General features: G+C 38.4%; 63 protein-coding genes, 1 tRNA gene and 1 pseudogene (1 of these 65 running past the window's edge). 16 read left to right on the top strand and 49 right to left on the bottom strand.

Annotated features, from left to right (window positions below; all coding sequences use genetic code 11):
* Positions 1-132 precede the first annotated feature (132 nt).
* The 4 genes from BS85_RS10250 to BS85_RS10840 all read right to left on the bottom strand — a co-directional run bounded on the left by BS85_RS10250 (position 133) and on the right by BS85_RS10840 (position 2,946).
* Positions 133-765: a nucleoid-structuring protein H-NS gene (locus BS85_RS10250; RefSeq protein ID WP_245596290.1), complete on the bottom strand. Its 633-nt coding sequence runs from the start codon at positions 763-765 to the stop codon at positions 133-135.
* Positions 766-837: 72 nt separating this feature from the next.
* Positions 838-1,398: a C39 family peptidase gene (locus BS85_RS0104520; protein WP_425402389.1), complete on the bottom strand. Its 561-nt coding sequence runs from the start codon at positions 1,396-1,398 to the stop codon at positions 838-840.
* Between the two features lie 39 nt (positions 1,399-1,437).
* The gene (locus BS85_RS0104525; RefSeq protein WP_026943764.1) at positions 1,438-2,373 is read right to left on the bottom strand and encodes a hypothetical protein; all 936 of its coding nucleotides are present in this window, start codon (positions 2,371-2,373) and stop codon (positions 1,438-1,440) included.
* Between the two features lie 24 nt (positions 2,374-2,397).
* Positions 2,398-2,946, bottom strand: a complete 549-nt coding sequence (locus BS85_RS10840; RefSeq protein WP_051604691.1) for a hypothetical protein — start codon at positions 2,944-2,946, stop codon at positions 2,398-2,400.
* A gap of 176 nt (positions 2,947-3,122) precedes the next feature.
* On the opposite strand from BS85_RS10840, the pseudogene BS85_RS10260 reads away from it, so the two are divergent.
* Together BS85_RS10260 and BS85_RS0104540 are read left to right on the top strand one after the other, a co-directional pair.
* A pseudogene (locus tag BS85_RS10260) lies at positions 3,123-4,190 on the top strand (glycosyltransferase family 4 protein); the annotation flags it as partial.
* 114 nt (positions 4,191-4,304) lie between these two features.
* Positions 4,305-4,913, top strand: coding sequence for a sugar transferase (locus BS85_RS0104540; RefSeq protein ID WP_026943895.1), 609 nt, complete (start codon positions 4,305-4,307; stop codon positions 4,911-4,913).
* A 345-nt stretch (positions 4,914-5,258) separates the two neighbouring features.
* Here BS85_RS0104540 and rpsO read toward each other — a convergent pair whose 3' ends face one another.
* Positions 5,259-5,534, bottom strand: coding sequence for a 30S ribosomal protein S15 (rpsO, locus tag BS85_RS0104550; RefSeq protein WP_026943765.1), 276 nt, complete (start codon positions 5,532-5,534; stop codon positions 5,259-5,261).
* 149 nt (positions 5,535-5,683) lie between these two features.
* On the opposite strand from rpsO, the gene flhA reads away from it, so the two are divergent.
* Genes flhA through BS85_RS0104575 form a run of 5 tightly spaced genes read left to right on the top strand, consistent with a single transcriptional unit; the run spans position 5,684 to position 11,057 of the window.
* The gene (flhA, locus tag BS85_RS0104555) at positions 5,684-7,939 is read left to right on the top strand and encodes a flagellar biosynthesis protein FlhA (protein ID WP_026943766.1); all 2,256 of its coding nucleotides are present in this window, start codon (positions 5,684-5,686) and stop codon (positions 7,937-7,939) included.
* A gap of 8 nt (positions 7,940-7,947) precedes the next feature.
* Complete coding sequence (locus BS85_RS0104560) at positions 7,948-9,036, top strand: DHH family phosphoesterase (protein WP_026943767.1); 1,089 nt, start codon at positions 7,948-7,950, stop codon at positions 9,034-9,036.
* Entirely contained in the window at positions 9,029-9,265 is a 237-nt protein-coding gene (locus BS85_RS0104565; protein ID WP_026943768.1) for a hypothetical protein, read from the top strand. The genes BS85_RS0104560 and BS85_RS0104565 overlap by 8 nt, the downstream gene beginning before the upstream one ends.
* Before the next feature lie 3 nt (positions 9,266-9,268).
* A complete protein-coding gene (gene purN / locus BS85_RS0104570; RefSeq protein ID WP_026943769.1) occupies positions 9,269-9,946 on the top strand; it encodes a phosphoribosylglycinamide formyltransferase in 678 nt (225 codons plus the stop codon).
* A gap of 4 nt (positions 9,947-9,950) precedes the next feature.
* Positions 9,951-11,057 carry a glycosyltransferase family 4 protein gene (locus BS85_RS0104575; RefSeq protein WP_034551178.1) on the top strand — a complete coding sequence of 369 codons (1,107 nt, stop codon included), beginning with the start codon at positions 9,951-9,953 and terminating at the stop codon, positions 11,055-11,057.
* Between the two features lie 288 nt (positions 11,058-11,345).
* Here BS85_RS0104575 and BS85_RS0104585 read toward each other — a convergent pair whose 3' ends face one another.
* The 7 genes from BS85_RS0104585 to BS85_RS0104610 form a co-directional block, all read right to left on the bottom strand.
* Complete coding sequence (locus BS85_RS0104585; RefSeq protein WP_026943772.1) at positions 11,346-12,332, bottom strand: hypothetical protein; 987 nt, start codon at positions 12,330-12,332, stop codon at positions 11,346-11,348.
* A gap of 255 nt (positions 12,333-12,587) precedes the next feature.
* Positions 12,588-12,812, bottom strand: coding sequence for a hypothetical protein (locus tag BS85_RS11330; protein ID WP_169734691.1), 225 nt, complete (start codon positions 12,810-12,812; stop codon positions 12,588-12,590).
* A gap of 101 nt (positions 12,813-12,913) precedes the next feature.
* Positions 12,914-13,525: a pyridoxamine 5'-phosphate oxidase family protein gene (locus BS85_RS0104590; protein ID WP_034551180.1), complete on the bottom strand. Its 612-nt coding sequence runs from the start codon at positions 13,523-13,525 to the stop codon at positions 12,914-12,916.
* A 9-nt stretch (positions 13,526-13,534) separates the two neighbouring features.
* Positions 13,535-14,353 (bottom strand): UDP-N-acetylmuramate dehydrogenase, encoded by an 819-nt coding sequence (locus tag BS85_RS0104595; protein ID WP_026943774.1) that lies wholly within the window; start codon positions 14,351-14,353, stop codon positions 13,535-13,537.
* Positions 14,353-14,619, bottom strand: a complete 267-nt coding sequence (gene fliQ, locus BS85_RS0104600; RefSeq protein WP_026943775.1) for a flagellar biosynthesis protein FliQ — start codon at positions 14,617-14,619, stop codon at positions 14,353-14,355. The genes BS85_RS0104595 and fliQ overlap by 1 nt, the downstream gene beginning before the upstream one ends.
* Before the next feature lie 22 nt (positions 14,620-14,641).
* Positions 14,642-15,460 (bottom strand): enoyl-ACP reductase FabI, encoded by an 819-nt coding sequence (fabI, locus tag BS85_RS0104605; RefSeq protein WP_026943776.1) that lies wholly within the window; start codon positions 15,458-15,460, stop codon positions 14,642-14,644.
* A 9-nt stretch (positions 15,461-15,469) separates the two neighbouring features.
* A complete protein-coding gene (locus tag BS85_RS0104610; RefSeq protein WP_026943777.1) occupies positions 15,470-16,177 on the bottom strand; it encodes a triose-phosphate isomerase in 708 nt (235 codons plus the stop codon).
* Positions 16,178-16,272: 95 nt separating this feature from the next.
* Here BS85_RS0104610 and BS85_RS0104615 point away from each other — a divergent pair, with 95 nt between their 5' ends.
* The gene (locus tag BS85_RS0104615) at positions 16,273-17,355 is read left to right on the top strand and encodes an FUSC family protein (RefSeq protein ID WP_026943778.1); all 1,083 of its coding nucleotides are present in this window, start codon (positions 16,273-16,275) and stop codon (positions 17,353-17,355) included.
* Between the two features lie 39 nt (positions 17,356-17,394).
* Here BS85_RS0104615 and BS85_RS10265 read toward each other — a convergent pair whose 3' ends face one another.
* The 9 genes from BS85_RS10265 to BS85_RS12070 all read right to left on the bottom strand — a co-directional run bounded on the left by BS85_RS10265 (position 17,395) and on the right by BS85_RS12070 (position 22,220).
* Entirely contained in the window at positions 17,395-18,768 is a 1,374-nt protein-coding gene (locus tag BS85_RS10265) for a methyl-accepting chemotaxis protein (protein WP_026943779.1), read from the bottom strand.
* Complete coding sequence (locus BS85_RS0104625; RefSeq protein ID WP_026943780.1) at positions 18,743-19,243, bottom strand: PAS domain-containing protein; 501 nt, start codon at positions 19,241-19,243, stop codon at positions 18,743-18,745. The genes BS85_RS10265 and BS85_RS0104625 overlap by 26 nt, the downstream gene beginning before the upstream one ends.
* Before the next feature lie 267 nt (positions 19,244-19,510).
* A complete protein-coding gene (gene rplS, locus BS85_RS0104630; RefSeq protein WP_026943781.1) occupies positions 19,511-19,867 on the bottom strand; it encodes a 50S ribosomal protein L19 in 357 nt (118 codons plus the stop codon).
* Positions 19,857-20,561: a tRNA (guanosine(37)-N1)-methyltransferase TrmD gene (gene trmD, locus BS85_RS0104635; RefSeq protein WP_026943782.1), complete on the bottom strand. Its 705-nt coding sequence runs from the start codon at positions 20,559-20,561 to the stop codon at positions 19,857-19,859. Before trmD ends, rplS begins: the two co-directional genes overlap by 11 nt.
* Positions 20,561-21,157, bottom strand: coding sequence for a ribosome maturation factor RimM (gene rimM / locus BS85_RS0104640; protein ID WP_026943783.1), 597 nt, complete (start codon positions 21,155-21,157; stop codon positions 20,561-20,563). Before rimM ends, trmD begins: the two co-directional genes overlap by 1 nt.
* Positions 21,157-21,396: a KH domain-containing protein gene (locus BS85_RS0104645; protein WP_026943784.1), complete on the bottom strand. Its 240-nt coding sequence runs from the start codon at positions 21,394-21,396 to the stop codon at positions 21,157-21,159. Before BS85_RS0104645 ends, rimM begins: the two co-directional genes overlap by 1 nt.
* A gap of 6 nt (positions 21,397-21,402) precedes the next feature.
* The gene (gene rpsP / locus BS85_RS0104650) at positions 21,403-21,630 is read right to left on the bottom strand and encodes a 30S ribosomal protein S16 (protein ID WP_026943785.1); all 228 of its coding nucleotides are present in this window, start codon (positions 21,628-21,630) and stop codon (positions 21,403-21,405) included.
* A 129-nt stretch (positions 21,631-21,759) separates the two neighbouring features.
* Positions 21,760-21,912 (bottom strand): hypothetical protein, encoded by a 153-nt coding sequence (locus tag BS85_RS11335; protein ID WP_156938051.1) that lies wholly within the window; start codon positions 21,910-21,912, stop codon positions 21,760-21,762.
* Between the two features lie 185 nt (positions 21,913-22,097).
* Positions 22,098-22,220, bottom strand: coding sequence for a hypothetical protein (locus BS85_RS12070; RefSeq protein WP_281173571.1), 123 nt, complete (start codon positions 22,218-22,220; stop codon positions 22,098-22,100).
* A 110-nt stretch (positions 22,221-22,330) separates the two neighbouring features.
* Here BS85_RS12070 and BS85_RS11340 point away from each other — a divergent pair, with 110 nt between their 5' ends.
* The 3 genes from BS85_RS11340 to BS85_RS0104670 are packed head-to-tail and all read left to right on the top strand — an operon-like array spanning position 22,331 to position 23,447.
* On the top strand, positions 22,331-22,591 hold the full coding sequence (locus BS85_RS11340) for a hypothetical protein (protein WP_026943786.1): 261 nt from the start codon (positions 22,331-22,333) through the stop codon (positions 22,589-22,591).
* Complete coding sequence (gene trpF / locus BS85_RS0104665) at positions 22,579-22,779, top strand: phosphoribosylanthranilate isomerase (RefSeq protein ID WP_026943787.1); 201 nt, start codon at positions 22,579-22,581, stop codon at positions 22,777-22,779. Before BS85_RS11340 ends, trpF begins: the two co-directional genes overlap by 13 nt.
* Positions 22,770-23,447 (top strand): MOSC domain-containing protein, encoded by a 678-nt coding sequence (locus BS85_RS0104670; RefSeq protein WP_026943788.1) that lies wholly within the window; start codon positions 22,770-22,772, stop codon positions 23,445-23,447. The genes trpF and BS85_RS0104670 overlap by 10 nt, the downstream gene beginning before the upstream one ends.
* Here the strand turns inward: BS85_RS0104670 and BS85_RS11345 are convergent.
* The 16 genes from BS85_RS11345 to BS85_RS0104755 form a co-directional block, all read right to left on the bottom strand.
* Positions 23,439-23,594, bottom strand: a complete 156-nt coding sequence (locus tag BS85_RS11345; RefSeq protein ID WP_169734692.1) for a hypothetical protein — start codon at positions 23,592-23,594, stop codon at positions 23,439-23,441. The genes BS85_RS0104670 and BS85_RS11345 overlap by 9 nt on opposite strands.
* Before the next feature lie 395 nt (positions 23,595-23,989).
* Entirely contained in the window at positions 23,990-24,556 is a 567-nt protein-coding gene (locus tag BS85_RS0104680) for a thiamine phosphate synthase (protein ID WP_034551183.1), read from the bottom strand.
* Positions 24,540-25,223: a F0F1 ATP synthase subunit A gene (locus BS85_RS0104685; RefSeq protein ID WP_026943791.1), complete on the bottom strand. Its 684-nt coding sequence runs from the start codon at positions 25,221-25,223 to the stop codon at positions 24,540-24,542. Before BS85_RS0104685 ends, BS85_RS0104680 begins: the two co-directional genes overlap by 17 nt.
* A gap of 54 nt (positions 25,224-25,277) precedes the next feature.
* On the bottom strand, positions 25,278-25,799 hold the full coding sequence (locus BS85_RS0104690; protein ID WP_084310174.1) for an RDD family protein: 522 nt from the start codon (positions 25,797-25,799) through the stop codon (positions 25,278-25,280).
* Between the two features lie 18 nt (positions 25,800-25,817).
* Positions 25,818-26,429, bottom strand: a complete 612-nt coding sequence (gene pyrE, locus BS85_RS0104695) for an orotate phosphoribosyltransferase (RefSeq protein ID WP_026943793.1) — start codon at positions 26,427-26,429, stop codon at positions 25,818-25,820.
* Positions 26,430-26,437: 8 nt separating this feature from the next.
* Positions 26,438-26,998: a ribosome recycling factor gene (gene frr, locus BS85_RS0104700; protein ID WP_026943794.1), complete on the bottom strand. Its 561-nt coding sequence runs from the start codon at positions 26,996-26,998 to the stop codon at positions 26,438-26,440.
* A gap of 9 nt (positions 26,999-27,007) precedes the next feature.
* On the bottom strand, positions 27,008-27,352 hold the full coding sequence (gene secG, locus BS85_RS0104705; protein ID WP_026943795.1) for a preprotein translocase subunit SecG: 345 nt from the start codon (positions 27,350-27,352) through the stop codon (positions 27,008-27,010).
* A gap of 58 nt (positions 27,353-27,410) precedes the next feature.
* A complete protein-coding gene (locus tag BS85_RS0104710; protein WP_026943796.1) occupies positions 27,411-28,952 on the bottom strand; it encodes a 2-isopropylmalate synthase in 1,542 nt (513 codons plus the stop codon).
* Between the two features lie 133 nt (positions 28,953-29,085).
* Complete coding sequence (pssA, locus tag BS85_RS0104720) at positions 29,086-29,811, bottom strand: CDP-diacylglycerol--serine O-phosphatidyltransferase (protein WP_026943797.1); 726 nt, start codon at positions 29,809-29,811, stop codon at positions 29,086-29,088.
* 11 nt (positions 29,812-29,822) lie between these two features.
* On the bottom strand, positions 29,823-30,536 hold the full coding sequence (locus tag BS85_RS10270) for a phosphatidylserine decarboxylase (protein WP_051604692.1): 714 nt from the start codon (positions 30,534-30,536) through the stop codon (positions 29,823-29,825).
* 16 nt (positions 30,537-30,552) lie between these two features.
* Positions 30,553-32,484, bottom strand: a complete 1,932-nt coding sequence (ftsH, locus tag BS85_RS0104730) for an ATP-dependent zinc metalloprotease FtsH (RefSeq protein ID WP_026943798.1) — start codon at positions 32,482-32,484, stop codon at positions 30,553-30,555.
* Between the two features lie 9 nt (positions 32,485-32,493).
* The gene (locus BS85_RS0104735) at positions 32,494-33,336 is read right to left on the bottom strand and encodes a 50S ribosomal protein L11 methyltransferase (RefSeq protein ID WP_026943799.1); all 843 of its coding nucleotides are present in this window, start codon (positions 33,334-33,336) and stop codon (positions 32,494-32,496) included.
* A 2-nt stretch (positions 33,337-33,338) separates the two neighbouring features.
* Positions 33,339-33,713: a chemotaxis response regulator CheY gene (locus tag BS85_RS0104740; RefSeq protein WP_026943800.1), complete on the bottom strand. Its 375-nt coding sequence runs from the start codon at positions 33,711-33,713 to the stop codon at positions 33,339-33,341.
* A 129-nt stretch (positions 33,714-33,842) separates the two neighbouring features.
* Positions 33,843-34,550, bottom strand: a complete 708-nt coding sequence (hisA, locus tag BS85_RS0104745; RefSeq protein WP_026943801.1) for a 1-(5-phosphoribosyl)-5-[(5-phosphoribosylamino)methylideneamino]imidazole-4-carboxamide isomerase — start codon at positions 34,548-34,550, stop codon at positions 33,843-33,845.
* An 8-nt stretch (positions 34,551-34,558) separates the two neighbouring features.
* The gene (gene hisH / locus BS85_RS0104750; protein ID WP_026943802.1) at positions 34,559-35,167 is read right to left on the bottom strand and encodes an imidazole glycerol phosphate synthase subunit HisH; all 609 of its coding nucleotides are present in this window, start codon (positions 35,165-35,167) and stop codon (positions 34,559-34,561) included.
* Positions 35,168-35,169: 2 nt separating this feature from the next.
* Positions 35,170-36,084 carry a PDC sensor domain-containing protein gene (locus BS85_RS0104755; RefSeq protein ID WP_026943803.1) on the bottom strand — a complete coding sequence of 305 codons (915 nt, stop codon included), beginning with the start codon at positions 36,082-36,084 and terminating at the stop codon, positions 35,170-35,172.
* Positions 36,085-36,237: 153 nt separating this feature from the next.
* Here BS85_RS0104755 and BS85_RS11350 point away from each other — a divergent pair, with 153 nt between their 5' ends.
* Positions 36,238-36,405 carry a hypothetical protein gene (locus BS85_RS11350; protein ID WP_156938053.1) on the top strand — a complete coding sequence of 56 codons (168 nt, stop codon included), beginning with the start codon at positions 36,238-36,240 and terminating at the stop codon, positions 36,403-36,405.
* Positions 36,406-36,574: 169 nt separating this feature from the next.
* Positions 36,575-38,245 (top strand): hypothetical protein, encoded by a 1,671-nt coding sequence (locus BS85_RS0104765; protein WP_026943804.1) that lies wholly within the window; start codon positions 36,575-36,577, stop codon positions 38,243-38,245.
* A 353-nt stretch (positions 38,246-38,598) separates the two neighbouring features.
* Here BS85_RS0104765 and BS85_RS0104770 read toward each other — a convergent pair whose 3' ends face one another.
* Entirely contained in the window at positions 38,599-39,435 is an 837-nt protein-coding gene (locus BS85_RS0104770) for a 3'-5' exonuclease (RefSeq protein WP_026943805.1), read from the bottom strand.
* A gap of 81 nt (positions 39,436-39,516) precedes the next feature.
* Here BS85_RS0104770 and BS85_RS0104775 point away from each other — a divergent pair, with 81 nt between their 5' ends.
* Positions 39,517-40,299 (top strand): pyridoxine 5'-phosphate synthase, encoded by a 783-nt coding sequence (locus tag BS85_RS0104775; RefSeq protein ID WP_026943806.1) that lies wholly within the window; start codon positions 39,517-39,519, stop codon positions 40,297-40,299.
* Between the two features lie 252 nt (positions 40,300-40,551).
* On the opposite strand, the gene BS85_RS0104780 is transcribed toward BS85_RS0104775, so the two are convergent.
* The 11 genes from BS85_RS0104780 to purD all read right to left on the bottom strand — a co-directional run bounded on the left by BS85_RS0104780 (position 40,552) and on the right by purD (position 54,519).
* Entirely contained in the window at positions 40,552-43,620 is a 3,069-nt protein-coding gene (locus BS85_RS0104780; protein WP_026943807.1) for an efflux RND transporter permease subunit, read from the bottom strand.
* Positions 43,620-44,414 (bottom strand): efflux RND transporter periplasmic adaptor subunit, encoded by a 795-nt coding sequence (locus BS85_RS0104785; RefSeq protein WP_245596292.1) that lies wholly within the window; start codon positions 44,412-44,414, stop codon positions 43,620-43,622. The genes BS85_RS0104780 and BS85_RS0104785 overlap by 1 nt, the downstream gene beginning before the upstream one ends.
* A 4-nt stretch (positions 44,415-44,418) precedes the next feature.
* A complete protein-coding gene (locus BS85_RS10275) occupies positions 44,419-45,780 on the bottom strand; it encodes a TolC family protein (RefSeq protein ID WP_084310175.1) in 1,362 nt (453 codons plus the stop codon).
* A gap of 28 nt (positions 45,781-45,808) precedes the next feature.
* On the bottom strand, positions 45,809-47,065 hold the full coding sequence (locus BS85_RS0104795) for a glutamate-5-semialdehyde dehydrogenase (protein WP_026943809.1): 1,257 nt from the start codon (positions 47,063-47,065) through the stop codon (positions 45,809-45,811).
* A 115-nt stretch (positions 47,066-47,180) separates the two neighbouring features.
* Positions 47,181-47,264 (bottom strand) — tRNA-Leu (locus tag BS85_RS0104800).
* 38 nt (positions 47,265-47,302) lie between these two features.
* Complete coding sequence (locus BS85_RS0104805; RefSeq protein WP_026943810.1) at positions 47,303-47,608, bottom strand: F0F1 ATP synthase subunit C; 306 nt, start codon at positions 47,606-47,608, stop codon at positions 47,303-47,305.
* 99 nt (positions 47,609-47,707) lie between these two features.
* Positions 47,708-49,915, bottom strand: a complete 2,208-nt coding sequence (locus BS85_RS0104810) for a polyribonucleotide nucleotidyltransferase (protein WP_026943811.1) — start codon at positions 49,913-49,915, stop codon at positions 47,708-47,710.
* 16 nt (positions 49,916-49,931) lie between these two features.
* The gene (locus BS85_RS0104815; protein WP_084310176.1) at positions 49,932-50,657 is read right to left on the bottom strand and encodes a phosphoribosyltransferase; all 726 of its coding nucleotides are present in this window, start codon (positions 50,655-50,657) and stop codon (positions 49,932-49,934) included.
* Positions 50,658-50,667: 10 nt separating this feature from the next.
* Complete coding sequence (locus tag BS85_RS0104820; RefSeq protein WP_026943813.1) at positions 50,668-52,794, bottom strand: LPS-assembly protein LptD; 2,127 nt, start codon at positions 52,792-52,794, stop codon at positions 50,668-50,670.
* Positions 52,787-53,257: an RDD family protein gene (locus BS85_RS0104825; RefSeq protein ID WP_026943814.1), complete on the bottom strand. Its 471-nt coding sequence runs from the start codon at positions 53,255-53,257 to the stop codon at positions 52,787-52,789. Before BS85_RS0104825 ends, BS85_RS0104820 begins: the two co-directional genes overlap by 8 nt.
* Positions 53,254-54,519 carry a phosphoribosylamine--glycine ligase gene (purD, locus tag BS85_RS0104830; protein WP_026943815.1) on the bottom strand — a complete coding sequence of 422 codons (1,266 nt, stop codon included), beginning with the start codon at positions 54,517-54,519 and terminating at the stop codon, positions 53,254-53,256. The genes BS85_RS0104825 and purD overlap by 4 nt, the downstream gene beginning before the upstream one ends.
* A 400-nt stretch (positions 54,520-54,919) precedes the next feature.
* Between purD and BS85_RS0104835 the strand changes: the two genes are divergently transcribed.
* Both BS85_RS0104835 and gltX read left to right on the top strand, forming a co-directional pair.
* Positions 54,920-55,423 carry a c-type cytochrome gene (locus BS85_RS0104835; protein ID WP_156938055.1) on the top strand — a complete coding sequence of 168 codons (504 nt, stop codon included), beginning with the start codon at positions 54,920-54,922 and terminating at the stop codon, positions 55,421-55,423.
* Positions 55,424-55,466: 43 nt separating this feature from the next.
* Positions 55,467-56,825, top strand: partial view of a glutamate--tRNA ligase gene (gltX, locus tag BS85_RS0104840; protein WP_026943817.1) — the 5' portion only. 45 nt of this gene lie beyond the right edge of the window; 1,359 of the gene's 1,404 nt are visible here — the first part of the coding sequence; its start codon is at positions 55,467-55,469; the stop codon falls past the right edge of the window.

Consider the following 56,825-nt stretch of genomic DNA (forward strand, 5'->3'; position numbering starts at 1 on the left):
GTTGCCCCTAGGGAAAAGGTAGGAATAGAATAAGAATTAGAGGTTTTCCTACCCTCAAACTTAGAAGCACTTTGGAATCTCTGCTCTAATCCAGCATCTAAAGAAACTTTAGGGCTAAGAATCACAGACATATCAAATCCAAAGAACAAGGTATTCCCATATTCTAAATTTACCATAGTCAAAACTCCTTTCGCCATTATAAACCCCGCCGATATAAAGAGAGGATACAACAGGGTCAGAATAATTTTTAAGCGCAAATTGTGCGGAAAAAGATTTAAAAGAAAAGTTTTTACTCTCATCAAAGTGTTCCTCTCTTTGAATTACTCCACCTTGCAAGGTAATTTGTGGGACAAACATTTCAAAGAGAGTCTCTGCTGTATAGATTCCACCAACCCATAAAGAATCAAAATCAAAGCTTCTTTCTGTAGTATATTCAAATCCTAAATAATTAAAATATTCGTTTTGTTTGTAGCTACCATTTCCAGAAACCAATAAATCAAATTTTGGAGCAAGTGTGTAAATAAAAGTTTGATTGATAGAAAGTTGTTTGGTATCTGTCCAAGTTTTTGTATCAGGTTGTGCTACTAAAGTAGGGTAGAGATTATAAATATAAGCATTGCCACTGCTTAAAAAACTCACACTTGTAATGCTTCTTAGTCCTATTTGTTTTTTAAACAAAGAATCCATTGTAATAGGGTCAGAAGCAAAACTAAGTGAAAAGGCAAAAGTTAAAAACCCTAAAGAAAGCAAAATCTTTTTAAGCATTATAATCCTTTATAATAAGTTATACAAAGGATTAGCAAGAAGTGTTCCATATTGGATATAAAGAATCGCAAATTATCTAAAAAACACTTCGTTAGGAAACTCCAAATCTTTTATTATAGGTTTAGAGTTTTCTTTGTTTGTAACTACAAGCGCATAGCCTCCTGTGTGATTCCTATCCCAAATAGAATAAAATTCTTTTTTACTGCTAATATATTCCCCGAAATTTGGGTCAAAGACTTTAAGAAAATCCCCTTTAAAATTTACAATCACTACGAAATGAGGAAATCTAGGGTCATTTTCTATCCTCACAAGCAGAGGATAAGCGGTGCGTTGTAAAATCTCTCTTGAGAGTTGGAATCCCTTTGTATCATAGCCCAAAATGATAGCTGCCTTTTGCAGTTCTTGGAAGCTTAACATATCTGTTTTTTGGTTTAATACTTTTAAAATCTCTTGTTCTTGGTATTGTTTGATTCCAAAAAAATTTAAAAGTGTGGCGAGAGCGGAAGCCCCGCAAGATTCCTCAAACTGCTGCCTTATAACATTTTGATTGTGGAGTTCTTGGAGGGATTGAACGCAAAAGGCAAAAGCTAAATGAACGCAACAAAGCACAAGGATAAGAATACGCAAAAGAATCCTTAAAATAAGAAATGAAATATTTTATAGATTGTATCCTTATTCTCCTTGATTCTTCTTATTCTCTTTAGAATCCCTAAGCAGTGTTTGCATTATGGAATCTGTGGAGGGCGATTCCGCTTTCTCTTTGTTTTCTAGCATTTCTAGCACAGATTCAAAGGTAAGGTTAGAATATCTTAGGATTAAGGGTTCTGTTTGAATATTTGTTTTTGTATCTACAAAGGAAAAATCAATCTCTCCTGTTTCTGGATTGCGTTTGAAAAACACATTTGCGACTTGGAATCCATTTGCCTCCTCATATACTCTCACTTTAGCTATGGCTTCTACAATCTCCTCTTTTTGCGTGGGCGAGAGCCTATTAGCAATATAACTAAAAAATACCACGCCATTTTTATCTTGTTTGACGGAATCATAATTTACAGCCATAGTTTGCGCATTTTTGTAATCAAAGCTATATTCTCCCTCACGCAATTCTCTTAGCCCTTTTCTAGTGTCTTTCTCGCTATAAGCATTCATAGTATAAAGAAATGCTAATAAATCCCTCTCGCCTATTAAATCCTCCTCCTCTTGCGTTAGCGATTCTCCCATTTTACAAAACTTTGTCAAAAGAGGAATTAAATCATAATTTTCTCTTGCGACTTCTGCCATTAGCTTATCCATTTGTCTATCTAAAAACTCCTCTGCTTTTTTGTATTCCTCTTGAGTTGGCATTGCAATTTGTTTTTCTCTTATTTCCAACTCTTGCATAAAATCCCTAGTAGAATCGGTATGGAACATAGTAATAATTTTACACTCATCAAATGATGAATAGTCTATATTTTTTTCTGGGCGATAAATAAAGTCTCTCACTTCTTGCAAAATTTTTTCATCACTTGGCAATTCAAAATTGCTTTGCTCTATGGAATCGGATTTTGAGCCTCTATTTACAAAAAGATTATTATAAGAAATTTTGGTATTTTGAGTGATAGAGTTCATATAGTTAATCCTTATATTAAAAAATTAATATCTATATTTATCTCTATTTAGATTCCAAAAGTTTGCACTATAACTTCTAATAATACTATTTGCTTGATTGTATAGCTTTTGACCATCTTTTTCTAATATTTTATTTGTATAATATCTATCCGCACTTCTTGTATAGACAGGATTATATTGATTCATACCAATAATAGAAATGCTCACTTGATTGGACAAATGGTTTAAAGTCGCAGAGATGACAGGAATATATTGTCCGCTCCCATTATCTACATTGAGCGGTAAAAGTTCATTTCTGACATCTTCATACAATTTATAATAAATAGTATAAGATACCCTTGTGCCACCATTATTGACTGAACCATAATTATATAAGCTAGTTGCATATCCATCTCCTCTATCCAATGTTGCCCCACCTACAACTTGGCTCATCTCCTCATCATTTAAGACTTTCACACCTGCACTTTGTTCGTTAAACTCTCCATTGGTTACAAGGGCAATGAAATCTATTTCTGCAAAGAGTGTGCTTGAGATTCCAAAGATTAATAAGAATCCTAAAATTAGTTTTTTCATTATCCCTCCTTTTTTAAAAGTTTAAATTTTTATTATAAATTGCAGAATCTTAAAAATAAATGTAAAAGATTTTAATCGCCTTTGGTTTTTTTAAGGTTGTTACGCAAAGAAACAAGTTTGCATTGCTTGATTAATGTTATAATTCCTATAAATTTTTATCATTTTTAAGGTTACAAATGAAAATTTTATTTCTCTCGCATACAGATTCTAATCTTTATCTTTTTCGTCTGCCTATTATGTTGGCTCTTCAAGCACAAGGACACGAAGTGATTGCGCTCACTCCCAAAGGCGCAGACTTTGATAAATTTGCTCCTCTTGGCATTCAAGCCATTGACTATTCTATTAATCGGGGCAGTCTCAATCCCCTAAGTGCTTTCAAAACGATTCAAGAAATTACAAAAATCTTGCAAAATATCAAGCCCGATATTGTGCATACCTTTATGCTAAAGCCTAATATTTATGGCTCGTTTGCCGCAAAAATTGCGGGATTGGATTGCGTGATTAATAGCCTTACAGGTTTGGGCAGTTTTTATATTGATGAGAGTCTAAAATCTCGCGCCTTAAGATTCATCATAGAATCCCTCAACCGCCTTGCGTTTAAAATCGCCCAAAAAGTGTTATTTCAAAATAATGATGATTTAGAATTATATGTGCAAAAAGGAATCCTAAAACGTGAAAAAGCTATATTAATTAAAGGTTCAGGCATTGACACGCAAACCTTTGCGCCAATCAATCAAGAATCCTATAATGCAATGCGCCAAAAACTAAGCGCGGAATTAAATCTCCCCCTTATGAGCGGTTCTATCCTTGTGCTAATGGTAGCGCGTGCAATCGCCCATAAAGGAGTGCGGGAATATTATGAAGCTGCAGAGATTCTTAAAGGTAAAAATTGCGTTTTTTTATATGTAGGCGGGGTAGATTTAGGCAATATTTCCTCAATGAACGAGGTGTTTTTAAAAAGCTCTGCAGAAGTCATTTATCTCGGGCAACGCAAGGATATTCGCTCTCTTATGGGTGCTTGTGATTTGTTTGTTTTACCAAGCTACCGCGAGGGGATTCCGCGCACACTCCTAGAAGCCGGAAGTATGGCGAAGCCTATCATTACAACCGATGCAGTAGGCTGTCGTGAAGTTGTTGAAAATGGCAAAAATGGATTTCTAGTCCCCATAGGAGACTCCAAACAATTAGCAGAAAAAATCCTGCAATTGAGCAAAGATAAAGATTTAAGAGAAAAGTTTGGAAAAGTAAGCAGAGAGAAAATCTGCGCAGAATTTAGCACGGATTCTATCGTTCAAAGCTATTTATCCCTCTATGATTCCGTCTTATCCTCCAAACAAGAAAAATCTACTTCTAAAAAAATCTATTCAAACTTCATCAAACCTGTTTTGGATTTCTCCTTTAGCTTTATTCTCTTGCTACTTTTTTCTCCTCTCTTGGTTCTTGTTGCTTTGCTTATCCGCACAAAGCTTGGTTCTCCTATTTTTTTTACACAAGAGCGTCCGGGGAAAGGGGGTAAGATTTTTAAGATTTACAAGTTTCGCACAATGAACAACGCACTTGATGAAAAAGGAGAATTGTTGCCCGATGAAGCAAGACTTACGCATTTGGGCAAATGGATTCGCAAAAGTAGCTTAGATGAGCTACCACAACTCTTTAATGTATTAAAAGGTGAGATGAGCTTCGTAGGACCGCGTCCGCTCTTGGTGGAATATCTGCCTCTGTATTCTCAAGAACAAGCAAGGCGACACGAAGTAAAGCCGGGTATCACGGGCTGGGCGCAAATCAATGGGCGCAATGCGATTTCTTGGGAGGAAAAATTTACATTAGATGTTTGGTATGTGGAGCATATTAGTTTTTGGCTAGATTTTAGGATTCTATGGGGGACTTTTTATAAGGTGATTCAACGCAAAGACATTAGCTCTAGCACAAGCGCAACAATGGAGAAGTTTAAAGGAAACAAGGTATAAAAGGCGAGAGTTGCTTTTGTGTGCCACTGCGTCATTGCGAGAAAATTTGAAAAATTTTCTTGGCGTGCATTTGCGAATAGCAAATTCACCCGCTTTAGCGCAAATCCATAATCTTGCATAAAGAAATTTTTGCAATGGAATCCTTATTAAATCTTTAAGGGCGAGATTTTGGATTATGGATTGCTTCTAGCAAAGATCTCGCAATGACGAGATTAAGTTTAAGATTCTATGTAATGATGAAATGAAATGCGATATTGTAAATTGCCACGGTTCCTTATGGAATCTCGTAAGAATTAAAAGGAATTTTGATAGGAGAGGATTCCTTTTGGAATCCCTGCAGAGATTCTAACCCCTGTCTTTTAATCCTAGTTTCTCAATCACATTTGCATAGCTTTTGAAATCCTTACGGCGCAAATAAGTTAGCAAACCTCTTCTTTGAGAAACAATCTTTCTAAGCCCTAAGCGACTAGAATGATCTTTTGGATTCACCTTTAAATGTTGAGTGAGTGTTTTAATCCTATCGCTAAGCAAAGCAATTTGCACCTCTGTGGAACCTGTATCTTTGGGATTTCTAGCAAAAGCAGAAGTAATTTCTCTTTTTTTCGCCGAATCTTGAGCCATTTTGACCTCCTGATTGGTATTTTAAAATAAAACTTGCAATTCTATCATAAAAATGTAAAAATACGCTAAAATTTTAATAAATTTCTTGATTTTATTAGCTAAAAACGATTAGAATTACAGATTAATTTATTATTTATTTGGGAGTAAGTTTGGCAACAGCAGATAAAAAAGTATCCTTACTAAGCAGAATTATGCCCTTTTTATCTTTTCTTTCAGGTTCAAAAGATTTAACGGTTGTCTTTTTTATCATTGCAATTTTGGCAATCATCATTGTGCCATTGCCTAGCTCTTTGTTGGATTTTTTCTTAGCTATCTCCATTGCGCTTTCTGCGTTAATCATCTTGATTGCTTTGTATGTAAAAAAGCCCACAGATTTTTCCGCATTTCCTACACTTTTGCTTATTATCACGCTCTTTCGTTTGGCTTTAAATATTGCAACAACAAGAATGATTTTGAGCAATGGGCATTTAGGTCCCGCGGCTGTTAGTGATATTATCAATGCTTTTGGGCAGTTTGTTGTGGGTGGAAATTATGTCATTGGGATTATTTTATTTATTATTTTGGTAATTATTAACTTTATGGTTGTAACCAATGGTTCCACAAGGGTTTCTGAAGTAAAAGCAAGATTCACACTAGATGCAATGCCCGGAAAACAAATGGCAATTGATGCGGATTTAAACTCTGGAATCATCGGGCAAGAGGAAGCAAAAGCAAGACGAGACGCATTAGCAACAGAAGCAGATTTTTATGGTTCAATGGACGGTGCAAATAAATTTGTAAAAGGTGATGCAATCGCGGGGATTATTATCACTTTGATTAATATTATTGGGGGATTCCTTATCGGTGTATTCCAAAGGGATATGACAATGGCAGATTCTGCCTCCACTTTCACGATTTTAACCATTGGCGATGGTCTAGTCTCTCAACTTCCCGCACTTATCGTTGCCACTGCCACAGGTATCATCGTAACGCGTTTTAGCAAAGAGGGAGAAAATTTCGCGTCTGGAATCATTGACCAACTCATTAATGAATCCAAAACGCTTTTAATTGTGGGTTGTATCCTGCTCCTTTTTGCACTTGTTCCGGGTTTGCCTACGCTTTCATTAGGGTTTGTAGGTTTGCTCTTTTTAACTCTTGCTCTCCTCTTAAGCAAACAAAAAGAAGGCGATATATGGAAATACACAGAATCACTCTTTAAAAAGCTAAAAAGAGAAGACAAAACCAAAAAAGGAGAATTACAAGATACTGATAATCTTCCTCAACGCCAACAAGCTAGGCAACAAACCGCTACACAAGCTGCACAACCACCAAAAGAAAGTGAAGAGGAACGCAAAAAACGCGATGAGGCTGAAATTGACAATGCTTTAAAAGTCAAAATCTTGCGCGTGGGGCTTGGGTATCAGCTTATCAAGTTTGCTGACCCTGCGCAAGGTGGGGAGCTAGTGAATAAGATTCGCCAAATCCGTAAATCAATGGCAACAGAATATGGAATCCTTGTGCCTATGGTGCATTTAAGAGATGATTTAAATTTGCCTCCTGATGAATATCAGATTCTGCTAAAAGAAATTGAAATTGGGCGAGGCAAAATTATGGCAGATAAGTATTTAGCGGTTTCTGCAGGCGGTTTTGTCGGGGAATTGCCCGATGGAATCCCAACAAAAGAACCCGTCTTTGGGCTAGATGCATTTTGGATTGATGAGAGCAAAAAAGAGGACGCAATCATTGAAGGTTACACTCCCATTGATGGCGCAACAGTGATTAGCACACATATCCAAGAATTAATCAAACAATATGCAGAGGAATTGCTCACGCGTCAAGAAGTGCATAATTTGCTTGGCAAACTCGGACAAGATTATCCTGTGTTAGCCGAAGAAATCAAGGGGGTTGGCGTAGGAGTGATTCAACATATTTTAAAAGAGCTTTTGCATGAGCAGATTCCGATTAAAGATATGCTAAGTATTGCGGAAGCCATTGCCGATGGCTATCCTGCATACAAGGGTGATTTACCAACGCTCACAGAATATGTCCGTGCGTGTTTGAAACGGCTCATTACACATAATTTCCAAAGCGATGATGGGGTCTTACGCTACTTTGTTCTTTCTCCCGCATTGGAGCAGTTTTTGTTAGAGCGATTGCCAGACCAGCAGAAAATGGGGCAAAGACTGCGTCTAAGCCCAACAGAATCGCAAAGCCTACTTGATGCCTTAAATGTCGCCCGACAAAAAAGTGCTTCTTTGGGTGCAGTGCCTACAATTATCGGTGGGATTCCTATGGTATTAAGAAAACCTTTATTTATATTTATTGAGCAATATGGACTTGGACGCAGTATCGTTACTCTAAGTGTTGCAGAGATTGATTATCAAACAAAATACGAAGTGCTAGGCGCGGTTGAATTTGCTCTATAAGGAAAATTATGCAAGTCCATCATTTATCCCACATTGATTTAGACGGCTATGGTTGCCAAATGGTTAGCAAAGAAATCTACACGAATGCTTTTTCTGCGGATTCTTTAGCAATGTATTTTTATAACGCAAATTATGGAAAAGAAGTCGGTGCGCGTTTAGAGCAAATTTATAGGGAAATCAAACGCGCAAAAGCAAAAAACCCAAAACGCAACCAAGCGCATATCCTGATTAGTGATTTGAATCTCACTCTTGAGGAATGCGATAACTTGGTTCAATCTGTGTTAGAATTGAATCTAAATGGATTTAACATAACCTTTGAATTGCTAGACCACCATAAAAGCGGACAAGAATGCGCACAAAAGTATGATTGGTATGTGCTAGACACGAAGCGGTGTGCGACAAAAATCGTGTATGATACGCTCCTTCATCGTTATGGGCTTTGTGATTCTGCACAAAAGTGGCTTGAACCTATGACGCAAATGATTAATAGCGTTGATTTATGGCTTGAGGGAGGCTATGCGTTTGAGTTTGGCAAGGTTGCAATGCGCTTAATCGTGGAGGCAAAGGAATTCAATCGCTTTATGTTTGATGATGAGGATAGAGGGTATAAACTTGCCTTATTGCAACAATCTGCAAAATTTCTTACACAAGAAAAGGGCGAGATTCTACTAGATAATGCCATTTTAGAGATGAAAAAATGCTTTTTAAAGGGCAGTTTGCTAAGCGATACACTAGACAATCTTGTCTCAAGATACCAAAGTGAGCTTTTAGCACAAAAAGCGGAATCTTGCAGTGTGTATTGGAAGCAATATAGAGGGTTTTTAAGTTATAGCATTGGGAATATTTCAGTGTTGGCAAATTTGTTTTTAAAGAACAATCCCCAATTTGATTTTTTTATAGATGTGAGCGCAAGAGGAAATGTGAGTTTGCGCGCAAACAATGTGTGCGATGTGAGCCTTTTGGCTAAAAGCTGCTTCAATGGCGGGGGACACCCCAATGCAAGTGGAGGCAAAATAGACGGATTTAAAGAGAGCTTTATTTATGGAGATATTAAAGAATGTGTGCAAAATATCTTAAAAGGAGAGGAAATTGAGTAAAGAAAAAATCAAAGAATTAGAAGAGGAAATTGAGGAGCTATCTATTCAACTTAGCGATATGCTCTGCGTAGCATTACTGCTTAGTGGAGTGAAAGAAAAGTATATGCAAGAAGCACTAGACGCATATATTGATAATTTGGACGAAGAAAGCATAGAATATGGCGTTAAGGAGATTTTGCAAAATATTGAGAATCTCAAATCCACGCATTCTAAGTTTTTCAAAGATTAAACAATGCAAACAAAGCAAATTGCGATTCTATTTAGTGGCAATGGGAGTAATTTAGAGGCGTTAATTAGGGTATTACACAATAAATGCTTCTGTGCAAAGGGGGATTTTGTGGCGCAAAGCGGGTTTTGTGTTGGCGGAATCACAAAGAACTTTGTAGAGAGCAAAAGCGATAATGCCTTTAAAGTAGAGGTTGTATTGGCTTTGAGCAACAAAAAAGATGCGTATGGGCTCACTAGGGCTAGGAATCTCGGGATAAAAACGCAGGTTTTAGAGAGCGCAACCCATAAAGATAGAGAGGAGTTTGATAAAAATCTCGTGGAGATTTTAACACCTTTAAAGCTTGATTTATGTGTATTAGCTGGATTTATGCGAATCCTAACGCCTGTTTTTACGGATTCTATCAAGGCGGTTAATATTCACCCCTCCCTTTTGCCACTTTTTAAAGGAGCGCACGGAATCCAAGAGAGCTTTGCATCGCCTATGAAACTAGGCGGAGTGAGTGTGCATTGGGTGAGTGAGGAGCTAGATGGCGGAGAGATGATTGCACAAGGCGCGATTGCAAAAATAGCAGGAGAAAGTTTAGAATCCTATGAGGAGCGCATTCATAAACTTGAACACTCTTTATATCCTTTGGCAGTATTGCAAGCTTTAGCAAATCAAACAACTACAAATCTAAGGTAAAAAAATGAATAATCCAATGCGTATTTTGCATACAGAATGGTCTGGTGGCTTTGGAGGGCAGGAGATTAGAATCTTAAATGAAATGGAAGAAATGAGGAGACGAGGCTGTTATTTAGCCCTTGCCACAAAAGAAGATACAATGATATTACAAAAGGCTAAAGAAAGAAATTTTGATACTTTTCTTTTACCCTTTAAAAATAAAACAGATTTGCACAGCATTTATGCCCTCCACAAAATTTTAAAAAATTTTGATATTCTCAATACGCATAGCAGCGTTGATACTTGGTGCGGAGGATTGGCAAGCATTGGAAGCGGGGCAAAGTTTATCCGCACAAGGCATTTATCTACCAATCTCCACCCCTCGCGTTTAAATTTCATCAACTCTCTAGCAGACTTCATTATGACCACAGGCGAAAGCATACGACAAAATATGATACGCGAAAATCGGATAAAGCAAGAGAGGATTCTTTCTATTCCAACAGGGATTGACACAGAGATTTTTTGCAAAGAAAAGTATAATAAAGAACAAATGAGGGAAAAATATAAAATCCCTCAAGACGCATTGGTTATAGGCAATCTAGGCGTTTTAAGAGCAATGAAACGACAGGATAATTTCATCAGAATTGCGGCAAAAATTCATCAAAAATACCCGCATACATTTTTCGTGATTGCAGGGAGTGGAGACGGACAAATTTGGCTAGGAAATCTTGCAAAGGAAGTCAATGCGGAAGCTAAACAAGAAATCGTGCGCCTAAGCGGACACATTAAGAATCCAGCAGAGTTTTTAAGTGCCTTAGATATTTTTATGCTCACAAGCGATAGAGATGAGGGTGTGCCACAAAGCCTAATGCAAGCTCTTGCTATGGAGATTCCAAGCATTGCTAGTGATATTGGCTCTATTGCGGACTTACACTCTATCAATCAAGGGCGACCCAATTTTATCCTCACGCAAAACCCAACTCAAGAAGAATTTGAAGAAGCATTGGAATCCCTCTTAAACAATCCCAACCTTATAGAAGCCAATCGCGCATTGATAGTAGAAAATTTTTCACTTGTTGCAATGGGTGAGAAAATTATGCAAATTTATCGGAATCTCCTAACTAATTCTTGATAAATTTAGGATTGCTTTTGGAACTCCATTGAGAGCTTTTGATGCAAGATATAGATTTGCGCTGAAGTGAGTTGCCAATGCAACGCGTACCGTGATTCCTTGTGAAATCTTGCAATGACGATACTAAAAGCGTCTGCTACTGCGTCATTGCAAGAAAATTTGAAAAATTTTCGTGGCAATCTATAATTTTGAATTACTTTAAAACTCCCATTACTATATTTACTTTTTGCAACATTACAGATTGTTTTGGCTTCACCTCGCAATGACGGAGACGTAAGGACGATAGAGTTATGCCTTGACGCTTAGAATCAAGCTTTCATTGGAACGCATTTGTTCCACAAAATCATTGATTTTATTTGTCAAATGCCCGTTAATCACATCTGCATCGTTACTTTGTTGTTTGATTAGCTCCACTTCTCCCGCAAAATACTGCTGCACCAACGCTTGTTCCTCCGCAGAGAGGGTATTTAGATTACCGCTTTGCTTGATTTTTGCTAGAAGCCTCATTGCCTCCTCCATTGCAGCCACATCTAACTCCTCTTTGCTTTTGGGCTCGGGCGTTTTCGCGCGTGAATCCTCTACCATTTGGGCGAGTGTGTTTTCTTTGGATTTCAAAATGCCCTTAAGCGTCTGCGCTAAATTACCACGCGTTACTTCAATATGCTCCTGCACACTGATTTCACCATCTAAATTTTTATCTTGAGTGATAAAATTATCTAGCAAATCCTCTATGGTGCGCACTTTTGTATCGTCTGCCTTTGCGTTTGTGGCGACTGAATACACAGCCATACCATTGTTTAAAATGCCCTTTTCTGCCAATTTAAATGTATAGCCGTCTTGGATTAACCCTCTCTCTTTATCAGAAAACTTGCCGTCTCTATCCAAATCCGCCTTTTGCGCCCCCACCTCTCCAGCGACAATCTGCGCATACCAACCGCTCACATACGCTTCTGCCTTACCGCTTAGGCGCATTAACCCATCGTCTCTTGCGTAAAAATCTTTTTGATTAAACTTTTCTTGCAACCTTTCTAAATTCTCTTTAGAGAGAAGCGCACTAACCCTCTCTCCACTTGTGGCATCATCAAAAAGCACGAGTTTGTAGTTAGAATCCTGCCCTACCAACTTCGCTTTTATGGATTCTTTAATCTCTTGTGGTGCAAGTGAATCCTGCTCCGCCTCCCTTTGCAAAGAGGATTCTGCACGCGCATTAGCGGAGAGATAGGTTTTCTTTGAAACGATATTATCCACGCCACCAATAGAGGTCATTCTCATCATAGTCTCTCCTTTTTAAGATTAATTTATATTCTTGCAAATTTAAATCCTACAATTTATTTGCTTAAACAAATTTTACAAAGAATCTTATTAGCTGTCTTAAACTATAAATTGTTGCCCTATCGTCCATTTTTAAAATCTTAATCTTGCATAAAGAAAATTCCCTGCTTTGTCATTGCGAGAGAGTGAAACGAACGAAGCAATCTATAATCTTACAAAAAGTAAATATAACAATGAAAGTTTTAAGGTAATTCAAAATTATAGATTGCCACGAATTGCGTTACAATTCTCGCAATGACGCAGTGGGATTCTGTCATTGCGAGGAATGAACGCAGTGAATGACGAAGCAATCCATAATAATGCACTTCTTTGGAAAGATTCCATAGCTTGATTTAGTTTTTGCAAAATTATAGATTGCCACGAGGCTAAAGCCTCTTGCAATGACGAAAGAGGGGTGTGCCACGATTCCTTGCAGAATCTCACAATACAGCAAACAAGAAGCAAGGGGGGCTTAAAACAAACGAGCAATGGGAAAAATTTTGTTTATTAAAACTAAGTTGCCACTTCTCTTACTTGTGGGTTTTTTATTGCTTAGAGCCTGTTTCCTGCTTCACAGCAAATTTTTGCATTAAAGCTATCGTTTCGCTATCTCGCGCCTCCCAGCGATTCCTTAAATCCTGTATTATTTGCGCGAAATCCTCTGCTTTAAGATTCTGTCCAAATTTCGCCTTCGCGCTTAAGGATTCCACTAAAATCTTACCTACAAAAGTGCCTCTTTCTTTGCCGACAAACTGCCCACTCTCCATACTTATTTGTAAATTTTTAGGCTCGTATTTCTGCACGAGGCGCGTTAAAATCCGCCTTTTCTCCTCCAAATCCTCCACCACACAAAACTGCCCCTCCAAAAACACAGAAAAGAAAAACTGCGTGGGAATCATCGTGCCTTTCAAAAAATGGCTCGGAATATAGGCATAAGGCAAAGCCGCGCTAAAGGCAACTTTGGGATTATGCTTAAGCAGTGCATATTTGCGCCCCGCCTTTGCCCCGTGTAGATAAATTTTAGAATCCTCATAGTAAAAGCTAAGTGGCACGGCATAGGGAATGCTATCAGGAATCACGAGTGTGCCAAATTCTATTTTGTTTAAAAACTCCTGTATCAATCCCAAATCTTTACAATCAAAATCGCTGCGCCGCATTTTTCCTCCTTATCGCAGAATCTGCACTTCATTTTCTAGCGCGATTCCACAAACGCTACGCACCCTTTCTCTTGCAAGTTCTATTAGTTCCACAGCTTCCTCAAAAGTAGAATCCCCGAGATTCACAAGAAAATTTGCGTGTTTTTCACTAAAGCACAGACTTTTGTTTTTACCAAACCGCACACCCTTTAGCCCCACTGCCTCAATCAACCTTCCGGCAAAGTCGCCCTTAGGATTCTTAAAGCAACTCCCAAAACTTGGCTCTTTGGGTTGATTTTGTCGCATAGAGGTAAAAAGCTCTACCAAGTCGTGATTGAATCCGCTTTCTTTTTTAAAAATTCCAGCAAAAATCAACCCAGAAATTTCGCTACTACGATAAGAAAGCCCTAGCGATTCCGCAGCTTTAAAGCCAAGCTTTGCGGTATTCTCTAGTTGCAGGATTCCAAGTAGCACTTCTTGAATCTCATAGCTCTTAAGCCCCGCATTCATCTTGATGATTCCGCCCACACTTCCGGGCAATCCGCAAAGAATCTCAAATCCTCTTAAGTTGTTGCGTTTCGCATAGGCAAACAGCTTACCGCTCGGCGTTGCCGCACCCACTTCTAAGCTATCTCCCAAGTCCTTAATATAATCAAATGCCTTGCTTAAAACACAGAGATTCTTAGCACTAGGAGCAATCAAGAGATTGTTTGCCTTGCCGATGATTTGCGGAGAAGTCTTTTGCAAAAGTTCTGCGTAATCTTGTGGGGATTCTATATAGTTTAAGGTATTGATTGCACCGATTCGCACACTTGTATAGCGTGAAAAATCTATGCGTTTTGCAAACATTAAAACAAGAAGCTCGGCATTAGATTAAAGATTCTTGTCGTGAAGTCCATTAGCATATTTAACATCCAAGGCATTGTAAAGATAATCACGACAATAACGGCTAGAATCTTTGGCACAAAAGTAAGTGTCATTTCGTTGATTTGCGTGGTGGCTTGAAAAATACTAATCATTAAGCCCACCACCAAACCAACAAGCAACATCGGGAGAGAAAGGGTTAATGTGATTTTATAGGTCTCAATCGCTAAAGCCATTAATTGCGATTCCACAACTCTCTCCTTGCCTTAAAATCTATTTATAGGAATCCCACACCATTGTGGCTTTGCCGTCCTTTTCCTCCACAGCTGCCATTCCCATAATATTATAACCACAATCCACATAATGCACTTCGCCTGTAACCGCACTTGCAAGAGGGGAGAGGAGATACATTGCGGAGTTACCCACTTCCTCAATACTGACATTTTTGCGCAAAGGCGCATTGGCTTCATTCCATTTTAAAATAAAGCGAAAATCTCCGATTCCACTTGCGGCAAGTGTGCGAATCGGTCCTGCTGAAATCGCATTAACGCGAATCCCCTCACTGCCTAAATCATACGCCAAATAGCGCACACTAGATTCTAGCGCGGCTTTTGCTACACCCATTACATTATAATGCGCTACATGTTTTACGCCACCTAGATAAGTTAAAGTCAAAATAGAAGCGTCCTTGCTAAGCACCGGCTTTAATTCACGACAAAGCTCAATAAAGGAATACACCGAAACTTCCATTGCGACATTAAAAGCCTCTTTGGTTGTGTCTAAAAAGTTCCCATCTAACGCTTCTTTGGGAGCAAAGGCAACACTATGCACCAAAAAATCCAATGTCCCAAAATCTTTTTTGATATTCTCACGCAAAGTGGCAAAATGCTCCTTTTTACTTACATCAAGCTCATACACAAACTTGGAATCCATTTCCTCTGCAATGGGCATTACGCGTTTTTGGATTTGCTCATTCATATAGGTTAAACCAATCGTTGCGCCTTGCTCCTTACAAGCCTTTGTGATTCCATACGCAATAGATTTATTGTTTGCAACACCGACAATTAAGCCTTTTTTGCCTTGCATAATCATTCTTACTCCTTAAATCCGTGAATTATCTAAGATTTGACAAAAGCTTGAAATCTCCCAACTCGCACTTCCTACAAGCACACCATCTACGCTATGGATTTGCAGAATCTCACGCACATTTTGGGGCTTCACGCTTCCGCCATACAAAAGCGGAATTTTACCTAATTTTTGCTTTAAGCGTGTGTGAATTTGCGTAATTTCCTCTAAACTTGCACTCACACCACTACCAATCGCCCAAATGGGTTCATACGCAACAATCAAATGCGGATAATCTAAAGCAATGCCCTCAAATTGTGATTCCAAAAACTCTAGCACCGCTTCAATGCCTTGCTTTTTAACCTCTTGCGATTCGCCGATACAATAGCAGATTCTAAACCCACGCTTGGCAAAAAAATCAAACTTTTCTGCACAAAAGCTTTGCGATTCCTTTAAAATCTCTCTCCTTTCGCTATGTCCGATAAGCAATGTTTGAATCCCAAATTCCTCTAATTGCTCTAGCCCAATTTCGCCAGTGATTGAACCATTTTGCGCAGGATACGCGTTTTGCGCACCGATTTGAAAAGTCTTAAAACGATTTTCTAAGAGTGCGGTTTGTGGCGGAAAAACTATGATTTGTTGCTGTGCTTGGTTTTGGGTGGCAAACTTTTCTAACTCCTCGCAAAAGCGTAAAGTGCTTTTTCTTGTATGATTTGTCTTGAAATTACTTGCAATAATTTTCATAGGATTCCTTATATTTTTTGGTATTATAGCAAATCTTGAATGCTTTATGCTTTTTATTTGGTGCTATAATTGCGGTAATCATTTAAGGAGTTTTGATGAGTTTTTTGCAAAAAATAGAGGAGAATGTCAAGCTAATTTTTACTTGGAATCCAAGTGATAGATTATGGCAAATGCCCTTTTTTGCTAGTTTGGGGGTTGCAATCGTTCTCTTTATTGCCGCATTTTTTGAGCGTCCAGATTTGGGGCTTGTTGCAATCATTGGAACAAATATTTTTCTTTATGTGCCAGACACGCCGATTTATCATAAAATGATTTTAAGTATGGCGTGCGCCTTTGGAATTGTGGCTTCTTTCACGCTTGGGCTTGTGGGGCAAACTTATCCGTCGTTAATTCCACTCATTGTTTTTTTAGTTACAATGGTAAGTGCGCAAGTCGTGCGCTATTTTAGCATTGGTGCTCCGGGATTCTTTTTCTTTACTTTTGCGATGATTCTTGGGACTTATATTCCTTTTGAAATCAAAGATTATCCCGCTGCTATCGGACTTGTCGCGCTTGGAACAATGGTAGCAAACATAATGGTTCTACTCTATTCTCTAAGTGTGATTTATATTTTCAAACACCCTCCAAAACCCATTGCAAAAATGGGAGAATTTGGATTTGGCGTGATTATCATTGACCCTATTATCATTGCGTTTTTTGTAAGCGCGTCTATGATTTTTCAAAGCTTTTTGGAGCTAGAGCGCGGTTATTGGGTGGGAGTGAGTTGCGCAGCGATTCTAACCGCAATCAATTTCAAACAAATTTGGATAAAACAGCTTCAAAGAATCTTGGGAACGATTGTGGGCGTAAGTTTTGCTTATTTTTTATTGCATTTTAGCTTTAACCCCATTGAGTTTGCCTTTTTAATGATGCTTTTGATGTTTTTTGCAGAATTAACAACGGTTAGGAATTATGCGTTAGCAATGGTATTTTTAACGCCTTATTCCACCTATTTAGCAGAAGTTGCTAGTTTTATGCATTACGACCCAAACTTGATTATCAAAGCAAGAATCTTAGATATTACCATTGGTAGTCTCTTTGGGCTTTTAGGAGGTGCGGTAATGCACTGGAAGCCTCTGCGGGAAGTGCTAGAAAAAGCAGCAAAAAAGGTTATATATAAATGGATTGGCGCAGATTAAAATAAACGCCAATCTTTTACTTTTGCAAAAAGGTGCTTGTTATGAAATTGTATGAAGCTGCTGATAAACCTCTGCGCTCTTAGCTTCAAACTTCTGACAATAGGCTTGTAGTTGCTCTTGATTCTCGGTGAAGTTTCCAAGCTTGATAAACTCCAAGAATTCGCGGATACTCTCATCAAATTCAAAGATTTTTTGACAAGTGTTTTTATCTATTGAGGAATCTTCGTGTATTTCGCATTGCGAAATAATCTGTGGAATCTCATTGGTAATGACTGCAGAATAAGAAGCAAATTTTTTCAAAATACAATCCAACTCAAGCAATGCAATGTGCGAAGTTTTGTTGGTATGCAAAATAGATTCCGCCAAGAAAGCAGCTTGTTTATCCATTGCGCTAAAAGTTTCATTAAAAGAAACCATTAAATCATTAGAGTTGTTGGTAATTGTATCAACTTCTTTAACATAGTCTGAAATCTCATTCATCTCTTGGTTGATTATCTGTGTTGTGGAGGAAATTTCTGTTGCAGTTTTTGTTGCGCGTTCGGCTAATTTTCTCACTTCATCAGCAACAACTGCAAATCCCCTCCCGTGTTCTCCCGCACGCGCCGCTTCAATAGCCGCATTCAGAGCTAGGAGATTTGTTTGGTCTGTAATTTCTTTGATATGCAAAACAAACGCATCAATTTCCTTAATGCGATTAGTAAAAATTTCAAACGATTGTGCAGTTTGTGTCATCATAGAGGAGAGATGTGCAAGATTGTCCATAATCCTATGCACACTCTGCATTCCGTCGTGAGAGGATTGAGAAATGCCTTTGGTTTCTTGGGAGGTTTCATTCATTACCTTAATAACATTGTTAAGGTTAGTTGAAATGGAATTTAAATCTTGTTTGAGGCTTAGCGCACTTTTTTTAGAAACTTTATTCACAATCAAGCCCTTTGCTCCTAATTTATCCGCTTCCTCAATCGCGCTAGAAGCTTTATTGATTAATTGCCCTACATAAGAAAAAGTCCCTTTCAAGCTTTGCGCATTCAACTTTCTTGTATAACGTTTCTCGCCCGCTGCGGTAATAACAGAACTTCCTCCCCTAACAAAAACTTCCACTTGGTCGGCTAAATCATTGATTGTCCAAGATAAATTTCCCAAAGGTCCATTATCCTGAATATTGGTTAATCTTGCCTCCAAGTTTCCCTTAGAGAGCTGTGAAACACATTGGGTAATCTCTTTGATATATACATCTCGCCTTCTTCCTGCAATAAGCGTCAAGACACAAGCAATAAGCCCCAAAGAAAAAATAAAAAACTCCAAGAGGATATGAATATCCAAAAGTTCTATGACAAAAAGCAAAACAAAAATGGCAATAAAACAATAATTAAATACCCTAGAATATCTATAAAGACGATATGAATTCTTCATAACTCGCTCCTTTTTGCGCTAAAACTTGTTCCAATCTTTCTTGGCTTTTTTCAACTCCTTCTCTTTGCTCCACTTCTAATAATTCCTTATAAAGTGCCGAAATGCTTTCTTTTGCTGTCTCTGTCGGCTTTAAGCGAATAGAATGATAGCCCACAATCTCTCCTTTACCATTAAAAGACGGGGTTACAAAAGCCTTAACCCAATAAAATGAGCCATCTTTGGAGAGATTCTTAACATAGGCTATGATTTCTTTACCATTTTTGACAGAATCCCATAAAAATTTAAAAATCACCTTAGGCATATCGGGGTGTCGAACAATATTGTGGGGCTTACCCAAAAGCTCTTTTTCTGTATAGCCTGACAACTCTATAAAGATTCTATTGCCATAAAGAATCTTTCCTTTTAAATCTGTCTTGGAAACAATAATCTCATTTTCTGGAAATTGTTTCTCTTGTAAATTGGGTTTTGATTTCATCTTTTATCCTTGAAACATTCCAATTTTACAAATGAAAACCACCCTTAATATTTTAAGAACTGCAAACAAAATGATTCTCATTTAAAATTGTAATGAATAGAATCATTTTATTACAAACATTGTAAACGAACGATAAACAAAATGTTAAGAAAATGTTAAGACAAAAAATAATTTAATGTGATATGAAAATTTATATAATCAAGTAAAAACGATTCAGATATTCCACATAACTAAACCATAAGAAAGGAGGGGGGATAGAAAGTAGGATTACTTTCTAATCTCTTTAATTCTTGCAGATTTTCCGCTTCTTGTGCGTAAGTAGTAGAGTTTCGCGCGTCTAACACGACCGATTTTAAGCACCTTAATACTATCAATGCTCACAGAATAAATAGGGAAGATTCTTTCAACCCCAACGCCATTTGCACCGATTTTTCTAATCGTGAAAGTCTTGCCTGTGCCTGTGCCACGCAACGAAATACAAACGCCTTCAAAATTTTGGATTCTCGTTTTATCACCTTCAGAGATTTTAATCCCGACTCTTAGCGTATCTCCTGCTTTAAATTGTGGAATCTCTTTTCCTGCAATCTGCGCATCTTCAAAATGCTGAATGTATTTATTTCTCATTTTTAAACCCTTGTTTGTAGCGCACATAGAGGTCTAATCTATGGAATCTAGTCTTTGCCTCTGCTGCTTTTAGTTTTAAGTCGCAGATTTTAGCGTGATTTCCCTTTGAATACTCTGAAGGGATTGCTAAATTTTTAAAAATATGCGGTTTTACAAAATTTGGTGCTTCCAAAAGTGCATTTTCATAACTCTCTCCCTTAAGGGATTCCGCATTTCCAAGCACTCCCTCCACTTGCCTTGAAATGCTATCACACAAGCAAAGTGCCGCTAATTCTCCACCGGTTAGAATAAAATCCCCAATGCTAAAAACCTCGTCCGCATACAATTCAATCAAACGTTCATCAAAGCCCTCATATCGCCCACAAACAAGGGTAATGTATGATTTTTTGCTTAGTCTCCTCGCATCATTTTGGGTAAAAAGTTTCGCACAAGGTGTTACAAAAATAATATGTGTTTTAGGATTCTGTGCGCGAATGGAATCTAGCGCACTACTTAAGGCAAGAGGCTCTAGCACAAGCCCCGCACCGCCGCCCACTTGGTAATCATCAACCTTTTGGAATCTATTTGCGCTAAACGCGCGTGGATTGACGCAATCAAAGCTAAGCAAATCCGACTTTATCGCGCGTTGCAAGATGGAATCGCTAAAGTAAGGCTCTATCAAATGGGGAAATAAGGTAACAAAAGAGAAGTGCATTAGCTATTTTCTAAAATTTCTTTGCAAAATTGCGTGTGAATTATTTTTAGCTCCTCGCAACTGCTTTCTTTGGATTCTGCTTGGGGATGGATTTTAGAATCTGTTTTGGATTCCACTTCCACAATATAACGCGCTGTGTAGGGAATCAAAAAGCTTTTAGGAAGATTCTGCGCCACGAGCGTGGAAGCAGTTTTGACAAACAAATAATCCTGCCCACAAAAGCGTTCAATCTCACTTACAATACCTAACAACTCGCCATTTTCTACAATTTCACTCCCCACAATCTCAAACCAAAAAAACTCATCTTTACCTAGCTTACACTGCTCTTTGCTTTGCTCTTGCGTGGTGTAGAGAATGAGATTTGTAATGGCTTTTGCTTCTTCTTTGGAGTTAATTTCTTTAAACTTTGCAGTGGATTTTTGCGGGGAGTAGCTCTCTAGAGTCAAATCCCCAAAATGTGAATGATAAGTGTTTCCGCATTTTAGAGATTCTGGAAAGTCGCTTAAAAGATGCAAAATCACATCTCCTTTGAAGCCAAGCGAACGTCCGATTTTTGCGACACTTACCCAATCTTTTGGTGTTGATTTGTGTAGCATTATTGCGGTTTTACAATGATACGATAGGAATTGCCGTCTTTTGCCTTAATGCCTGAAACAAAGGTTTTAATTGCGCCAATCATTTTTCCGTCTTTGCCAATCAAGCGTCCCGCATCTTGCAAAGAGGATAGAATCTCAATTTCATAAAAATTTGTATCAACCTTTGTTTTAATCACGCGGATTTTATCCGGCTCGGCAACGATTTTTTTTACATAAGCTTCTATAAAATTCTCTACCATAGCCGTTTATTTTGTGATTGCTTGAACGCGCTCACTCATTTTTGCGCCTACGCCAACCCAATACTTTAATCTCTCTGCATCGTATTTTACAACGGAAGGCTCTGTGAGAGGATTATAATAACCAATGGATTCAATCCAGCCTCCATCGCGTCTTTTTCTGCTATCAGTTACAACGATTCTATAAAATGGCTTTTTCTTGCGTCCCATTTTTGTTAAGCGGATAACGGTTGCCAAAATATGCTCCTTAAAAAAATAAATCTTTAAAATTACAGATAAATCTGTATAAAGGTGGAATTTTACTTAAAAGCAAGTAATGTTTTCCTTAAAGCACTACGCATTCTTACAAGGACGAATCCCACCGCGTCATTGCGTCTTATTTGTCTGCCATTGCGAGGCGTTCGCCGAAGCGCACATTGTGTAGCAATTTGCCAACACTTGCAAATCCATAATCTTGCATAAAGTAATCTTTGCAATGGAACCCTTAAAGAGGTGCAACATTGTGGATTGCTTTGCCATTCCATTTCTTGCAATGATACAATGGCATACTTTTTGCTTGAGAATCTTACAGACTGAATTTAAAGGGAGATTTTATGCAATGGGGCAAGATTAGATGAATTTTGGAATCTAAGCCCATTGCACAACACATTTTTGAAGTGGAGAAAAGTCAAGCCATTGACATTTAAGTGAGATTCTACAAGGAATCAAGGGTTAAGATTCCATTGTTTTTTCTCTATAAGATTATGGATTGCCACAGCATCTAACAAGGCTTTGCAATGACGAACTCCCGTGCTGTCATTGTGAGGACAAAGCCTGAAGTAATCCATAATCACGTATGCCTTAAGGATTCCAATTTTTCCCTTACTTCAACTTTGTTTAAGCAAATCATAAAAAAAGGGGGGATATTCTTTTGTTTTTAAGAAAGGAGCGAATTGCAATGCCAAATTCAGAATATAATCAAGAATTTTTTTGCAAGTTTAGAGGACTAGACTATGATAGCGACTTAATCCACTTCCTAAAGAAATGTGTGTCCTATAAGCTAAATTCCAGATTTTTGGATATTTTAAAGAATTGTCGGCTCTATGGAGCGAGTTTTAATGACTTAAACGATAGAGATGAGGGGAGGTTTTCTTTTTTAAAAGTGCGTTGGGCGGGGGCAGTGGGCAAAGGATTGATGGAGAGGTTTTGGAATCTTTAAAGGCGAGGGTGCAAACCCTATGTGTAGCTGGTGGCGTGGGTATAGAGAATGTGGAATCCTTGATGAAGCTAGGAGCAAAAATGCTAGATATTAACTCTAGCATAGAATCCAAAGCAGGTAAAAAGGATTCTGTGAAATTGCAAAAACTCTTTGCAATTCTAAAAAAGCGAGGTGAAATGTGCGTTTAAGTGGGCTTTTTGTGGGGAAAATTGTAAGATATTCTTGCGGTGAAACTTCTTTTTTGAGTGCGATGAAAGGGCGTGAAGTGGAATCGCTAGAAATTACCAATCAAGGAATTGTGGGAAATGAAATCGCCGATACAATCCATCACGGAGGAGCAAACAAGGCGGTTTTTGCCTACGATGTGGAATCGTATGCGCAGTGGCGCAAGTGTTTAGGTTTGGAGATTCCTTATGGAGGAATGGGCGAGAATCTTTTGCTAGAGGAGGTAAAGGCGGGAGATTTATGTGTGGGAGATAGGCTTTGTTTTGAAAATGGAGTGGTGCTAGAAATTTCTATGCCGCGTGTGCAGTGCTTTAAGATTCCGAGTTTGTATCCAAGCGCACAGGATAAAAATGCGTTGGCAAAATTTCTCTTTGAAACAGGTTGTGTAGGATTTTATTTGCGCGTCATACAAGGTGGCAGGATTCAAAAGGATTCCGCTATTTGCTTAGAAAATGCGCAAGATTCCATAACTCTGCAATGTGCGCATCAAATCTATAAAAATCCAAGTCTTGCTAAGGAATCCTTTAAGGCTCTGATGAATAACCCAAAACTAGCGCAAGAATTTAAAAGAAATGTGGAATCACGCTTGAGAGCTAATGAATCTAATTTGCTAGATTGGCAATTAGCTTAATTTGGTTATTCGTCTTTGCGAAGCCTTATAGGTTGAAGCAACGCGTAAGCTAAACTCACCTTTAAGTTGGCGATTCCATTGTAAAGTTTTATTATGGATTGCCACGAGGCTATGCCTCTCGCAATGACAAGGTGGAGGATTCGTCATCGCAAGGAATGCAATACAAAGCAATCTACATTAATATACTTAAAAGATTCTGCAGCATCGCAAGAGAGTGAAACGAATGAAGCAATTCATAATTTGTAATCTCGCCTTAGAAATTCTATTGCATATTTTACTCTTTGCTTGATTATAGATTGCCACAGCATCTTGTGAGGCTTCACAAGAACGCAAATGGTAAAACTATAAGCAATCCAAAGCTTATAGTTTTGTGCTAAAGCAAGTGAATTTGGTATTTGCAAATACACACCACGAAGTTGTGTGCCAACTTCTCGCAATGGCAGAATATGCGCTCCAACCTTTTTATCAAGGCTTCACAAGAACGCGGTGGCAGGACACAAATTTGCAACATTATAATTTACGCTCAATATAAAAGTTCGGATTTACCCTAAAAAATAGCGAATAGAAGCGAAATTTTGGATTTTTGTTTTAGAAATTTCTTGCACTTGCTGTTTGCTAATGATTCCGCCAAGCGCAAAAAGTTCTGCTTTGAAATTTGCAGGTTCAAGGCTATTTAAAAATTCAATTCCTAGTGGAGTGCCTTTGCTTGGGGTTTGATAAATTGGGCTGATTGTGATTCCGTTTGCGCCTTGTTTATCGGCTTCTTGGATTTCTTGTAGTGAATGTGCGCTAAAAAACACATATTGAAACTTTTGTTTGCAATTTTTAATTTCCTGCATTTGTGCGCCATTGCAATGCACTCCATCAAAGCCAAATTTCAGGGCTAATTCTAGGTTGGAGTTAAGCAAACTAGGGATTCTGTATTTTTGATTAATATTTAGAAAAATCTCCATAAGCGCAGGGTTGAAGTTGGAATCTTTATCGCGGTAAGTCGCAAAATGCGGTTTGTATTGTTCCACGATTCTAGTATAGAAATCGCGAAATTCTAAAGGAGTTTTTGGATAAAGTGTAGGGTCTGTGATGAGGTAAGCCTTAATGGGCTTCCTCACTTTCCAAAACTGCTCCTGCTAGGAATACATAGGTTAGAATCATAAAAATAAAGGCTTGTAGGAATGCCATAAAGGTTAGCAATAAGAATGCTGGAAGTGGCGCAACCCAAGGGGCAAGCATTAGCATTACAAGCAAGAACATATCGTCTCCCTTAATGTTTCCAAAGAGACGGAAAGAAAGAGAGACTAATCTTGAACAATGTGAGATAATCTCAATGGGGAACATTAGCGGTGCTAGAGGCTTAATAGGACCTGCGAAATGCGCAAAATACTTTACAAAACCAAAGGTGCGAATCCCCTCAAAGTTATAAAACACAAACACAACAAGAGCAAGTGTGAGTGTAAAGCTAAGGCTAGAGGAAGGTGCTTCAAATCCCGGAATGATTCCGATGAGGTTTGCCAAACATACAAAAAGTGCGATTGTTGCAGTGAGAGGCAAATATTTACGCGCTTTCTCCTCGCCAATCACATCTTTTGCCATAAAGATAACGCCCCCTAAAAACGCTTCAAAAATATTTTGCATTGTACCCGGCACAACTTGCATTTTTGAAGTTGCTATTTTTGCTAGAATCACTGCGATGATTGCAACTAAAATTGTATGGATTGCAATAATAAAATCGTGGTCGTGGCTAATAAGCCCAAAAAAGGTAAATAATCGTCCGTCCATTTAAAACTCCTTTGTAAAGTGAATAATTATGCCAAAAATAAATTTAATAGAAAATTAACCTTTTTTCAAAACAATCGTTTTGCATAAAATATCGTGTAATGTTTTTTTGTCTTTGCGCCATAGAGGCATAAGGATTCCCACGACACTAGCACCAGAGAGCAGAAAGGCAAAGAATCGCACACAAGCAAACAAAAATGTTACATTTTTGCCACTTTCTCGCACAACCCAGAGATTATAGGCTTTTTTACCCGGAGTTTGTCCTTTGAATGCTAAAAGCACTGCTGCGATGCTACCATAGATAAATACCGCCACAAACTGCGCCCAAGCGGAATCACGGAATCCTTGTGCGCTACCCACAACAACATAGGTTAAAAAATACAAAAGAGGCAAGTAAATCATAAAGGTGTCAATGATGTGCGCCTTGCCCCTATCTAAAAAATGAGCAAGTTGTAGAGAAGTTGGGTTTTGCGCTAATTCTTTTTCAAGTTGGTGGGGTAGTGTTTTGGGGATTTGAATGGAATCTATATGTTTTTTTTGTGGAGTTTTCGGGTTTTGTTTAACTTTTCTCCAACGCATAAAGATTCCAAAAAAGCTTTAGTTTCCGCGACTTCCGGGCTTGATTGCTGTGCTTCCTTGTTTGCATAGGGGGCAATCTTGTGCTTCAAAGGTTTCAAATACAAAATCCTCTAATGCAAAAAGCGGTAGGTGCGCAGCTAACTTACATTCTTTGGTCTCTGCATTTTGTATGCCACCAAAGCGGTTACAGATTCCACGATTCGCTAATGCCGCATATCCTACAACCTTTGCACCAAGTTTTTCTACCACTTGTGCGGATTCCATTGCTGAACCGCCTGTGGTAATAATGTCCTCACAAACGATAATTTTCTCGCCTTGAGCCACTTCAAATCCGCGTCTTAAAGTCATTGCGCCATTCACGCGCTCCGTAAAGATAAAGCGCACTCCAAGTGAGCGGGCTAATTCATATCCCGCTAGGATTCCACCAAGAGCGGGGGAGCAAATACAATCCACTTCTACTTTTGCGTTCTTGATTATCTCTGCAAGAGCTTTTGCTAAGGATTCTGCAACCTTTGGATTTTCCAAAACTTTAGCAGATTGCAAATAAAAGGGTGAATGTCGCCCACTGCTTAGTAAAAAATGCCCCTCTAGCAATGCGTTCGCGTCTTTATAAATTTTTGCAATATCCATAGAAATCCTTAAATTTTCAGCAATTCTTCCTCTTTGTGCTTCACAAGCTCATCAATCTTTTTGGTTGCGTCATCAGTAAATTTTTGAATCTCATCGTGTCCTTTTTTGGATTCATCTTCGCTGATTGCCTTGTCTTTTTCTAATTTCTTGACTTTGTCATTAGAATCTTTGCGGATATTACGAATCGCTACCTTTGCTTTCTCGCCGATATTTTTAGCCTCTTTAGCAATTTCTTTGCGTTGCTCACTTGTCATTGGAGGGAAAAAGAGCTTGATTGTTTCGCCGTCATTATTGGGATTGACACCGATATTCGCTTCTTGAATCGCGCGTTCAATGTCCTTTAGCAAGGTTTTTTCCCAAGGAGTGATGACAATCGTGCTTGCGTCTTGAGCAATAACAGAACCGACTTGATTGAGCGGGGTGGGTGTATCATAATAATTGATGTGGATATGGTCTAAAATGGCAATAGAAACTTTGCCACTACGCAAAGTGCCAAATTCCTTTTTCATCGCTTCAATGCTTTTATTCATCGTTTCTTTTGTGTGTGCATAGATTTCTTGTAAATTCATAGGATTCCTTTATTTGGATTCTGTATTTGTTGGTGCAGCGGGTGCTTGAGGAGCAAGAGGCTCACTAGAAGGCAAGGAAGGCGTAATGGGTGTTTGGATATTTACTTCATCAATAATGGACTTTTTAGAATCCTGAACATAAAGATAGCTTAATGCAATCGTATTGATGACAAATAGCAATCCTAACCCAAAAGTGAGTTTTGCTAAGAATCCCGCAGGACCTTTTGCGCCAAATAAACTTTCATTGCTCCCGCTATATGCGCCAAGCCCAATACTTGAACTTTTTTGCAATAAAACGATGATAGTGATTAAAATCGCGAACACAAACTGCAAAATCAATAAAATTCCACTCATACTTTACCCTCTGATTTAAAAAATTCCGCGCATTTTAACGCAAATTATCTTAAAGATTCTAGCAAATTGTTTTATTTGCAATCAACTCACGCATAGACAAATAGCTATTGAGTGCGCCAATATAGGCTTTAGCGGTTGCTTGCATTGTGTCAATGTGCAATCCGTGTCCAATAAATGCCGGTCTGTTAGGCTCAAACTCTACTTTCACGACAACTTTAGCAAGTGCGTCTTTGCCCTCACTCACGGCTTCTACTTTGTAATCCTTTAAGATTCCATTGTATCCACTCACTCTATCAATGGTTTTTAGAATCGCATCAACACTTCCATTTCCAATCGCCGCGTCTATTTTATCCTCCTCATTGCGCCTAATAGAGATTGCCGCATAAGGCACACCGCAAGAATCACTGCTAATCTGTAAGGATACAAGCTCAAAAATTTGTGGAATCTTTGTGGATTCCTCTGTTAAAATGGAGCGAATGTCCTCATCATAAACTTCTTTTTTCTTATCGCACAAAATTTTAAATCTCTCAAACGCCCTATCAAGGGATTCTTGAGAAATGTTACTAAAGCCAAGACTTGTCAGCTTATCCTTAAACGCTGCTCTACCGCTATGTTTGCCAAGCACCAAGCCATTATCCTGTGGAATCCCAATATCACTTGCAGACATAATCTCGTAAGTTTCGCGGTGTTTTAACATACCATCTTGATGGATTCCACTCTCGTGTGCAAAGGCATTTTTGCCCACAATGGCTTTATTAGGCTGTGGGCGGATTCCGGTAATATCTGCTACCAATTTACTTGCCGCATAAATTTCCTTTGTGTTAATGCGCGTATCCAAATCTCCAAAGACATCTTTCCGCGTTTTTAAAATCATCACTACTTCCTCTAAAGCCGTGTTTCCAGCGCGTTCCCCTAAGCCATTAATTGTGCATTCAAGTTGCCTTGCGCCATTTTGGATTCCTGCAAGAGAGTTTGCCACCGCAAGTCCTAAGTCATTATGGCAATGCACAGACAATACCATTTTATCGCCCACACAATCTTTCACTTCTTTGATAATATGCCCTACCTCGTGAGGCAAACGATACCCAACGGTGTCCGGGAGATTCAAGGTTTTTGCTCCTGCTTCCATTACGGCTAATGCGACTTCTTTTAAGAATCCTATATCACTTCTACACGCATCTTCGCAGCTAAATTCCACATCTTCGCATAAACTTTTAGCAAGTTGCACCGCCTCAACCGCGCGTTTTACTACTTCGCTAGGTTGCATTTTTAGCTTATATTCCATATGGATTGGGCTTGTAGCAATAAAGGTGTGGATTCGCTTTTGTTTTGCCTTCCCCAATGCTTTTGCCGCACTTTCAATATCTTTTGGCAAAGCCCTTGCAAGAGAGCAAATCGTGCTTTGGGTAACGACTTCCGCAATTCTGCTAATTGCTTCAAAATCTCCCGGGCTTGCTGCTGCAAAACCTGCCTCAATAATATCCACTCCCAAACATTCTAATTGCAAAGCAAGTTTGATTTTTTCCTCTATGTTCATAGATGCACCGGGGCTTTGCTCCCCGTCTCTTAAAGTTGTATCAAAAATTTTAATCATTTCCATTGTTGAATCCTTATTTGTATTTTTTGTTTGTAAATTCCTAGCAAAAGCCCAGTGGCAAAAGCATAGAAAGCGTTAAAAGATTCTTGAAACTAAGGCTAAAATGAAAGTTAAAGCGCATACGCATTCTACTCTCCTAATCCCGTGCGCGTTTAGCAAACAAATAATAAATTGCGCGCAAGAGACCAAAGCATACATAAAATGTGATAAGCGTTACAATGGTAAAAACGGGATAAATAAACAAAATAGCTAAAATTAACATCAAAAGCACAATGATTTTACCAAAGCTAAATTTCTCTAAATTCATCTTTTTAAAGCTAGGGTAACGGATATTGCTAACCATTAAAAACGCCACAAGCAAACTTGCGACAATCAAAGCAAGCAAAATTTCCTCCGAGTATTGCGGATATTGTTTGCCAAATTTCATCTCAAAAAGCAACCAACTCACAACAAAAACCGCAGCGGAGGGAATCGGAAGCCCGATAAAAACATTGGGTTCATTGCTGCTTGTTGTAACATTAAACCGCGCTAAACGAATTGCGCCAAATACGACATAAAGTCCCGCTACTACGATACCAAACTTGCCATAATGGAATCCGACATAAAAGAATAAAATCATCGCAGGGGCTACACCAAAGGCAACCACATCGGCTAAGGAATCAAACTCCACGCCAAATTTGCTTGTTGTGCCAGTTAGCCTTGCCACGCGTCCGTCCAATCCATCAAAGATTAAACACAGCAATACAAGCCAACACGCCAACTCAAAGCGTCCCACAAAAGCATAGGATACGGCAAGGATTCCAATATAAATACTCGCACCCGTGAAGAGGTTGGGTAGAATATAGAGCGGGTCAATTCTCATTTTTTGTATTCCTAGCTTTCTTGTTTTTCATTGGGGTGGGCGTTTGGGGTTGTTTTCTTTATATCCGCATTGTATGCAGATTTGAATTTTCCAAGCAATGTTTTACCACCAGAGATTTTGTCATCAATATTAACTCTAAGTTCGGAATCTAATGGGATTTTTAGAATCGCATTCCCATTCAAAAAAAATCCAATGCGTTCGCCTAGCTTAAAATGAGAATCCCAAAGATACAAGGAGATTTGCGAAAAATATTTAGGATAAAGCGTTAAAAAAAGGGTGGTATTGGATTCCAAAACTTCTGATTCACTAGAAAAAATTGTGGAATTAAAGGCGATTTTTACTCTCTCCCCCGTGATTGTATCGCTATTTTTTAATCCCTTGATATGCTCAATCTTTAAAACCTCTCCTGCTTTTCCAAGCTTTGCTAGAGGCATTCTAAGCAACCCACAGAAGCAAATAGGCTTTTTAATAGAGAGATAGATTCCGTCTTTTTTGTTTTCTATGTTTTTAATCACGCCATCAAGTGGGGCTAGTATGCAATCATCGGCTATATCCTCTGGAATGCGCTCTGCATTTCTATAAAAATATGCCAAGCAAACAACGAGAATCAAAAACAATACGCTTAGGATTTTCCAACCCAATAACCACACAATCAAAAGTCCAAGCAATGCAATAATAATCGGCTTCCAACCCTCTTTGGCAATGATTTCTGTGGTTGTTTTCATAGATTCTCCTAGATTCTTAAGCTTCTTCTTTTGTTTCTTCTGCAACAAGTCTGCTTGTTAGATGGTTTGCCTTTTCGTATTCGCTGATAATTTCACGCACCTTTTGTCCATCAATTGTTTCCTTTTCAAACAATTCCTTAACCATACTTTCAATGGCTTCTCTGTAGGTTTCTAGCGCGTTTTTAACAGCTTCAAAACGTTCATTCAATGCCGCTTTAATATGCAAGTCCATTTTCTGTGCCATTTCCTCGCTATATTCCCTGCTACTTCCCAAGCCACCATTTAAAAAGACATTGCGTTGCTTTTCAAGCACCATAAGTCCCGCTACATCAGTCATTCCATAGTAGCTTACCATTGCCTTGATAATGTCTGTGGCGCGCTCTAAGTCATTGCTCGCGCCTGTTGAGATTTCTCCTAAAAACACGGCTTCTGCTGCTCTACCGCCTAAAAGCACATCTACTTCTGCCAATAATTCGTGTTTTTGCATAAGATATTTGTTCTCTTCTGGCGTATTAAGCGTATAGCCAAGTGCTGCAAGTCCGCGCGGGATAATGGAGACTTTTGTTACCTTTTTTGCGCCTTTTGTAATCTCGGCAATGAGTGCGTGTCCGCTTTCGTGGTAAGCGACAATTTTCTTTTCTTTGGGTGAGATTCTGCGCGACTTTTTCTCTAGTCCCGCAATGCCTCTTTCTACCGCCTCTAAAAAGTCGCTTTGTTCCACTTCTTTTTTGTTGCCTCTCCCTGCAAGGAGTGCCGCTTCATTGACGATATTTGCTAAATCTGCTCCGGCAAGTCCTGCGGTGAGTTTTGCCACTTCAAACAAATCCACATTGCGCGCTAATTTGATATTTTTAATATGCACCTTTAAAATTTCCACGCGCCCTTCAAAGTCTGGCTTATCCACCAAAACTTGCCTATCAAATCTGCCCGGACGCAAAAGCGCAGGGTCTAGCACTTCGGGGCGGTTTGTGGCTGCTAGGACGATAACAGGGGAGGAATCGGAATTAAACCCGTCCATTTCGGCTAGAAGTTGGTTTAATGTCTGCTCCCTCTCATCGTTTCCGCTAATCATTCCCCCTGCCGCACGGCTTTTTCCTATCGCATCAATCTCGTCAATAAAGATAATGCTTGGAGCTTCTTTTTTAGCGTTTTCAAACAAATCCCGCACACGACTTGCGCCCACACCGACAAACATTTCAATGAAGCTACTTCCGCTTACAGAGAAAAATGGCACATTTGCTTCCCCTGCAACCGCCTTCGCAAGGAGAGTTTTACCTGTTCCGGGAGGTCCTACAAGCAACACGCCTTTTGGAATCTTAGCCCCTAAAGCTGCGTAGCGTTCGGGATTCTTTAAGAAATCCACAACCTCCACCACTTCATCTTTTGCCTCTGCATTTCCTGCCATATCCTCAAACTTCACATTGGGTTTTTCCGCATTGACAAGTTTTTTAGAGCTTCCGATTCCTAGGATTCCGCTCCCCATATTTTTCTGCATTCTACTTGCTAAAAACATCCAAATCGCAAAGAAAATAAAGACAGGCAACACCCAGCCAAAGAGCATATCACTTAGCCAATTATTTTCACTATATCCTGTATATTCCACGCCTTTTTCATCTAGCAAAGGGATTAAGGTGTTATCCGGATTCACCCTTTGGGCGTTGTAGGCGATTTTATTGCCACCATTTTGCGCAGTCGCTTTAATATTGGTTTGTCCAATCGCGACAAAATCTACCTCTTTGTTTTCAATCAGTTTTTTAAGCTCGTAGTAGTTGATTGTTTTGGTTGTTGTTGCTCCGCTTAGTTTGCCAACCTCGCCACTTGGGGAGAGCATACGAAAAGCAACAATGGCAATGATTGCAAAAATAACAAACATTAAAAGAGGATTCTGATTGAAAAAGTTATTGGGTTTTTTATCCTGTGGATTGGGGTTATTATTTTGGTTTTGCATTAATATCCTTTATTTTTGTAAAACTAAAGTCGCCCACTCTTGCTTAATTTCTTGTGAGACGATTTTAAAATTTTTGAATTTATCAAGAACTTTTGGAATATATTTGTCTAAAATTCCTGATAAAATCAAATATCCGCCCTTTTTTACAAAACTTTGTAAAGGCAACGCAACAATAATATCGGCTAAAATATTTGCCATTACAATATCAAATGTTTCTTTTGCCTCTGGAATCGCATTTAAAGAACCCAAAAAGATATTCTCCAATGCCACAGAGTTTTTCTGTGCGTTCTCTTTTGTAGAATCCACCGCAACTTCATCGGTATCACAAGCCCATACACACGCACCGCTTTTTTTAGCGCAAATGCTTAGGATTCCACTTCCGCAACCCACATCTAAAACTTTCTTGCCATTGAGGCTTTGAAGCTCTGCCTCCACGATTCCAAGTGCCTTTAAGCAACCAAAAGTGCTTGCGTGATGTCCGCTTCCAAACGCAAGTGCAGGGTCAATGATGACATTTATTTTATGGTTTTTATCCTCAAACCACGAGGGGTGGATATAATATTTACCGCAAACTATCGGCGTGATAGAATCGCGATAATTAGCAATCCAATCTTGATTTTTAAGAGTTTGTTCCGAAAATTCCATATTGATGGATTCTGACATTATGGTTTCTAATTCTTGCGCGTATGCAATTAATTGAGATTTAATCGGCTCTATGTCTTTTTCTGTGCGGATTATAAATCCGTCTTTTACTTCCTCAATCGCCTCGCCTGTAATCTCCAAAGCCTTGTCTTGCAAAAGCCATAGAAAATTATCTGCTTTAACGCTTAGGCAATTGTAATAGGATTCCATAATTAATCATTTACGCCTAAAACAACTTCTAATTTTTCTTTTAAAACTTGTGGTGTAAAAGGCTTGACGATATAGTTATTCACTCCCGCTTTTAATGCGGTAATAACCTCTGCTTTACCACCCTCTGTGGTAACCATAATAATTGGAATATCTTTAAAACGTTCATCTGCACGCACTTTTTTCACCAAATCCAATCCATTCATTTCGGGCATATTCCAATCCGTGATGAGAACTTTAACATCGGGATTTGCATTCATTTTATCCCAGCCCTCAACACCATTTTCGCCCTCTAAAATATCCTCATAACCAAGTCTTGCCAGAGTATTCTTAATAATCCTACGCATAGTTGAACTATCATCTACAACGACCATTTTCAAAGCCAACTCCTTAAAATAAAAACTTTCTCTTAAAAATCAAAAAGTGATAATAACTTATTATTCTAACATAATCTTGCATAAAACAGACATAAAAATTTTAAAGAAATATAAAAATTCAAGCAACTTCCTTTATTTAAAGGATTCAAAAGCTTTTTTTATGTCTATTTTGCCCTCATAAAACGCCTTGCCCACAATCACCCCATCAATGTTAGCCTTTTGTAATTCCAAAAAATCCTCCATACAGGATAATCCGCCACTTGCAATAGTAAAGATTCCACTGCTTTGTTGAATCTTTTTTGTAAATGCAATATTCATTCCACTTAGCATACCATCACGCGCAATGTCTGTGCAAATGATTGCTGCAACCTTACTTCCCTTAAATTGTGCGGCAAAATCCCAAGCTAAAGTATTTCCGCTCTCCGCCCAACCCTCTGTGGCAACTCTGCCATCTTTTGCGTCAATGCCGATGACAACTGCATATTTTTCCGCCATTTCTAAGGCAAAATTTGGATTTTTCAGCGCAATAGAACCCAAAATCACGCGTGAAACGCCCAAATCCAAGTAGGATTGAATCGTGGCTTCCTCGCGGATTCCACCACCTACTTCTATTTTCAGCTTAGATTCCTTACAGATTTGTTCAATCACGGAATGGTTTTTAGGTTTTCCTGCAAATGCGCCGTCTAAATCCACAATATGTAGGTATTCCGCGCCCACATTTTCAAAATGTTTTGCAAGCTCTACGGGATTTTCTGCATAGATTTTCGCACTTTCCATTAAACCTTGTTTTAAGCGCACCGCACAACCCTCTTTTAAATCAATCGCTGGAATAATTTGCATAAATCCCCCTATAAATTTATAAAGTTTTGCAGAATCCTAAGCCCTGCATTATGGGATTTTTCAGGGTGAGGTTGGATTCCAAAAACATTATCCTTTTGTACAATAGAAGCAAATTCCACTCCATATTGGCTCACTCCCACCGCATTTTCTAAATTTTTCGCATAGTAGCTATGCACAAAATACAAATAAAAAGGCGATTCCAAACCCTCTAAAAGTGGAGATTTTTGCCTTATTTCTACACAATTCCAACCCATTTGTGGAATCTTTTGGTTAGGTTCTAAAGCCTCCTTTTGAAACTGCACAATCTCTCCTTTTAGCAATCCAAGCCCCAAATGCTCCCCAAATTCATAGCTTTTTTGAAACAAAAGTTGCATTCCTAAACAGATTCCAAGCAGAGGTTTGCCGCTTTTTGCAAACTCTAGCACCGCTTCTTGCATTCCGCCTTGTTTTAAATGCTTCATTGCATCGCCAAATGCACCCACTCCGGGCAACACTAAGCGGTCATAGGCTTTAAGATTCTCTGCATCTTGCGTGATAGCTGATTTTGCGCCAATCTTTTGAAAGGCATTTTGCACGCTCGCAAGGTTTCCGATTCCATAATTCACAATCCCAACCACGATTAACCTCTTTTTAAATGCGTGGTGAGTTTCACATACAAGGCTAAACCAATCAGCAAACAAGTAACTGCGCCGATTAAATACACCGCATAAAGCAGTTTCTCTGGTGCAGTGATTGCGAATTTAAAGACGAGCATTAAGGATTCAATGGCTAGGGCGATGACGATAGAACCTAAGAAGCGCGTCATTGTTTGATGCACTACTTTGGAATCCTGCGATTTTTGACGCCCTAAAACTTCCTCTTCAAAGATTGCACGCACCAAATCAAAAATCGCTAAACTAAGCGTGATGAGAATCGTGGCTTCAAAGACGCTTTTAATGTCTAAAATCTCCACACTACCAAAGCGCAACATTGCGTCCCACAAGCTAATGCTACCTTTCACAAGTAGGAGCATACACACAAGAAGCAAGGATAAAGCCATTATAAAGTAAATCGCCTTTCCAACTCCAAAGGATAACCCAAACAAAGGCGTGGTGCGCACAAGCTCTAGGCTTTTTTCCAAGCGCACATCCATACACACAACATACGCAAGATTGCCATTGGTATCATAAAGAGGATAGGCAACCGTGATGACGAGATTCCCACTTGCAAGAGAGGGATAAGGATCGGTTAGAATGCACTTTTTCTCACGCACAGCGCGGTAAAAGTAGGCGCGTTCATTGTGGTTTTCTCCCTTTTTGCATTCTACATTAGAATCCCTAGAGATCCCATCAAGCACAATCGTTCCGCTAGAATCCAACACATAAATTAATTCAAAGATTCCAACCTCTTTTTCTATTTTTTGAATACCATCTACAATTTTGTTCAGTTCAATATGCGGCAAATGATTCTTGATATTGCGCTGCATTAAAAAACACAAGTATGCGCGGATTTCATAGCGCATTTCACTAAAATATGTAATGTCTTTAGAGAGCATTTGGATTCCTTATTTTATTTTGCGTAATTGTAGCAAAACTAAATAAACCTTTAATAAACAGATTCCTATTGCGTTGAATGTTTCGTCCTTACGAATGCTGTCATTGCGCGGTGAAGCAATCTATAATCCCACTCCGTCATTGCGAGGAATGAAATGACGAAGCAATCCATAATCTTGCATAAAGAAGTCTTTGCAATGGATTTTTTTAAGGAAGCGCATTATTATAGATTGCCACGAGATTCTAACGAATCTCTCGCAATGACAGAATCCCACCGCGTCATTGCGAACGAAGTGAAGCAGTCCATAATCAAGCACACTTAAAAGATTCCACTCCGTCATTGCGAGAATCGCGACGCGATTCGTGGCAATCTATAATCCTGCAAAAATTAACCTTTACAATGGAATCGCAAAATAAAATGTAAAATTTATCTTAACTTTTCTTTAAAAAATCCGATATAATAGAAAATGTTTTTGCAAAAGGAGCGGGAAAATGAATATCAACAATCCAATACATATTAACACCAAATTGGTTTCAAATAATTTAGGCACGATAGAGACGAATGGCAACTTCAAGCTAACAGAGGAAACAATCAAGGAATCCCAAGAACAAGCAAAAATAGCAGCAGAACAAGCAAGAATAGCAAAAGAACAGGAGCGAATAAGACAAGCACGAGAAAGCACTAGAGCTAGGGTATTAAATGTTTTAGGCTCAAACTCCATTCAATCCTTTGGACTTAGAGATTCAAACTCAAGCTTAAATGGAGACAAGCTAAACTACTTCACGCCTAGCTTCTACTCTCACTCTATCTCTTATGATGAGTTTGGTAATACTATTTTTGACAATGCTTACCGCTGGAACGGAAAAGCAAATGGCGGCGGAGATATGCTTAATGTTGCTGGAAAGTCTCAATACCTCAATACGCCTGTGGGAGAAATGCAGGTTTTCTTAGACTTAGATGATGATAATGACCAATATGGAGTTGGAAGCATAGAATATATGGGGCAGCTCATTAACCTAGATGATAATCAAGATGGATTCTTGGATTCTAGCGATGAATTTTTTAGTAAGCTAAAGCTAAAGGGCTACAATTCTAAGGGTGAGGAAGTTATCTTAAAATTTAGCGATGTTTATAACTCTCTTGATTTAACGAAGTTTGTCAATACGCAAAGAGATGTAGAGGAGAATATCAAGAAATATGGCTACAATAAAGGAAATTTAGAAAGTGGCACAAGTCTCTTTCGCCCAGAGGAAAGCTATAAAAAGCTAAATGACACGCAAAAAGACCAAATTAGAAAAATGTTTGCAGAAAATGCCGATGAAAGCGGTTGGATAGATTTAACAAAAACCTATAAAGACGAATACCGCCTAGAGAGGCTAACCTTTGAAAAACTCTTAAAAAACCTAGATTTTGCATATTCTAAGACTGATTTAAACGGCGGACTGAAGCTAGAGCGACTTAGATTTAGCGGATATGACGGCAGAGAAGATTGGAAATATGGGAACCAAGAGGGCTATTTAGTAGGTTTGCAGAATCGCTTTAACAAAATGTATAACGACTATTACAATAATGAAAAAGCCAATAAACTAGCAATCCGCAGAGAATTTCAGGCAATCACAGGTTTGAAATTTAGCGAGGCAAATTTTAGAGAGTTTTACAATGGGTTAAATAGCTCCTCTACTGCTATGAAATATGCAAGTGCGCTTAAGAGTGTGGATTCTGTTGTGGCGATGAGGTTAGACGATAATGGAATGATGACATTGAAGTTTGATTCAGGCAGAACGATGCGGTTAAGCCTTGATGAACTATATACTAGCAATGGAGAATTTAACGACTTAACAGAGAGAAGCGAGAGAGCAAGTGCGTTTAGCGAGGCTATGAGCTTTGAGGAAGAGGATTTAAACAAGCTAGACTTTAACAAAATAGGCGCAGATATAAATATGAATGGTTCTATTACCTCTCTAGCGGAACTTGGAGTGGAATTTATCCGCAAATTAAGCTTCCAAAATGGTCGCTCCGCCTTTATCCTAACAACAGGAGATGGCAAGGAACTCGTAGCAAATGCGCTGCATAAGATACAAAATGTGGAGAATATGATAAGATTCTCGGAACTAGAGGAGAAAGACAAGCTAAGAGGAAGCAAGTTTGAAATGGAAATGTAGGGGGGTTGCGTTTGCCACCGCGTCATTGCGAAGCCTCGTAAGAGGCTGTGGCAATCCATAATCAAGCACATTTAAAAGATTCCATATTGCGCCTCACCGCGTCATTGCGAGGCGTTAGCCGAAGCAATCCATAATGCAAATTTACCTTGAGAGATTCCATTGCAGAATCAAGGGTTGATGAGATTATAGATTGCCACAAGATTTTAACAAATCTCTCGCAATGACGCAGTGGGAAGTTTAAAGGCAATCCAAATTATAGATTGCCACGATTCTATATAGAATCTCGCAACGACGAAAAGGCAACATTACAAGTGTGCGCCAACATTTCACAATCAAGGTTGAATCCCAACGCCTTAAGCTCCAAGCGATTCCAAGATTCCATTCACAGCCTCGCAAAAGACACTATAATATGCACTCTCTTGTGGCAACTTTTCTTTAATGCCCATTAGGATTCCGCAATAATCCTCTTGCGTTAAATTTCCCTTTAGAAGCTCGTAATTTAGGTATAAACCATAGGTATTTAACACATCGCTTTGACAATAGGTATCAATTTTTTCTTGCTCCCCTTGATAATACAACTCTAGCACTTGGTCGCCACTTGTATCGTATTTGCCCGGAAAGCCTATGAGATTGGATAGCGCATCAAGTTTGAGATTCCGCACACTGCCAAAATTTCCCAAGCTTTCTAGCAAATCCGTGTGGAATCGCTCACTATACCTCTGGCGATAATTCTCCCATTTGCTTTTATTGAATTGGGGATTGTTTTCCTCAAAATAGGCGTTTGCGCTTAAATGATATTTCATAGAGCGCAAAAGAAGCATTGGTATATCAAATCCTCTCCCATTGAAGCTCACAAGCTTGGGTTGATGTTTGTTAAGATAGTCCAAAAATGCTTGGATAAGGGATTTCTCACGCATCTCTTTGGAATCCCCCACGCCTTTAAAATTACCCACTTTGATAAAATGACCAAACTCATCGCAAAATACCGCCGCAATGCTCACGACTTGATGATAACAAATTGGCAGAAACTCGCTTCCGCTCATCTCCTTATGAATCTCCATCGCCTTTTTGCTAAGCTCTAAATCACTCAAACCCTCACTCTCCACATTGTAGGCGATGAAATTTTGCTTGAATCCCTGCTTTAGCAGTGTTGTATCCAAAATCGTCTCACAATCAAAAACCATTACCATAAGCTCTCCTTGAATTTTCGCAATATTTTAAAGTAATTTTTGTTAGAATCTCATTTGACGATTCTTTAAAAAAGGGCTGATATGTTACTTGGAGTCAATATTGACCATATCGCAACATTGCGAGAGGCGCGAAAAATCAACGACCCCGACCCGCTAGAGGCGGTGTTTATTGCCAAAAGGGCAGGGGCAGACCAGATTACTTTGCATTTGCGTGAAGATCGCAGACATATGCACGATTCCGATATTAAACGCGTCCGCGAAAGCTCCTTTTTGCCTCTTAATGTGGAATGCTCCATTAATCCGCAAATTATAGATTTTTTACTAGAAGTCGCACCGCACCGCATTACTCTTGTGCCAGAAAATCGCGCAGAAGTAACCACAGAGGGCGGGTTAGATGTCATAGGCAATAGTGAAAGAATCGCAGAAATTGCACAAGCTTTTAAACAAAAGGGCGTGGAAGTTTCGCTATTTATTGATGCGCAACTTGACCAAATTTGTGCTTCTAAAGAGGTGGGGGCGCAAATGGTGGAGTTGCACACGGGTGCTTATGCGAATCTGCATTTAATGCTAAACACCAATCTGCCTCTTACGCACAACGCCATAGAATCCCTACAACTTCCGCGCGAGGCACTAAAAGCGCAATTCCACGATTCCATTGAAAGCCTAAAAAACGCCGCAAAAGAGGCAAAATGGCTAGGCTTAGAAGTTGCCGCAGGACACGGATTGAATTATCATAATCTTGCACCTATCTTAGCGATTCCTGAAATTGTTGAGCTAAACATTGGGCAAAGCATTATTGCGCGTTCTGTTTTTAGTGGGCTAGAAACCGCCATTAAAGAGATGGTGGAACTTGTTAAGCGTTAATCCATTATCGCGCTAAAATTTTATAATGGAATCCTTAAAGGTTTGAAGTTGTAGAGTTGTAGGCGAGATTCTGCATTATAGATTGCTTCACTTCATTTGCAATGACGCGGTGTTTTACTTTTTTTGTTGTTGCGAGAAAATCTCTGATTTTCGTGGCAATCTATAATGTGGAATTAAAAAACAATGGAATCTTAAGTATTGAAATTTCGTATGTGCATTAAGAAGAGGCAGGTTTGAAATGGAAATGTAGGGTTATTGATACCACTTTCTTAGTTTATCGTCTAGTGGGGCAATAAGGCAGTAAAAGGCAGGAACAATCAATAAACTCAAAACCATAGAAACAAGCAATCCGCCAATCATTGCGATACCCATTGGGGATTTGATTCCGCTTCCAGCCCCTCCAGCCAATGCAAGCGGGAACATTCCAAACACCATTGCAATTGTTGTCATTAAAATAGGGCGTAGGCGTAAAGCACCAGCTTCTAAAATCGCTGCGTCAATCTCTAAGCCCTCGTTGCGTTTCTCATTTGCAACATCAATAATTAATGTTGCATTCTTGCCCACAAGCCCCATTAAAAGCATTAATCCCATAATGCTAAACAAACTCAATGATTCTCCGCTGATAAAAAGAGCCAAAAAAGCCCCCGTGAAACTTAGAGGTAAAGTTACCATAATCACGAAGGGTTGCAGTAAGGATTCGTATAAGGACGCCAAAATAAAATAAATCAAAAAGAGGGCGGTTACCATTGCCGTAATAAAAGCTGCATTTGTCTCTTGCATATACTTTGCATAACCCTCAATTTTATAATGCACCCCCTTTTCTAGCCATTCTTTTGTGTGGGATTCCAAATAATCTGTCGCCTCACCCAAGCTTACGCCCTCGCTTAGGTTTGCATACACCATTACGCTTCTTTGTCTATCATAACGTTTAATGTTTGTTGTTGCTCCCACTTCCTCCTTTTCTATTAATCCGTCTAAAAACACATTTTCTCCACGCGAATTTCTAAGGCTCAAATAACTTAAATCCATAAGGGAATCTTTGTTTGGGCTAAGCAACACAATATCATATTCTTTGCCTCCCTCACGATAATAAGAGATTTCTTGCGCACCGCTAAAAGCACTATTTAACGCCATTGCAATCTCTTGTGCGCTAAAGCCATATTCTGCTGCAAGTGCGCGATTGAGCCTTAAGCGAATCTGTGGAGTTTTGGCTTTAATATCTGTATGAATATCCCGATATTTTCCACTTTGTTGCATTAAATTTTGGATTTTTTCTACACTTAAATCCAAAGATTCTATTTTTTGAGAATAGATTGCAAGTTGCAAGGGCGAATCGTCCTCTCCTAAGCTAATTTGTGGAATCTCAATGATTGTAATCTCCATATTGAAATCTTGCGTACTATAAGATGAGCGCAAGTGTTCTATAATCTCGCTTTGTGTCCTTTTGCGTTGATTGTATGGGCTTAAGCGCACATATATTTTGGCTTCATAGACTTTTTGTTCTGCTGTAAAGCCGATATTTAAAATGCTGTATTCCACTTCACTTTCTTGATGTAGCCGATTTTGAATCATTAAAGTTTGTCGTTGCATTTCTTGCATAGAGATTCCGGGTTTGCTTGTAAGTTTAATATCAAACTCTGCTTTATCTTCAGAAGGTAAAAACTCTACCCCCAAACGCGTAATTAAAAATAACGAAAATATAAAGATTCCAAGAATCCCTCCAATCACGAATGCCTTATGCGCTAAAACCCATTTTAAGGTTTGGATATAAAAATTTTCTAAACCTTTAAAATATCTCTCACTCCATTCGTAAAATTGTTGCCAAAATTTTTGAGAATCATTAGAAGTGGAATCCGCAATACGCGCACTAAGCATAGGGATAAAGGTAATGACAACAAAATAAGAAATGAGAATAGACGCGGCGAGGGTTAGTCCAAAAGAAGTAAAAAACCGACCGGTTACACCACTCATATTAGCAATAGGAATAAAGACCGCAAGGAGCATACAAGAGATTGCAATAAGAGCAAAGCCTATTTCACGCACACCTTGATATGCCGCCTCCTTGCGCTTCATTCCATTTTCCAACTTTTTATAAATGTTTTCAATCACCACAATCGCATCATCAATAATAATTCCTATTGCAAGAGTAATGGCAACCATTGTTGCAAGGTTTAAAGTCATACCAAAGAGTTGCATAAAGGCAAATGTTCCCATAATAGAAGTTGGAATACTAAGGCTAGAAATTAAGGTAATGCGTCCATTTCTTAAGAAAAACAACACAACAAAAACAGCTAAAAATGCTCCCAAAATTAAATCAAACTCTACGGCTTGAATCGTGTCTTTGATATAGTTTGTCGTATCGCGTACAAGTGTTAAGTTGTATTGTGGGCTTATTTCTTGTAAGTAAGGCAAGAGTTCTTTGATGGAATCTGCAATTTCAATTTCGTTTGCACCTGTAATTTTCTGCACCTCTAGCAGGATTCCACTTCCGCTTTTTTCTTTTGTTCTCAAGTTTGAAAAGCTTCGTTGTTCTTTGGTTGAATCCACAATCAACGCAATATCGCTTAATTTAATCCCTTTTCCAATCAAAAGGTTACCCAAGTCTTGCACATTGTTTGCATCGGCTTTGGTAATAAGTTTCCATTCTTGCGTTGCATTAATGATTCGTCCGCCGTCAATCTCAACATTTTGCGCACGGATTGCATTGGCAATATCGGTAAAGGTAAGGTCGTATTTGTTTAAGGCACTAGGAAAAGGACGAATCTTGATTTCACGTTCCAAATATCCTACAAGATTCACTTTGCCTACCCCTTTGATTCTTTGCAAAAGCGGTTTAATATTTAAATCTGTATGGGTATTTAAATCTAGCAAGTCTTGCGTGTTTTGAATCTCTGTTTTAGGGCTTACGAAAAGTGAAATAATTGGCGCACCGCCTACATTGAATTTTTCAATGATTGGGGATTGAATCTCGCTGCCAAAGCTAATGGTAGAAACTTTATCGCGCACATCATTTGCGGCAACTTCAACATCTTTTTCTAACTCAAATTCTACAACTACAAGACTTACGCTATCTGCACTCGTAGAGGTAATTTTTTTTAGGGATTCTATACCGCTAATGGCTTCTTCAATTTTATCGGTTACTTTACCCTCTACAACCTCTGGATTTGCTCCGGGATAAATCGTTGTAATCGTAATCACAGGCACATCAACATTAGGATAAAGTGAGACGCTAAGACGTTTGAGTGCTTCTATACCAAAAAAGAGGAGTGTTAGCACAAACATTAAAGTTGTAATGGGGCGGAGAATGGCAAATTTAGACATTAAGGTTCTTTGATTAAGATTCTACCATCGCCAAAGATTCCGCTTGGAATGCTTGGATTCTCAATCCTCGCTTCAGCGGTTGCTTTTTTGTTTCTTTTATCAATGCTTGGGTAGATTTTATTTAAAAGCAACTTAGAATCTTGCGTGATATTGTCTATCTTGTAGATAAATGTATCTCCTACTTTGACAAGATGAAAATATTTAGAATCAAAAGTAATCAATGCTTTTTTTTCTAAGGATTCTAGCACAAAAAGTTTGCTTGAAATCGCACCCACACCATCGCCTATTTCTATAAATTTTTGACTGATGATTCCGTCAAAGGGTGCGTATAAAATGGTATTTTCTAACAATTCTTTTTGCAAGGCATAATTAGATTCTGCGCGTTTTAGTTCAAAAAAACTCGCTTTATATTCTGATTTGATTCTCTCAAATGTGTTTAAATCTATTGCGTCTTTGGATTGCTCATAACGTTTGTATTGACTAGAAATAAAAGCCCATTTAGCCCTTAAAGATTCCAAAGTTGCCTTTGTGGCTTGGACATTTGCTTTTAAGTCTTTTGCTTTTAATGTAAGCAGTTTATCACCCTTTTTTACTCGCGCACCAACTTCTACAAAAATCTCTTCTACGACACCATTTGCACTAAGAGATAATGTGGCACTTTGAAGTGCTTGAACTTCAAAGGTTGCATAAACTTCATCGGGTTGTGCAAAAATTGGACACAAACAAATAGCCAACAAACCACAAATTCTTATAACAAGTTCGAGGGTTTTGTTTTTGTAAAATTTCTGCATCATTTGCTTAATCCTTAATAAAAAGCTCCAAGCTCTCACCGCTTTGATAGAGAAATTCTGCTTTTTTCACTTCATATTCATAACGCGAGATGTCATAAAAGCTCTGTGCATTTAATAATGCGCTTAAAGTATTCAGATATTGCGTGTAATCAATGAGTTGCGAATTGAATTTTTCCTTTGCATAAGAATAGGCAATGGAAGCCGATTGATAGCTAGAATCTGCCCATTGGATTTTTTCTTTTGCGCTTCTTAAATTTTCTTTTGCTATGATGAGTTCTCTCCTTTGAGAATCTTTAAGATAGGTGTATTCAAAATTTGCAGCAAGTGCCTGAAGTCGCGCACTTTCTTTTGCTCTATAAGTTGCCAACGAATCAAAAAGAGTAAAACGAATAGATAAGCCCAATGTATTTTGATAGGCTGGGTCTTCTATTGGAATCTCAAAAGGTAAATGAGGTAAAGCGCGGTCAGAATAATTATAACGCGTATAGCGATTACTCAACGAAATAGTTGGCAAATAAGTATATTGAGATTGGACACTTTCTTGCGCCTTGAGTGTATAAAAATTTGCTTGTAAATCCTCCCTTTCTTTGGAGGGAATATTTAAAGAAACTTCTTGTAAATTGGTGCGCTCATTGAGGGTATTTACTTCCAAGCCACTAAGAAGTGAGAGTTGTTCTAAATGTGCTTTGAGGGCTGTTTTCGTGGATTCTGTTGCGTAAATATTCTGATAGCTTTGCGCCTTAATTGCTTCTAGTGTATCTCGCGAAGCAAGTCCTACATCGTAGAATTTCTGATATTTTAAAATACTCTCTTTTAGCTCCTCTTGTTGGTATGTTAAGGCGTTTAACCTGCTTTGCATACTTAAAGCATTGAAATATTCTTGGATAATTTTTAGTTGCAACTGCTCCTTTGTGCCTTTACTCTCGTGTTCTTTGGATTTAAGTTTGTAATGGGCAATATCCAATTTACCCTCACGAGCCAATCCATCAAAAATCAACCATTGTGCTTCTACAAACGCACCCTCTACCTTTTTGGGATAAAAAATATCTGGATTTTGTGTGTCTTGATACGCATAACCTGCAACTACTTTTGGTAAATATTCCGCATAAACAGCATTCTTTTCCTCTCTTAATGCTTGAATCTGTTTTTCTTTGCTTTGTAAAAGTGGATTGCGCAAAGCATTTTGGAGAAGCGTTTTGAGTGAATGCGATTCTTTAAAGTGGGGGTAATTTTTTTCTTGTGTGTCCTCTTTGTCGTCTCGCAGGATTTGTATTGGAGAATCCTCTAGGCTTTGATCTTGTGATTGTGCATAATGTATTGGTGAGAAAAAAACAAAAACAGAGAAAATAAACCAATAAGCCTTTTTCATTAACAATCCTCAAAAGATTCAAAAATCCTTAGCGCACTTGCCCGTTACCATAAACTTTGTATTTATAGGTTGTAAGGGATTCTACACCCATTGGACCGCGTGCGTGGATTTTAGAAGTAGAGATTCCAACTTCCGCTCCATAGCCAAACTCCCCTCCATCGCTAAAGCGCGTAGAAGCATTTGCATACACACAAGAAGAATCCACTGCGTTTAAAAAATGCTCTATTGCGCTATAATCTTCGCTTAAAATTGCCTCGCTATGTCCGCTTCCAAACTTTTCAATATGCTCTATTGCTTCAAGAATCCCATTGACAATACGCAAGTTCAAAATATTCTCTCCATATTCTATATGGTAATCTTGCAAGGGGATTTGCTCACATTCTATGCCACAAACCTTTAAAATCTCACAAGACTCCTTGTCTCCTTTTAAAATCGTTCCTTTTTGCTTGAGGGATTCTGCGACTTTTGGTAAAAATTCCTGTGCAAAAACAGAATCTATCAGTAAAGTTTCACAAGTATTGCAAGTGCTTGGGCGAGAAGTTTTTGCATTGACAATCACTGCAATGGATTCTGGAATTTTGCAAGTATGATGTGCAAAAATATGACAAACACCCTTATCGTGCTTTATAATAGGCATTTTTGCGTATTCTGTTACAAATGCAATTAAACCCTCTCCCCCGCGCGGAATTAGTAAATCAATGAAATCCTTTGCACTCAAAAGTTCTTTTAGCTCCTCTCTGTCTTTCATAAAAGGAAGTAGCACCATACAATCTAAGGGTAAGTTATATTTTCTAAGAATCTGATGAAAAACTTGCATAATTGCTTCATTGCTTCTTTGCGCTTCCTTGCCACCTTTTAAAACACAAGCATTTCCACTCTTAAAGCATAAAGCAGCTACATCACTTGTTACATTTGGTCGCGATTCATAAATTGTGGCAATCACTCCAAGTGGCACACTTATCTTTTGTATCCTTAAACCACAATGATTTGTAAATCCACCCAAGATTTTATTTAATGGGTCGGAAAAGTCTGCAATTTGACGCAAAGATTCTGCCATACCTGCTAATTTCTTAGGATTTAACTCTAATCTCTCCATCATTGCACTGCTCAATCTTAAACCCTTTGCAATCTCTAAATCTTTTTGGTTGGCTTCCAAGATTATCTTTTGGGATTCCAAAAGCAAATCCGCACAATCACGCAAAAACTCAATGCGCACATTGTGAGAAAGAGAGGCTAAAATACTTTTGCTTGCCTTTGTTTTTTGTAGCTGCTCTTGTAGATTCATCGTTTTTTCCTTGTGTTTAAAATTGAATATTTTTGGTTTTTAAATTTCTAAAATCTTAGCATAAAATGTTTAATGAATGGAATAAAAATTAATAACAAAGGGAGAATTTGTAAGATGGTGCGCTGGGCGAGACTTGAACTCGCACGGGTCGCCCCGCCACCCCCTCAAGATGGTGTGTCTACCATTCCACCACCAGCGCACACCTTAAGGAAGCCCTTAAGGTATTTAAACTATTAATTAGCCTAAGAATGGGTTTGCGTAAAGTAGAATCAACGCAACAACAAGTGTATAAATAACTTGTGCTTCAATCATCGCTAATGCAATGAACATTGTTGTCATTAATTTACCACCAACGCCGGGATTTCTAGCCATACCAGAGATAGTTGCAGCTGCTGTGCTACCCATACCAATCGCACCACCAAGTGCCGCAATACCTAAACCTACACCCGCAGCAATCGCAGAATAAGAGAGCAACATTTCGTTACCTTCCGCAGCAAACGCCACACCAGCTAATGCAAAAAACACTAAAAGTAATTTTTTCATTCTTTTTCTCCTTAAAAAATTCCAAAGTCCGTTCGGATTCATTCCCCTACTTATCACTTTGTAAGCAGTGATTATAAACGCATTTAGCTAAAATTTTGTTTAATGGGTGGAATCTACAAGCCCAAGTTCTACTTTATTTTTATTTAATGATAGCACCTCTACTCGCACTTCATCGCCCTCTTTGAGGTAATCGCTAATGCTTTCGTTCCTGTTATTGGTAATTTTAGAGATGTGTAATAACCCATCATAATTATGGGGCAATTCCACAAATGCACCAAATTCTACAACCTTTTTTACTTTGCCTGTGTAAATATCTCCCACTTTATAAAGGTCAGAAAAATTTGGTTTATTGTCTTTAGCGTTTGCGATATTGATGATGTGTTCTTTTGCGGCATTTACTTTTTGTCTGTTGCCTCCACTTACCTTTACCTCGCCATTCTCGCGATTTAAATCAATCGCAACTTCAAATTTTTCAATAATTTCTTTTATGGTTTTTCCCGCTTGTCCAATCACTTCTACAATCTTGCTTGGGTGGATTGCAAAGGTTTGCGCACTAGGTAGGGATTCTGTATTTAAAACGATTTTGCTTTTTGCTTCTTCCATTAGTTGTAAAATATGCAAACGCGCCTCTTTTGCTTGAAAAAGTGCATTTTTAAGTATTTCTGTCTTTAACCCTCCAAGTTTAATGTCCATCTGTAAAGCTGTGATTCCATTCGCACTTCCTGCGACTTTAAAGTCCATATCGCCGTCGTGGTCTTCTAAGCCCATAATGTCCGTTAGAATCGCATATTTTTCTCCCTCACACACTAGCCCCATAGCAACTCCCGCAATGAGTGCAGTGCATTCAATATCCGCAGCAGCTAATGCTAAAGAACCACCACATACCGTTGCCATAGAAGAAGAGCCGTTGGATTCAAGAATTTCAGAAACAAGACGAATTGTTTTAGAATCGCCATTAATCAAGCTACATTCCAAAGCGCGTTTTGCAAGATTTCCGTGTCCTAATTCTCTCCTGCCTGTTGCTCCAATACTACTTGCTTCGCCCACGCTAAAAGGTGGAAAGTTATAATGCACCATAAAACGTTCTTTAGAGGTAGTTTTTTCGGTAAGTAATTCATAATTTTGTGCGTCCATATCCCCTCCAAGAGTGCAGACTACAAGTGCTTGTGTCTGTCCGCGTGTAAAAAGTGCGCTTGAATGCGCTTTGGGCAAAATATTTGTTTCAATACTAATGGGGCGCACTTCCTTTAATCCTCTGCCGTCCGCGCGTTTTCCTTCCTCCAAAATCATTTGACGAATCAATGTGCGTTTGACTTTTGCAAGTGTTTCATTCACGCGTTCTTCTAGCGATTCTATGTCGTTTGGATTCTGTGTTTTCCAAGATTCCATAACTTCTTTTGCAAAGGCTTTTAGTCGGCTATTGCGTTCTGTTTTGGATAAGAACTCTACAATGTTGCGCAAGGATTCTAGGTGTTTTTGGTAAATAAAATTTTCAATTTTCTCGCACACGAAGCTTTTGCGTTTTTCTTTTAGCTCCACAGGTGGTTTGATAAAAGGCATAAAGGAATCTTTGATGAGCTGACTTTTAAGTGCGATTTGGGTACGTGCTAACTCTAAGGCTCCTATCAACTCATTTTCCTCTAACTCATTTGCACTAAAAGAGACTTCTTCCTCGTTTCTTAGGGTAGTCATTAAGCTTAAAGGGTTGTTTGAGGATTGAACTTTTACCCCACCAAATGTGCGCATTTCAATCATCAATAAATCCTCATTTACTCCACTTACTAGCAAATCTAGTGTGCTTTGTTCTAGCTCTTTTGGGCTTGGGTTTAAGACAAGCTTTTCCCCGATTCTACCAATTCGCACACCATTTACGGGAAAAGTAATTGGAATCTCAGAAACATATAACGCTGCACTTGCTGCATTGAGAGCTAAAATCTGCAAGTCCGAATCATTATCGGCACTTAAAACTAAAATTGTAATTTGTGTAGGATAGCAATAATCTTTAGGGAACAATGGGCGCAAAGAGCGGTCTATGATTCTTGCGCTTAGTGTTTCAAAGTCGCTTGGTTTTGCCTCTCTTTTTACATAACCTCCGGGAAATTTTCCTGCAGCATAAGCCTTTTCAATGTATTGCACGGTTAAGGGCAAAAAATCCTCTTCCACAACACAATCAGTATCTACTGCAACAGTGGCAAGCAAAACATTGTTGCCCTTTTGATAATATACACTTCCACTTGCTTGTTTTGCAAATTTATCAAAAATATATTTTTCTTCTTTTCCTAAAAATGTAAGCTTTGCTTCACCCATATTTTCTCCTTAAGCTTTATGGTTTTATACTATTAAAAATCTCCTCAATTACTGAAGATTCTATGACAGGATAATCCTTGTAATAATATCCAATATCTACGAAATTTTTAGATCTATAAAGGCAAAAAATCCCATCGGTTGCTTCGTCCATTATTTCTGCAACATCTATGGGTGCAACCGGACAGGCAAAATGCACTGTTTTTGCTTGTAAAGTAATGACGGATTTAATGGAGGCAAGAGCGGTTAAGCCACTATCAATCCCTTCATCTACGAGTAACACCCGCTTTCCTTTAAGGGAAGTAAGCGGATTGCCTTTGCGATATTGATAGATTAAAGGCAACATTTTATCCTCATATTGTCTTTGCACTTCGCCATAAATATAATCTAAACTAATCTCAAAAGACTTTACCAATGGCTCATTAATTACGACATCGTGCGTTTCTGTTGCCATTGCGATTTCACATTCTGGATTATTGGGTGCTAAAATTGGTGCAGTGAAGAGAAAAGCAAGAGGAGCTTTAATGATTTGCGCTAAACGATGGGCAAAAAGAATCCCTGCAAAGGAGATTCCAACCACCACACAATCTTGCTTTTCAAAAAAGCTTAAGGGCATATTGTTAAGCAATTTTTGCAATGCGTCCTCACGATTCTCAAAAAAAGTTTTGCGTCGCATAGAGTGTATTGAATTACTTGTTGGTTGATTATTGATTGCATTAATAATTTCATTGTTTGGATTACCCATATTCTATCCCTTAATTACCCATTTTCACATCACTGCTTAGTAAAGGAATAAATTTAATTGTAAAAAGCACATATTTGTCATCTCTTGCTTCTGCTCCACGCGTTGTTAGCATTGGATAAATTTCGCTTACATATTTAACCCCAAAAGAAAAGCAACGAATGGAGGTTTCAAACCCCACCTGCCAAGTCTTGAAATAACGTTCTTTATAATCATAACCCGCACTTGCAAAAATGTCAATATCCTCAAACTCTTTATCAAATCCTGCCATTAAATAGTTTGCCTCGCCAAATCTCCCACGATTCCAATCAATCCCCGCAAAAGAGTCGCGAAAAAAATGCCCAAAGCTTGCCTTGAGATATTCTCCGTCATAGCGCAACTGATGAGTAGCTTCCGAAATCCTCGCTTTTTGATGTGAATAAAAAATACTGCTTAAAAAACTCCATTCATAGTTATAGAAATATTGGATTTCATTTTCTAGCTCACCTACACGATGCTTATCCTCTAAATAAAAAGGTTGTTTGATACGATGAGAGAGCCAAAGCGTATGGTTTAAATCATAAAAATATTGAGAACCATTAAAGTGTAATTCTTGCCTATGACCCGGCAGGGTAAAAAAACCTTGAAAATCACCCTTTTGGTCATCAAATCCGGGTAAAATATATAAGGTTTCAAGATTTAAAGTATGCCCAAAATTTTCGTATTGTTTTACCAAGTCAGAATTTGCCTTAAACTGATAATGTTGTGTAATATAACGCCCATCTTCTATGTGTCCTTGCTTTACATTGCTGTAATTAATTTGAGTAGCATAAAAAACAGGAGAAGCAGATATATTTACAAAATCGTCCAATAAACTTTGGGTGTAAATGATAGGAAGTTGCGCTTCTTGCTGCACTGCGCGGTAGCCGATAGGACGCGTAAAGTTTTTTGCTTGATAATCAAAGCTATAATATAAATTATCTAAAAATAACTTATCTATTTGGCGATGATATTGCACTTGTGGTAGAGTTTGTAAAGTTTCTGCATTGCTAGTTTTGTCTAAATCCGAATAATAGCGTCCATAAACGCCCACATAGTCTGCTTCACTTTTTAAAAAGTAGTTTAAGCGAGAAGTTAAAAGACTGCCCTGTAAATCAGCAAGTCGTCTAGCGTCTTCATCGGTTAATCTGAAGTAATCAATGTCCTTTACTTGCGCAATATCTGCATAGATTCCATCTTCATAAAAGTAATTTTGTGTTTTTGTTAGTAAGTCTTTGCGCTCGTATTTTAATTGGAATCCAAAATGCTCTTGATTTTCTAAATCATAAGTGTTTTGATAGCTATTTGTGTCCCCAAAATAGCCTAAATTTGCCCATAATATTTCATCTTTGTCGTCTATTAATCTAAACTCATTGTAGAATCCTGCTCCTCTTTTGGTTCGCACTTGGGGAGCAAAAGTCATATCCCACCAATCTTGCGGGGCAATGAAAATGGGTTGAGAAAACAAGAAGCCATCGTCATTAGAGTGTCCAATTTTAGGGTAAAGCAATCCACTCTTTCGTTTGTAACCTAAAGAAAAAGAAAGGTAAGGAAAATAAAGCACAGGCATTTCATAAATACAGAAACGAGGATTCCATACGCTTAACCATTCTTGATTCACATCATATTGACTCTTGCTTACCTTTAATTGCCAAATAGGATTATTTACGCTACAAGTTGAAATAGTGGAATCTTGTGTTTGATAGACATTCTTATCGTATTGCGCACTTTTGGCGTCTATCCATAAGCCACTCATAGAATCTTGCAGATAAAAAGGCTCTAAAAAAGAATAATCCTGTTGCATTTTGATTTTAACTTTTTGTGCTTTTAAATAAAGTGCATTGCCTTTGTAGGCATTCACATTGCCACTTAGGGTAATCTCGCCATTTTGTGTATCATAGGTCGCCTCATTAGCAGTTACAAAATAATCCAAATTAATAATCGTTGCATTCCCTTTACCAAGCACTTTGGATTCGCTATATTCCATATCATCGGCTAAAAATTCAAAAACGGCTTCTTGATTGGAATTGAATTGTTGAATAGAAGGTCGCGTTTGCGCAATATTTGGCATAAGCAATAAGACTGCTAAGCTTAATGAGATTCCAAATTTTAACTTAAGCATTGTAATGTTTCAACTCTATAACCAATGTATTGGTTGCCATATCGTGTAGCCCTCTATTTAAGGAGTTAGCAAAAATATAGACAAATGGTAAATACATTAGAATTTCACTTAATGCGCGAAGTATGGAACGCGTAAGTGCTTGTTGGAAGTTTGGGTTGTCCAAGAGTCCTAACTCTATCACACGAATCTTGACAACGATTTTGCCGATGGTTGCGCCATAAAATTGCACAAAAAGCCAATGGTATAAAACGCGGATTCCATAAAGAACAAGCCAAGAGCTAGAAATAATAGCCAAAATCGCCTCTGTATCTCCTACATTTTGCTGGATACTATCCCAATAAATTCCAATAATTACCATACTAAGCAATAAATCATCAATAATATGCGCTATAATCCGTTTCCAATAAGGCGCAACTTGTATTTCTTCACGCGCTAAAATTTCCTCAATTTTGTCTGTATTCATTGTTTTCCTAATGCTTGATATGCAATGTCTTTACGATATTGCATACCGTTGAATTTAACCGATTCTACTTGTGTGTAAGCATTTTTGACTGCTTCTTGTATGTTGTCGCCTTTGCCTACACACACAAGTACGCGTCCTCCACTTGCATATAAATATTCTTTTACTTTGCTTACGCCCGCAAAACTAATATGCGATTCTGTGCCTTCCTTTAAGGATTCTATGGTAATTTTTTCCTTTGGCGAATTTTTAAAAGGATAGTCTTTAGAAGCTACTACTACTCCCACACACATTTTGGATTCTAGCTCAAATTGCACATTCTTTAAATCCCCCTTAGCACACGCCAAAAAGCAATCCAACAAGCCATTTTTGAAAAGCGGCATTAGCACCTCACATTCTGGATCACCAAAACGAACATTAAACTCTAGTAAATAAGGCTCGTTTTTCACAACCATAATCCCACAAAACAAAGTGCCACTAAAGGGATTCCCCTCTTGTATCATACCTTCAAGTGTTGGGGCAATAATTTGGGATTTGACTTTTTCAATGATTTGTGGAGTTGCTAAAGGAGATGGTGCATAAGCTCCCATTCCTCCTGTATTTGGACCTTTATCTTTATCCAAAAGACGCTTATGGTCTTGTGCAGCAGGTAGTACAATGAAATCTTTTCCATCGCACAATGCAAAAATAGATAATTCAAATCCATCTAAAAACTCTTCAACAATAATGGTTTTACCAGAATCACCAAAGCTTTTCCCTTCTAACATTTCTTTGGCTGCTCTTTTTGCTTCCTCATAGCTTTCTGCAATGATGACACCCTTTCCTGCACATAAGCCGTCTGCTTTCACAACAATGGGTAAATTTAAATTCTCAATAAAAGCACAAGCTTCTGCATATTCTTGTGTTTGAATAAATCTAGCTGTTGGAATATTGTAATGTTTTGCAAATTCTTTCATATATGCTTTAGAGCCTTCTAATCTTGCTGCTTTCGCACTAGGACCAAAAACCAAGATTCCATTCTCGCGCAAAGAATCTGCTAATCCCTCTACCAATGGTGCTTCAGGACCGATAATGACAAGTCCAATTTGATGGTTTAATGCAAAGTCAATAAATTCTTGTTCATTTGCAAAATCAATATTTTTGCCTAGTCTGCTTGTTGCTCCATTGCCCGGATAAAAATAGATTCCATCAATTCTGCATTCCTTTTGTAATCCAAGCCCGATAGAATATTCACGCCCACCGCTACCTACAATGACTATTTCCATTTTACAACCTTCAAAATATTTTGGTTTTTAAAATTCTTTGCTTAAAAACTTTAAAAACAAAAAGTCTTTCATTATTAAGGAATTTTATTGTATTTACCCGAGTGAGCGTTACTTATTTGTGTAGCCCGAAATAGGCAACGATTCCAGTCATAAGTAGCTCATTAGGCGGCAGATTCTCATCTCAACTTAAGAGACTCAAGCAAAAATGCCATCACACAAAGCCAATCTATACAACCAGCAATACTTAATTCTGTTGGACTCCAAAATCAAAGAAATGCGCTTCACTTAGGTAAGAGAATTATAAACTATCCTAGCTAAAGTAGCTTTTAACTTTAAACAAAAAATCAATAAATTTTAGGCAAAATTTCGCCATTGAATCACAAAACAAGGAATCTCGGAAATGAAAAAAATGTTATCAACTCTTGCCTGTATGGCTATTTTAAGTAGCACACTTGGTGCAAATGAGTGTATATGTTTTGAATTAAAAGGTGAATTTGGAGAGGAAATCAAGGCAATTATGCAAAAATATTCCAAGAATCTGGGTTCAAAAGACATTAAAGTGGTGCGTGAGGACGCAGATATAACCATTCAAGAAAGAAGCTTTTTAGATAGTATTATTGGCACAGGTGTTGTGGCGAGTAATGCTAAAGGGGCAAATTTAGAAAATGGAAAAAAGCTTTATGAGCGTGATTGCGCAAGTTGCCACGGACAAAAAGGTGAAATCTTTGTGGCGAGCAAACCCCCTATTAATACTTGGAAAGCAAGCGATATTGTAAATGAGATTAGAAGCTATCAAAATCAAACCTTTGAGGGACAATCTCGTTTTGTTAAAAATCAAGTTGCACAACGTTATACTAGACGAGATATGGAAGATATTGGTGCCTATCTTGAAACATTAAGATAACATAGATTCTATATTGTTATACAAATCTCTTAAGGAATAAGATATGAGCAAAATTGTAACAAGATTTGCGCCCTCTCCTACGGGTTATTTGCATATTGGAGGCTTACGCACCGCGCTTTTTAATTATCTTTATGCAAGAGCAAATGGAGGCAAGTTTTTATTGCGTATTGAAGATACGGATTTAGCGCGTAATTCTACTGATGCAAAAGAAGCGATTCTTCAAGCTTTTGCTTGGGTTGGAATGGATTATGATGGCGAGGTTGTTTATCAAAGTCAGCGATTCCCTCTTTACCAACAATACATTGAACGTTTATTGAAAGAGGGCAAAGCATATTATTGTTATATGCAAAAAGAAGAACTAGAAAAGAATCGCAAAGAAGCCGAAGCTAAAGGGCAAATTTGGAAATATGATAATCGCTATCGTGATTTTGTCGGCACTCCTCCAAAAGATGTGAAACCTGTTGTGAGAATCAAAGCACCAAGTGAGGGGGAAATTTGTTTTCTTGATGGTGTCAAGGGTGAAATAAGAGTTGCAGCAAAAGAATTGGACGATTTTATTATTGCGCGTAGTGATGGCACACCCACTTATAACTTTGTTGTAACCATTGACGATGCTTTGATGGGTGTAACTGATGTGATTCGTGGGGACGACCATTTAAGCAATACCCCTAAACAAATTATTCTTTATCAAGCATTGGGTTTTGTGATTCCACGATTCTACCATGTACCAATGATTTTAAATCCAGAGGGGCAAAAGCTTAGCAAACGCGATGGTGCAATGAGCGTAATGGAGTATAAAAATTTAGGTTTTTTACCTCAAGCTTTGTTAAATTTTCTTGTCCGCTTGGGTTGGAGCCACAACGACCAAGAAATTTTTTCTATGCAAGAAATGTTGGACTTTTTTAATCCAAATAGCTTAAATAGCGCACCCTCATCTTACAATAAAGAGAAATTATTATGGCTGAATGGGCATTATTTGCACCAATTAAATTGCGAACAACTCAACGCTTTGTTACCTTTTTATGGTGCAGAGATTCCAAATGCACACATACAAGAGATTTTGTATCCCGAGATTAAAGAACGTTCCAAAACTTTATTGGAATTTGTTGAGATTTTAAAAACTTGTTTAGCACCCGTAAAAACCTATGATGAAAAAATGCGTCAAAAAGTTAAAAACGATGAGAATATTCATCTTTTAAAAGAATTTACAATCTATTTAAACTCCCAAAAGAAATCCTTTGAAAGCCTTCAAGATGTGGAATCTGAAATTGCTACTTTTGCGGATTTTCAAGGCATAAAAACAAAAAACCTTTTTATGCCTTTGCGATTTGCTTTGCTCGGCTCACCCGGCGGTGTTGGAATTGCACCCTTAATTGCCGCTTTGGGCATTGAAAATACTCAA

It is taken from the genome of Helicobacter rodentium ATCC 700285 (assembly GCF_000687535.1).
Classification (GTDB): Bacteria; Campylobacterota; Campylobacteria; order Campylobacterales; family Helicobacteraceae; genus Helicobacter_D; species Helicobacter_D rodentium.

Excerpts from the sequence above, each read along its gene's own strand:
- BS85_RS10250 (WP_245596290.1), bottom strand. The coding sequence starts at position 765 with ATGCTTAAAAAGATTTTGCTTTCTTTAGGGTTTTTAACTTTTGCCTTT.
- BS85_RS0104525 (WP_026943764.1), bottom strand. The coding sequence starts at position 2,373 with ATGAACTCTATCACTCAAAATACCAAAATTTCTTATAATAATCTTTTT.
- BS85_RS10840 (WP_051604691.1), bottom strand. The coding sequence starts at position 2,946 with ATGAAAAAACTAATTTTAGGATTCTTATTAATCTTTGGAATCTCAAGC.
- rpsO (WP_026943765.1), bottom strand. The coding sequence starts at position 5,534 with ATGGCTCAAGATTCGGCGAAAAAAAGAGAAATTACTTCTGCTTTTGCT.
- BS85_RS0104560 (WP_026943767.1), top strand. The coding sequence starts at position 7,948 with ATGCAAGTCCATCATTTATCCCACATTGATTTAGACGGCTATGGTTGC.
- purN (WP_026943769.1), top strand. The coding sequence starts at position 9,269 with ATGCAAACAAAGCAAATTGCGATTCTATTTAGTGGCAATGGGAGTAAT.
- BS85_RS0104575 (WP_034551178.1), top strand. The coding sequence starts at position 9,951 with ATGAATAATCCAATGCGTATTTTGCATACAGAATGGTCTGGTGGCTTT.
- BS85_RS0104585 (WP_026943772.1), bottom strand. The coding sequence starts at position 12,332 with ATGATGAGAATGACCTCTATTGGTGGCGTGGATAATATCGTTTCAAAG.
- BS85_RS0104590 (WP_034551180.1), bottom strand. The coding sequence starts at position 13,525 with ATGCGGCGCAGCGATTTTGATTGTAAAGATTTGGGATTGATACAGGAG.
- BS85_RS0104595 (WP_026943774.1), bottom strand. The coding sequence starts at position 14,353 with ATGTTTGCAAAACGCATAGATTTTTCACGCTATACAAGTGTGCGAATC.
- fabI (WP_026943776.1), bottom strand. The coding sequence starts at position 15,460 with ATGATTATGCAAGGCAAAAAAGGCTTAATTGTCGGTGTTGCAAACAAT.
- BS85_RS0104610 (WP_026943777.1), bottom strand. The coding sequence starts at position 16,177 with ATGAAAATTATTGCAAGTAATTTCAAGACAAATCATACAAGAAAAAGC.
- BS85_RS0104615 (WP_026943778.1), top strand. The coding sequence starts at position 16,273 with ATGAGTTTTTTGCAAAAAATAGAGGAGAATGTCAAGCTAATTTTTACT.
- BS85_RS10265 (WP_026943779.1), bottom strand. The coding sequence starts at position 18,768 with ATGAAGAATTCATATCGTCTTTATAGATATTCTAGGGTATTTAATTAT.
- BS85_RS0104625 (WP_026943780.1), bottom strand. The coding sequence starts at position 19,243 with ATGAAATCAAAACCCAATTTACAAGAGAAACAATTTCCAGAAAATGAG.
- rplS (WP_026943781.1), bottom strand. The coding sequence starts at position 19,867 with ATGAGAAATAAATACATTCAGCATTTTGAAGATGCGCAGATTGCAGGA.
- trmD (WP_026943782.1), bottom strand. The coding sequence starts at position 20,561 with ATGCACTTCTCTTTTGTTACCTTATTTCCCCATTTGATAGAGCCTTAC.
- rimM (WP_026943783.1), bottom strand. The coding sequence starts at position 21,157 with ATGCTACACAAATCAACACCAAAAGATTGGGTAAGTGTCGCAAAAATC.
- BS85_RS0104645 (WP_026943784.1), bottom strand. The coding sequence starts at position 21,396 with ATGGTAGAGAATTTTATAGAAGCTTATGTAAAAAAAATCGTTGCCGAG.
- BS85_RS11335 (WP_156938051.1), bottom strand. The coding sequence starts at position 21,912 with ATGGCAAAGCAATCCACAATGTTGCACCTCTTTAAGGGTTCCATTGCA.
- BS85_RS12070 (WP_281173571.1), bottom strand. The coding sequence starts at position 22,220 with ATGGATTACTTCAGGCTTTGTCCTCACAATGACAGCACGGGAGTTCGT.
- BS85_RS11340 (WP_026943786.1), top strand. The coding sequence starts at position 22,331 with ATGCCAAATTCAGAATATAATCAAGAATTTTTTTGCAAGTTTAGAGGA.
- BS85_RS11345 (WP_169734692.1), bottom strand. The coding sequence starts at position 23,594 with ATGACGAATCCTCCACCTTGTCATTGCGAGAGGCATAGCCTCGTGGCA.
- BS85_RS0104685 (WP_026943791.1), bottom strand. The coding sequence starts at position 25,223 with ATGGACGGACGATTATTTACCTTTTTTGGGCTTATTAGCCACGACCAC.
- BS85_RS0104690 (WP_084310174.1), bottom strand. The coding sequence starts at position 25,799 with ATGCGTTGGAGAAAAGTTAAACAAAACCCGAAAACTCCACAAAAAAAA.
- pyrE (WP_026943793.1), bottom strand. The coding sequence starts at position 26,429 with ATGGATATTGCAAAAATTTATAAAGACGCGAACGCATTGCTAGAGGGG.
- frr (WP_026943794.1), bottom strand. The coding sequence starts at position 26,998 with ATGAATTTACAAGAAATCTATGCACACACAAAAGAAACGATGAATAAA.
- secG (WP_026943795.1), bottom strand. The coding sequence starts at position 27,352 with ATGAGTGGAATTTTATTGATTTTGCAGTTTGTGTTCGCGATTTTAATC.
- BS85_RS0104710 (WP_026943796.1), bottom strand. The coding sequence starts at position 28,952 with ATGGAAATGATTAAAATTTTTGATACAACTTTAAGAGACGGGGAGCAA.
- pssA (WP_026943797.1), bottom strand. The coding sequence starts at position 29,811 with ATGAGAATTGACCCGCTCTATATTCTACCCAACCTCTTCACGGGTGCG.
- BS85_RS10270 (WP_051604692.1), bottom strand. The coding sequence starts at position 30,536 with ATGAAAACAACCACAGAAATCATTGCCAAAGAGGGTTGGAAGCCGATT.
- ftsH (WP_026943798.1), bottom strand. The coding sequence starts at position 32,484 with ATGCAAAACCAAAATAATAACCCCAATCCACAGGATAAAAAACCCAAT.
- BS85_RS0104735 (WP_026943799.1), bottom strand. The coding sequence starts at position 33,336 with ATGGAATCCTATTACAATTGCCTAAGCGTTAAAGCAGATAATTTTCTA.
- hisA (WP_026943801.1), bottom strand. The coding sequence starts at position 34,550 with ATGCAAATTATTCCAGCGATTGATTTAAAAGAGGGTTGTGCGGTGCGC.
- BS85_RS0104755 (WP_026943803.1), bottom strand. The coding sequence starts at position 36,084 with ATGCTCTCTAAAGACATTACATATTTTAGTGAAATGCGCTATGAAATC.
- BS85_RS11350 (WP_156938053.1), top strand. The coding sequence starts at position 36,238 with ATGACGAAGCAATCCATAATCTTGCATAAAGAAGTCTTTGCAATGGAT.
- BS85_RS0104765 (WP_026943804.1), top strand. The coding sequence starts at position 36,575 with ATGAATATCAACAATCCAATACATATTAACACCAAATTGGTTTCAAAT.
- BS85_RS0104770 (WP_026943805.1), bottom strand. The coding sequence starts at position 39,435 with ATGGTAATGGTTTTTGATTGTGAGACGATTTTGGATACAACACTGCTA.
- BS85_RS0104775 (WP_026943806.1), top strand. The coding sequence starts at position 39,517 with ATGTTACTTGGAGTCAATATTGACCATATCGCAACATTGCGAGAGGCG.
- BS85_RS0104780 (WP_026943807.1), bottom strand. The coding sequence starts at position 43,620 with ATGTCTAAATTTGCCATTCTCCGCCCCATTACAACTTTAATGTTTGTG.
- BS85_RS0104785 (WP_245596292.1), bottom strand. The coding sequence starts at position 44,414 with ATGATGCAGAAATTTTACAAAAACAAAACCCTCGAACTTGTTATAAGA.
- BS85_RS10275 (WP_084310175.1), bottom strand. The coding sequence starts at position 45,780 with ATGAAAAAGGCTTATTGGTTTATTTTCTCTGTTTTTGTTTTTTTCTCA.
- BS85_RS0104795 (WP_026943809.1), bottom strand. The coding sequence starts at position 47,065 with ATGAATCTACAAGAGCAGCTACAAAAAACAAAGGCAAGCAAAAGTATT.
- BS85_RS0104805 (WP_026943810.1), bottom strand. The coding sequence starts at position 47,608 with ATGAAAAAATTACTTTTAGTGTTTTTTGCATTAGCTGGTGTGGCGTTT.
- BS85_RS0104810 (WP_026943811.1), bottom strand. The coding sequence starts at position 49,915 with ATGGGTGAAGCAAAGCTTACATTTTTAGGAAAAGAAGAAAAATATATT.
- BS85_RS0104815 (WP_084310176.1), bottom strand. The coding sequence starts at position 50,657 with ATGGGTAATCCAAACAATGAAATTATTAATGCAATCAATAATCAACCA.
- BS85_RS0104820 (WP_026943813.1), bottom strand. The coding sequence starts at position 52,794 with ATGCTTAAGTTAAAATTTGGAATCTCATTAAGCTTAGCAGTCTTATTG.
- BS85_RS0104825 (WP_026943814.1), bottom strand. The coding sequence starts at position 53,257 with ATGAATACAGACAAAATTGAGGAAATTTTAGCGCGTGAAGAAATACAA.
- purD (WP_026943815.1), bottom strand. The coding sequence starts at position 54,519 with ATGGAAATAGTCATTGTAGGTAGCGGTGGGCGTGAATATTCTATCGGG.
- BS85_RS0104835 (WP_156938055.1), top strand. The coding sequence starts at position 54,920 with ATGAAAAAAATGTTATCAACTCTTGCCTGTATGGCTATTTTAAGTAGC.